This window comes from Coleofasciculus sp. A1-SPW-01 (genome assembly GCF_040217205.1).
In the GTDB taxonomy this organism is placed as follows: domain Bacteria; phylum Cyanobacteriota; class Cyanobacteriia; order Cyanobacteriales; family Coleofasciculaceae; genus Coleofasciculus; species Coleofasciculus chthonoplastes_A.
This window is the reverse complement of record NZ_JAVJNP010000011.1, coordinates 1-57,164: the sequence shown is the minus strand read 5'-3', so window position 1 is coordinate 57,164 and position 57,164 is coordinate 1. Positions and strand designations below refer to the sequence as shown.

Here is a 57,164-nt window from a genome sequence, read left to right as displayed (position 1 = left end):
GCACTTTAAAGAGCAAGTACGTGTAGAGATTAGCTATGCTAAACCTCTTGAGATGCTGCAATGATTCAGGTGCTTGATGAAAATGACGTTCTATAACTTTCAAACATTCTGTTTCTTGGCGGCTAATATTAGCCGACATGGAATGAACAGGTTGTCGATATAAAATTTGAGCAGATGGAACAGCGACAAAATGATAGCGAGATGCCAACCGCAGCCACATATCCCAATCTTCTGCCGCAGTCAGGGATTCATCAAAGCCGCCTACCTCCTGTAACGCTTGTTTACGAATCAAAGCATTTGAGCCATTTTCTAAAACGTTATTCAGCAACAACTTTGCCAAAATATCTCCCGTTTCAGTGACATGACTCCCTGGATATAAAAAATGTCCAAATTCATCAATATAATCAGTCCAGCTATAAGCTACGGCGGCTTGAGGAGTAGCTTGCAGCGCCTTAAATTGAGCCTCTAACTTATCGGGTGTCCATAGGTCATCTGCATCCATAAAGGAAACATAGTCACCCCTAGCTAGGGCAAAACCTCGATTGCGACTCGCCGCTAAACCGGCATTGGCATAGGAAAAAACGTTTAAGCGAGGATCTTGAATACTATCAACGACTTCTAAGGTGCCGTCTGTCGAGCCATCATTAATGACTAAAATTTCAATATCTGAAAACGTTTGATTTAATACTGATGTAATTGTTTCTTTGATGGTTTCTTTTCCATTATAAACCGGAATTATTACAGATATTTTAGGCATAATAAATAAAAAACATACCTAGCCAAAAAAATAACTATGAATTAGAAACAAAATTCTCTAATTTCACTAACAGCCACTTTAATTTGTGACTCATTTTGAGCAAATCGACAAAAAGGAATAGAAGAAGTCCAGGTTTCATAAAAAGATTTATTTTTGTAATATTTATTCGGCAATAATACATGAGGCTTACCTAAAATCAAACATAATATATGCCCATGAAGTCGATTAGTAATAACATATTTATAGTTATTAAATTGATAAATACCACAATGCATTAACTCCCAAGCTTTTTTGTGCAAGTTGGGTTGGTCTGCCCGATCAAATTTAGCAGCATAGGGATGCATTTTGTTCCAGAGAGTTCGAGAAATCCACTCTCTAGGATTTGCCAAACCTCGCTGCCAAACCTCTCGCATTATCCGAACGCTACCGGGAATCTGCCAATACCACACTTGGGCATTCTTGAGTTTCTCTCTATAAATCCATTGATAGGATCTCCAATCTTCTACAACTAAGTTTTCAATGTCAATAGAAGGGGGAGCAAAGGATTGACTTAACTCTTGGTCTTGTCTTCTTTGATACAAAATATTTGAGTTCGACTTAGTTGTAAAGGAAATTACTGGCATTCCCACCATTTGAAAAGCCATATCAGGCGACTTAATTACGCGACAATTTGAGAAATAATTTAGCGCTATTTGATAACTATAGTTCTCGCGAGCAAAAATAGTTAAATTTGGATGAGAATTAAATATATTAGCAGCTCGTTTTAAATTATCTATATCAGCAAAATAAATACTCTGAGGCAGTATAATTATAGGTCGGTCATGGTAGTTTGATATAATCTCATGGCGAAAGCTTTGATACTTAGGCCACAAATCTCCCAGGTTACCGCCACCATGGAGTAGTATGGGGGCTTTACCTACCTTATTTTCCATGACTTTTGCTGAAAAAGAGTCAGCACTGGCTACATAATCTATTTGAGTTTTTAGACAATCTATTAAGTAAAATAGTTCACCTAACCAAATCATTTCGTCACCAATATTGAGATGATTTGGGTAATCGAGCAATGCACAATTATCAAACTTTTCCAGGTTTCCTAACGCTTGATGGAGTATACCCTTAATTTGAGCAGGAGTTGAGCTATCCGGTAATTCTGTCATAGGGGGCGATTGGGATTGGTTAATTTTTACTGGCTGGAGTTAGGTCATTCTTGAAATTCTGTGATTTTTTAGATTAACCATAAGACCACCCAGCACCAGTTACCTAGCCAAGTTTTAACAAAAATAATTGCTATTTGCCAACCTTTGGTAATAAATTATTAGCAACCTGGGATAGACTGTAATGCACGTCGGTGAGGGCGCACGAAGCGTGCGCCCCTACAGGTATCTAGCGTTCAGTTAACCGCGTCAACACCTGATTCGACCGTTCTACAAACGCCTTCATTCCGTTGGCGTCAAAGCCCCGTTGCGCCATTAATGCCAAATCATAGACGTGTTGACAAATTTGATTTGCCAGTTCTCCACTCGGCGATGAACCCGCCCCTTGAACAATACTCCCCTGACTAATCTCCACCAAGTTCTGAATCAAGGGATGCGCCGTATTCACCACTAAAATATGCTCCTCCGGAAACTGCGCCGCTTGCTGCTGCAGTAGGGCGGTCATATCCTGTAACCGTCGCATGGCTTCCGGTAATAATACCATCGCTGGCGGTGTTCCTTGGGGGTCATCGGATTTCAGCGCCTGGGTTTTCACATTCACCTTGGGCTTATTTATCGCCTGCTCAAATAACTCCTTAATCAGTTCGCTACGAGTCTTATTGGTTTTAGGGTCAACGATATCCGACGCCTTGTCTTGGTCAACCAGGGTATTATCTAACTCTGAGTCCACCCGCGAGAACTTCACATCCGAGTATTCCTGTTCCAGGAAACTAATAAAGTGGGTATCGATAAACGAGTCCATATAGAGGACTTCTAAGCCCTGATTCTTGTGCAGTTCCACATACGTGGCTTGGGCGGCTTCGTCGGTGCAGTAGAAGACGTGGTTCTCGTGCTTGGCTTTGTTGCGGTCTAAATACTCTTTCAGCGTCGTATAGGTTCGCCCTTGCTCATCCTGATTCACGGCGGATGGACTCACCTCTTGCCAAGCATCGTCTTCTGGCGACTGCACCTCTACCTCCGGTGTCTCTGCTTGGCTTTCTGATTCCCCAGAATAGGTGGTGCGATAGAGAATGATATCTTCGACTTGCTTTTTGAACTTATCGTTATTCAGCGCCCCAAACTTAACAAAGGTGCCCACATCTTGCCAGCAGCGGATATAGTCTTGCCGTTGCTCAGTATACAGTTGGTTGAGACGGTCAGCAATTTTCTTGGCGATAAAATCCGCAATCCGGCGCACCGTCCGGTCATTGGTGAGGGCGGAACGGGACACATTGATGGGAATGTCGGGACTATCAATTACCCCGCGCAAGGGCATGAGGAAGTTGGGAATGACTTCTTCGCAGTTGTCGCTGACAAAGACCTGATTACAGAATAGCTTGATATGACCTTTGGTCACATCTACATCTGGCTTCAGTTTGGGGAAATAGAGAATCCCATTCAACAAAAACGGATAATCGGTCTTCAGATGCACCCACAGCAGGGGGTCTTCCTGAAACGGATACAGATAGCGATAAAATTCTAAATAGTCCTCATCCTTGAGATCCCGTGGTGATTGTTTCCACAGTGCCTTGTGTTGATTGAGATCCTCGCCATCCATCTTAATCGGTACAGGCATGAAGTCGCAGTACTTCTTCACCAGTTGGCGAACCCGGGCAGGTTCTGCATATTCTGTTTCCTCATCCTGTAGCGTCAGTGTAATCGTGGTTCCCCGTTCCTGGCGAGAGGATTCCGACAATTCAAACTGAGGCGACCCATCACAGGACCAATGCACCGCCTCAGCCTCGGCTTGGTAGGAGAGGGTATCAATCTCTACTTTCTTTGCCACCATGAAGCAGGAGTAGAAGCCCAAGCCGAAGTGACCGATAATCTGCTGGTCAGCGTCTTTTTGGTATTTCTGGATAAACTCTTCGGCGCTGGAGAAGGCAACTTGGTTAATGTATTTTTTCACCTCCTCAACCGTCATGCCAATTCCGTTATCGGAGACGGAGAGGGTTTTGTTATTTTTATCCAGGGAAATGGTAATTTCCGGTTCCCCCACATCCCCATCCACTTCCCCAGAGTAGGAGACCATCTTCAGCTTCTGGATGGCGTCCACAGCGTTGGAAATCAATTCCCGCAAGAAGATTTCGTGGTCGGTGTAGAGCGACTTCTTGATAATGGGAAAGATATTCTCAGTATGAATGGTGATTTTTCCCTGTTCGAGTACAGTCATAGGTATCACGCCATATAGGTTTAGGGTTCATTGATGATTTTGCGCGATCGCGGCTAGTTTTCAGGAGGGGATGACCCACGGATAAGATTCGGATTTCCTCACTTGAGACTTCAGAGGGGGCTGACTGGCGCAACTCCAGTTAACGGTTTATGGCGAAACAACGTTTTCAACCGTTTTAGTATCCCTCTATAGACGACAGCAACTTGGGGATTATCTGGCAATACCTTGAGTTTCGCTTCAAGTTTATATTTATGTTAATGAACTTCGTTTCACAACCAAAAATGAACTAATTAAACTTCCCCAGAAAAATTCCATTTCACAAGCTGCAATTAGATTAGTCTTGAATTGCCCCCGATATTTAAGAAACTGCAAAACAACTCGACGCAAGCTGCCTAAAAGGTTGCGAATAATAATCAGTGGTTTCTGCCAAGGTTTAGCATTCAACATCCGCAACTGGCAGGTGGCTAACCCACAACCTCGGGAAATAGAGAGTAAATAATCCCGTTCTAATCGCCATCGCGGTATTTGATGATAGGTATGCAAGTCTGGATGATACCAAATTTCCCATCCAGCTTTATACATATAGAGTAAGGGTTCATAGTCATCCCCCTGTATCATCACTCCCGGTAATTTACCTGTTAACCGGGGACGCGACGGAACACTATCACACCAGGCTTTTTTTCGCACCACCAATGAAGCCGCAGGCGGTAATCTCAAGTTTTCTGGTTCAAATTGATGAGGCGTAGAACCATGTTCCCGAATAGCAAGAAAAGCTTGAATACGTTGAAAGTTTTCTGGCGGTTCGACTTCAAAGTCGCCATGAATTTGCCCACTAAATGCACCGGCTTGGGGATGTTCCTGGGCAAAGGTATACGCTTGGGCTATCCAGTCTGGATTGGGTAAGTTATCATCATCTAAAAATCCAATGAGTTCCCCCTGCGCTTCTTTTACTGCCCGTAATCTGGCATAAGCGGCACCTTGTTCCGGTTCCAGGATGTAGGTTAAGGGAACACCAGGTAGCCAGTTCATTTGATACTCCTGCACCACTTGAGCGGTATTATCGCTACTGTTATTATCAATCACAATTATTTCCCAGGAAATCTGGTCTAAACCTGTTTGCTGTCGCAGTTTCTCAAACAGCTTCGGCAAACGGCTGGCACCATTATATGTAGGAATCGCTACTGTAAAGTCTATAGACATTGTTTTGTCATTAGTCAGTTGTCATTGGTTATTTGTCATTGGTCTTTCGTCATTTAGTCGGGGCGGGTTTATTTACATCTGGGTGTAACCAAAAAGATAGTAGTGAAACCCGCCCCTACATAATCTCCCCCATCTGACACACCGAGCGAAGTCGAGGTGTCCCCCATCTCCCCTTAATCGAACAGTATTGATGGTGTTTTTGTTCTAGCCACCTACTTACCTTTCAGGGTAATGATTTGGTTAGGGCGATTGAAATAGCCATTTTTGTATAAATAGAATGGACTCTCTAAACTACTCAAAACAAGTTGCCATTGACAAGCGGCGACTAAATCCGATTGACGTTTTCCCTGATATTTAAGGCTGTGAATAATGAGTTTCCGCAAGTCGTTAACGGTATAGGCAACAAAAGCTAAGGGGCGTTGCCAAGGTTTAACACTTAACATGCGGGTGACAAAACGGCTAAGTCCAATGCCACGCATAAAGGGAATTAAATAGTCTCGTTCTAAGCGTTTCTGGGGGATTTTATGGTCGATTTCCATAGCTGGGTTATACCAAATTTCCCAGCCGTTGAGCTGCATATAACTTAACATTTCCAAGTCTTCCCCGGTGAGCATATTTCCCTGAATTCTTCCGGTTAAAATCAGTTGACTAGGAACACTGTCAAGATAAGCCTGTTTCCGGATAACTAATCCGGCTGAAGGGGGTAATAATTTGTGGCGGGGTTCGTAGCGAAAGGGTTGGTCACCGCGTTCTGCGATCGCCAAAAAGGGTAAGATAGGTTGTAAGCTGTCTGGAGGCGGTACTTCAAAGTCGGGGTGGATTTGACTTCCATAGGCTCCCGCCTGGGGATAGGCTTGAGCAAAGCTAACTGCAGCAGCCACCCAATTGAGGGCGGGAATGTTATCATCATCTAAAAAGCCAATGAGGGGCGCTTGCGCTTCCTGAACGGCTAACTGTCGGGCAAATCCTGCCCCTTGTCTCGCTTCAACGCAGTATCGTAAGGGATTGTCGGGAGACCAGTTTTCCTGATACGCTTTAACAATCTCAGCCGTATTATCGGTACTGTTATTATCAATAACGATAACTTCCCAGCGAATCGATTCTGTACCCGTTTGACGGTGCAGTTGTTCTAATACTTCGGGGATTCGGCTTCCGCCATTGTAGGTGGGAATCGCGACGGTAAAGTTAAGGGACATAACAAGTCAAAAGTTAAAGGTCAAAAGTCAAATGTCACTTTTGCCTAGTTGAGAAGATAATCGGCTTAAGTGTTTGTGGTTAGTTCTGAGGCACTGATGGCGCTAATGATGGCGCTAAAGTGCTTACTACGAACTTTTAAGGTTTTATTGAGATGCCCCTGTCCTGGATTCTGATCCTAACTGAATAGTAGCTGAATTCGGGAGAGATTCTCCTAAAACTTTAATGAAGATTTTTTACGAAACCCGTTCAATGTACCGATTGCGGTTCCGGCAAATTTACTGCCTCCTTTTTCTCAAAGGTGAGGGCGTTATCCACACAATGAACGAGGATTGTATCTCCCGCCCCAAATGTGTTTTCTAATAACTTCGTGGCAATTGGGTTTTCCAGTTCCCGTTGGATTGCTCGCTTCAGAGGACGCGCCCCATAGACGGGATCATACCCGACATTCACCACATAGTCTTGCGCCGTCGATGACAGTTCAATGGAGATTTTCTGATCCGCTAACAACTGTTCAATCCGTCGCAGTTGAATCTCGACAATTTGCCGCAGTTCCTTGCGCGTCAGGGTGTGGAAGATGATGATATCATCGACACGGTTGACGAATTCGGGGCGAAATTGCTTTCTTAAGGCATCGGTGACTCGCTTCCGCATCTCCTCATATTGGGCATCATCTCCCGCTACATTCAGGATATGATCACTGCCAATATTACTGGTCATGACAATAATCGTATTGCGGAAATCCACGGTTCGCCCTTGGGAGTCGGTAATGCGTCCGTCGTCAAGGACTTGTAATAAAATGTTAAATACATCTCGGTGTGCTTTTTCCACTTCATCCAGTAACACTACCGAGTAGGGGCGACGGCGAATGGCTTCGGTGAGTTGTCCTCCTTCTTCATAGCCAACATATCCGGGAGGTGCGCCAATTAACCGGGAAACGGCGTGTTTCTCCATATACTCGGACATATCAATCCGGACTAAAGCATCCTCGCTGTCAAAAAGGAACTGTGCCAAAGCCCGCGCCAATTCCGTTTTCCCCACACCTGTGGGTCCCAAGAAGAGGAATGAACCGATGGGGCGTCCGGGATCTTTCATCCCCGCCCTAGCACGACGAATGGCGGCGGCTACGGCTTCCACGGCTTCTCCTTGTCCAATGACTCGTTTATGCAGATGTCCTTCTAGCTGTAAGAGTTTCTGGCGTTCCGACTCCAGCAATCGTTTTACGGGAATCCCAGTCCACTTGGCGACAATTTCGGCAATATCGGCTTCGGTGACTTGTTCCCGGAGTAAGGCGGAACCCTTTGCTTGGAGTTCCATCATCATCGTCTCTTTTGCCTCGCGATCGTGCTGGAGTACCTCTAATTGTCCATACTTAAGCTGGGCGGCTTGATTCAGGTCATAAGCCCGTTCTGCTTGCTCAATTTTAACCCGGAGTTGGTCTTCTTCTTTTTTCAGGGTATTAATTTCTTCTAAAAGTTGTTTTTCCGATTGCCATTGTCCGTTAAGCTGTTGGTGATTGGTTTCGAGTTGTTCAATCTCTTGTTCAATCCGGGCTAACCGTTCCTGAGACGACTGATAAGCACTGCTAACGGCGGCGACACCCTGACGCTGGCTTTCGGCTTCTAGGGATAGCTTTTCCATCTTTAGCTGCATCAGCCTGCGATCAATGGCTTCGAGTTCCACGGGTTTGGAGGTAATCTCCATTTTCAGCTTAGCGGCGGCTTCATCAACTAAATCAATGGCTTTATCTGGCAAAAAGCGATCGCTAATATACCGATTCGATAGCGTCGCGGCGGCGACTAAGGCGGAGTCAGTAATCGTCACATTATGGTGAACTTCGTAGCGTTCCTTAAGTCCCCGTAAAATAGAAATCGTATTGTCCACCGTCGGCTGTCGCACCAGTACCTGTTGAAACCGTCGTTCCAAGGCGGCGTCTTTTTCAATATGCTTGCGGTACTCATCTAAGGTAGTGGCACCAATACAGCGCAATTCGCCTCGCGCTAGCATGGGTTTGAGTAAATTCCCGGCATCCATTGTCCCTTGACCTGATCCGGTACCGACAACGGTGTGCAATTCATCAATAAATAGGACAATATGCCCATCAGACTGGGTAACTTCCCGTAACACGGCGCGGAGTCTGTCTTCAAATTCCCCTCGATATTTCGCCCCCGCAATTAAACTCCCCATATCCAGGGAAATCAACTGGCGTTCTTTGAGGGATTCTGGCACATCTCCATTAATTATCCGTTGTGCCAATCCTTCTGCGATCGCGGTTTTGCCGACACCGGGTTCTCCAATGAGTACCGGGTTATTTTTGGAACGGCGGGATAAGACTTGCACCACCCGACGAATCTCTTCATCCCGCCCAATTACCGGATCAAGTTTCCCGGCTTTGGCTTGTTCGGTCAAATCCCGCCCAAATTTCTCTAGCGCTTCATAGCGGGATTCGGGACTTTGATCGGTGACTTTTTGCGAACCCCGAATTGCTTTAATTGCGGCTTCGAGTTTGGGACTATCCAGGTCAAACCCTTTAAACAAGCGGCGTCCAATCCGTTCATCAACGGCTAATCCCAAGAGTAAATGCTCAACCGCAATATAATCATCTTCCAGGGCGACTCTGGATGCCTCGGCATTATCCAGCATAATATCCAAGCCTCGCCCCAGGTAGAGTTGGTCAACATTATTCACCTTAGCTTGGCGGTTGGCGAAGGCTTCCAATTGCTGCTTAAACGTCGGCACATCCACCGTCACCCGTGAGAGAATCCGGGTGGCTAACCCCTCTTGTTCCAAGAGTGCGATCGCCACATGTTCAACTTCTAGCTGTTGATTGCGACAGCGGCGGGCAACGTCTTGGGATTTAACGATCGCTTCCCAGGCTTTGTCGGTAAATTTGCTGGCGTCGGTGGGCTGCATGAGTGGTTATCTGCTTATCGAGTCTTGATTGAATAGTATCTCCCAGTGGCAGTATAACAATCTACTCTCGATAAAAGTGAAATAGCCGTCGATTTAGCAACGGTGGTGACAAATGTGGGTGGGTGATCAGGCAATGGCACTAGGGTAAGAGCATCTCAATTTGGAAAAGCCATTGAGGGCATTAGCCTTATCCCATCATAATAGTTTTAGCGTTCATCTTCTCAAACATTCTACATAAGTAGCCCATGACTTGAATAAAATAGATTTCCAAAAACAATAGAATTAGGGCTTGACTTTTCTGAGCAGTTTAGGTGATTTTATATTCGGGAAAAATGTGCCGTCCTATAGACCCCGTTCAACTAAGCTGTTCGGCATTTAAACCTTAATGTCAATAATAACGAAATCCGGGTTGTAGTGCGTTTAGCGAAGCCATGCCGCAGGCTTTGCATCTTGCTCGCTACTAATACCCAATTTAAATGCATGACAGCTTACTGCTATAACATCTGAATCGGGCGCACGTCGGTGCGCCCCTACGGTTTCCGGGCGTAAGATTAAATGAAGGGTTCCCTACAAATGGTGGTTCAAGGATAAAATTATGTCAATCCTGACCACGTTTTAACCGTGCGTCCCCTAAGTTTTTTCCCAAACCAGGGTGTATTCCTAGAGAGGGATTTCAGGGTATCTTGTGCCACTGTCCAACTCTGCTGCGGGTCAAATAACACCAGTTCGGCGGGTTGATCATTGGCAATCTTGGCAGGGGATTGACCTAGACAAGACGCTGGATTTGTGCTAATAGTTTGCCACAGTTGCAATGCTGAACATACGCCCGTTTCCACTAAATATTGCCAAAGTAAGGGTAACGCTAACTCTAAACCAATAACTCCTGGTGGCGCTTCGGCAAAGGCAACTGTTTTCTCTTCGTAGCTGTAGGGTGTATGGTCAATAGCAATGGCATCAATCACCCCATCCCGAATGCCTTCAATGAGGGCGATGCGGTCATCGGGATTACCTAATGGGGGGTCTAGGCGTAAATTGGGATTATAATTACTTAAATCTTGAGTATCCAGTAGCAAATGCATCCAAGAGGTGCTGGCAGTAACTGGGACGCCTCGTGCTTTCGCCTCTTGAATCAATTCCACACCGCGACGGGTTGATATACGCATCAAATGAACCGGAGTCGCGATCGCACTCACCACTTCTAAGATGGCAGATAATGCGGCTGATTCTGACATCGCAGGATTTCCAGGAATCCCAAAACGGATAGAATTCGCCCCTTCCCGCATCACCCCATTTCCCTTTAACTTGGGGTCACACGCCCATAACGCCACTGGGATTGGCAAGGGGTGCAGGTATTCTAACACTCGCCGCAATAGTGCCAGATTCGATAAAGGACGCCCATCGGCAAAACCCACGACACCTGCGGCGGCTAACTCAGCTAATTCCGTCATCTGTTGTCCTTCCACGCCCTGGGTTATCGCCCCCCAGTAATACAGGTGAGGGGAAGAGTGGCTGGGATGGGAACCCTCCTGCTGGCGCACACGGGCAAGTCCAGAGGGATTATCTAACGGTGGTACTGTATCCGGTAAAATTGCTAGTCGGGTAAAGCCGCCCGCCGTCGCTGCGGCGAGAAGTGATGCCCAGGTTTCTCGTTCCTCATATCCGGGCTCCCCCGAATGACTGTAAAGATCAACTAAGCCAGTCCCTAAAATTAGACCTTGGCAATCCCGCACCACCGTATCACTTGACCACTCCGCAATTTTCGGTGCAACAGCCTTGATGATGCCATCTGTAATTAGCACATCAGCGAGTTGGTCGGTTCCAGACACCGGATCTAAAATCCGGACTTGTTGCAGTAGTTCATTAGTCATGGGAAACACACAATTGGGGATTTAAGGACGGAGGGTTCAGTTGGTCATTTTTCGGTTGCCACAACATGGGGATTTAAGGACGGAGGGTTCAGTTGGTCATTTTTCGGTTGCCACAACAGCGAAATACTGGACAAATAAGAAATCCGGAGATTGGACAATTTTTGCTTGTTGAACAAAGTCAAAAATATTAGCCGTACACAGAGCATTTGTCAAGTCAAGTGTTCCAGGCAAACGTCATGATCGAGTGACAAAAACTCAGGATCAAGAATGGCTTACCTTATTTCTATACCGAGATGTATTGCAGCGGAAGACCGATAAATAGATGAACCTTCCGAAAAGCTAATGCTGTAAACACTTCTGGTGTAGAGAATTTCGTCTAACGGCTGTAGACTTTATTAAAAATTCACAAAATCTTGAGTTTTATCCTGCCTCAATTTTTATATTTATATTTCTTATATCTTTATTTCGTCATTCGTCATTCGTCATTTGTCCTTGGTCGAAGAATTCTGGCACTCCGTTGGGGCGGGTTTAGTTATATCAGGGTGAAAACCTTCCCGTTAATGGTAAAACCCGCCCCTACAACTTTCAAAACTCTTCCCATCTCCCCCATCTCCCCCATCTCCCCCATCTCCCCTATCTCCCCTATCTCTACCCTCTACTGTCTTGAAACACGGGGATGAGATACTCTGACAAAGTAAAAGCATCCACGCCCAACTCCGTGCGTTCCTGTGCGGCTAAAATTCCAGCTTTGGCGTGCCACCAAACCGCCGCCGCGACGATGGCGTCTAAGGGAAATTTAGCTGTAGCTGGCTGTGCGACTAAACCGCCAATCAGCCCCGTAAGCACATCGCCACTCCCACCACGGGCTAACGCAGGTGTACTTTCTGGCACCAACCAAACCGATCCCTGAGAATTCGCGATCGCACTTCTGGCGCCTTTTAATAAAATCACGGATCGACTCAGCACAGACGCCTTCTGTACCGCGCTTACGCGATTTGGAAGTAACTCCGCCGAATCAGGAAATAACCGCTTGAACTCACCGATATGTGGGGTTAAAACCGTCGCCCCCTGACGCCGGATTAACGTGGGAATCGTTTTCAGTTCCGCCAAACTATTTAAGCCATCGGCGTCTAAAATCAGGGGACATTCCACCCCCATTAATCCTTGTACCAAAGACTTAGCATCCAGCGTCAAACCCGGACCACAGGCGATCGCACTAAATTTACTTAAGTTTACAGAATCAGGAAGTTGTGCGATCGCGCCACTGGGGGTTTCCGGACACCCAATCACCAGCGATTCCGGCACATGACTAACTAATAACGGTTTCAGCGAATCCGGAACCGCCACAGACAGCATTCCCACCCCAGACGCCCGCGCCCCCAGTGCGGTTAAAATGGCACCGCCAGAATATTGGGTTGAGCCACAAATCAGCAGCAGATGCCCTTCCTTATATTTATAGGTAGCGGCTGAACGTTTTAACGGCAGACAATCCCGCACCATTGAGGAAGTCACCCGCATGAGTCCCGGTGATTGACCCAAAACTGCCCAAATATCCGCCAAGGGGATACCGAAATCAATTAATTCCGCCTCCCCCAGATAATCCAATCCTTGATCTTGCAGGTAAGCCTGCTTCCATAACCCCAAGCAGAATGTGCGACTTGCCCGAATTGCCGTACCCAAGACTTCCCCGGTATCCGTGTGAATTCCAGAGGGTAAATCGATACTGAGGATAGGTTGAGATAGTTGATTCAATTGCTTAACCGTATCCGCCAGATTTCCTTCGAGCGATCGCGTTTGCCCAAAGCCAAACAATCCATCAATAATTAAATCACAATCCAGCAACGGCTTAATCTGTTCATAAAAGGGAATCCCCAAACTTTCAGCATAGTGAGCATGGTGGGATGTTAGTTCCTTAAGCTTATTAATCGGACGGTAAATCAGCACCTCGTAGCCCTGACACCGTAACTCCCGCGCTACCACCAAAGCATCACCACCATTATGTCCCGGACCCACTAACACGCCCACGCGCCGCGTTTGCGGGTAGGGATAAAGGGTTTGAATCCGCCTCGTAATCAACCCCGCCACCTTTTCCATCAACGCCGCGACAGGCATTCCCGCCTCAAAGATACGCCCTTCAATCTCGCGCATCTGCTCAGCGGTGACTACGATTTGTTCAATTTGTTCGCGTCGCTTTGTCAGTTGCACAGCAGTTATTCCCTATTTCGCCATCTTTGATTATTGCGCCATCAGACATGGATTGGCATCAGTCCCCTGAAAGATGAGCCATTTGAAAAATCTAAGTCCCCAGTTCCCTTCCCTGAATCAAAATTATAGGATGTAGTGACCCGATAACCCATAGCCGTAGAAATTATTGACCAGCAATTATCTAAACTATCATTAGATTAGCCACAAAATAAGCCAATGAAAACAACCAATAAATCGTCTCCAGCTTACGAACTCGACTTTTATGGATGGACACAGGAACAAGCAAAATTGCTCCAGGAACAAAAGTGGAGTCAGTTAGATATTCCCAACTTGGTTGAGGAGATAGAAGCATTGGGTAGGCAGGAACGCCAAGAGTTGGAAAATCGCTTGGGAATTTTATTAGGACATTTGCTGAAGTGGGAGTTTCAGCCTGATAACCGCTCAAGGAGTTGGTTTGCCACTATCCGGGAACAACGCCGTCGCGTCGAACGGCTGCTTAAAAAAAGTCCCAGTCTGCAACCTTACCTACCTGAAGCCCTAGAGAATGGATACCAAGATGCCTTAGATTTAGCCGTTCGCGAAACCTCTTTGAGTTACAAAACCTTTCCCTCAAAATGTCCTTATTCTCTGGATCAGATTCTCAATAACCACGTTTTTCCTGGAGAGACTTTTGAGCCAGAGGAATACAGTTAAGCCGAATATTAGACGTTTGTAGTTCGTAGTTCGTAGTAGGGGCTTTAGCCCCTGATTTTATAGGTTTCTTTTGCGTAATGCTAATCCATCAAATTTGGTGTGCCACGCCACTACTGGTGTGACACAGCTAAAATATTGGAATAGACTTTACCATTAAATCGGGCGCACGCCGTGCGCCCCTACGGTTTCCCAGCGTAAGGTTAATCTATCAAACTTGGTGTGCCACACCAGTACCATTACATTACCATCACAGAAATTCCGGGAACAGAAACGAATTAATCCGCTCGTACTCTTGTTCCAACCGTGCTTTCGCCAGTTGATAGTAATCCGAATTAACTTCTGCACTATAACACCGCCGCCCCTTGCGTAACGACACTACGGCGGCTGAACACATCCCGCCAAACGGTTCCCACACCACATCGCCAACATCGCTAGTCGCCAGAATAATCAGTTCAATTAAACGTAAAGGCTTCTGATTTCCATGAAGACATTTTGCCTGCCGATTTTTCAGGCGTTCCTTACCCCGAACTGCTGGTTCCGACCAAACATTCGTAATTCCATGACTATGATGCCATTTAGCTCGCATTTTTGACCATTGTTCCACCGACTATATCATTAATTGGGGAGGTAAACTCAGATGGAAAAGTCCATTTGTACAAGAGAATATGCCCTATTTCTGAGTCACCTCCGCTCAGCCAGAAAAGCCGCAGGGTTGACACAAGAACAAATTGCCCAATCCCTCCAGCAAACTCAGTCATTTGTAAGTAAATGTGAACGGGGTGAAAGACGTATAGATATTGTGTAACTCCGTGCATTTTGTCAAGCCATTGGAATTTCACTGAATGACTTTATTCAACATCTTGAAATCACGTTACAGGAAATAGAGCGGTAATGTGCTATCAGGAAGCTCTAGAAATTGCTACGGCTGCTTTACTCAGCTTGAGAGGGCATACTATAGATGTTCTTACCGTCTCAAGACCTAGGGATATTCAGGGAGCTATAGAGCTATCCAAAATCGTCAGTAAACTATCACCGATCATTGGCAATCTCCTAGAATATGCTATCACCCGACACTTGAATGAGACAGGAAACTGGCAAGAGGATTATCAGTAACAAACAAACTGCCATGGCTATAAATTTCAGGGGACGGAGGAGCAATTTAATCAAGCGATGCAGTTGATTCATGACTGGGGATATAAGGCACAGCAATATCGTCCTGATCCAGATTATCAAAGGCGTATCCGTCAACTGACAGGCAGTTTTCCCTACCGTATTGATACCAATTTTGCCAAGATGGATAGAATTAATTTACCTAGTTTAGAAACCTTTAAAGCTCATGTTCTAAACTCAATATATACTGGGCATTCAATTCAGTCATGGGTCAGGGCAATAAACTCACGCGATCGCACCGTCTTGCAACAATTAGTTGACCCCTCAGCCCCAATGCCTATTGAGTAATACCAATTGGGTTGAGATAAATTGATTTATCAGGGCGAATTGTACCATTATCTGCTGCCAGAGATCCAGAGTAGAGATGTTCCGGCGAAACGTCTTATACCAAATCTGGGTTAGCTACCCCCGTTATAACCTAGTCCGCGCAGGCGGACTTTGTTTGTGTAGCTGCGATTTCAATCGCCTCCTCTTGCTTAGAGTTCTAAGGGTAGAGATAGAGGACGAGTTGTCTGAATAATCTGTGAGAAAATCCCCAAAATCGCGTCCAAGTTATTCAGATAATGTTCTCCGCGCTCAATAGAAACTGTCGTTTTGACTAATTTGATAAATTTCCAAATACTTCCGGTTGTAATAACTCCATAAATACAACCAATTTCATTATTTTTGTGTTCGTTAAAAATCTGAGCCGCGAGCATCTCGGCAATACATTGGGGAATTCCTGATTTAATATTATCGTTCTTAGCTTCCACCAGTGTGACGACTGGTGCTGTCACTTCTAACTGTTTGGGCGAATGACTGAGAATAAAATCACATCTACCATTCAGTCCTCTGTCTTTATCAATATTAAAGTCAGTTCCCGAAAATAGGCTGATCTGGCGGTTGTATTTTCGGCGAACTTCGATGAGGATGGGAGTAATAATCATCTCAGAACGTGCTTTTTCCGTATTAATCTCTAATGCCAGAGGGATATTTTCCTCTAATGTTTCACTCAATAGTGGGCTAGGCGGGACAGGTTGTACTGAGTCAAAGAGTTCAACTCGCTCTTGAATAATCAGATTAAAGTCGTTCTCTAGATTTTCTAAGGTAAAATCACTGTATGACATGGTTATTTTTCACCTCTATTCCTAAATGCTATTCATCCTAATAAAAGAGAATATTTTTCTTTAGTGTTCACGACATTGAGCCTTCACATCGCTAGTCGAACATGGCGTGTGACCCTTCACAACCTTCGAGGGAATCTGGCGCTTTTGTAGGGGCGGGTTTTACTACTATCTTTTCGGTTGCACCTAGATGTGACTAAACCCGCCCAGACTTTCGCAGGTTTCTCTCGTTGGGTTACTCTACTCTTCAGGTTCTCCTAGGCGAGTACGAGAAGGCGAGAGCCGAGAGCCTACGTTCCAAGGGACTAACCTACTTGCATTGACATGCACCCAACTCGCTAACGCTCTACAATTTTCCATTGGATTGCTGAATAGGGAACACAACAATCATACCAAATCCCGGTTTACAAACCTCTTTATTATCCAGTCCGCGCAGGCGGACTTTGTTTGTGTAGCTGTGACTTCAGTCGCCGATTCTGATTTGAGTTTCAACTATAAATTTCATCGCGAATAACCTCTAAAAACGCCTTGCCAAATTTCAGATCAGGTTCCAAATAATTCCCTTCCGCCCATTCATTCCACGAACGGATAAAAATTAGCCGCTTTTCAGATTCCCTTTCCGATACCGTTTCAATCGCCTCTTGCAGATGAACTCTAAATAAATCCGGCGTTGATTTGAGAAACACTAATCCATAGATACCTGTTCTCGGCGTATTATCCCAATTCGGAAAAATACAGGGATAAGTCACAAAATACGGATGACTTCCCTTAAACGCACACTTAATCGCTTTTTCATAAGAGTAAAGTAGTGGATAATCCGAAAACTGTTTATATTTTTGGTAGAACCTCCGGGATGAAAAGGCACTCAACTTTTGCTTAACTTTAGTTAAACTCCGCTTCCCTGGGAAAATTCGGGCTGAAGCCTGCGTAAAAACATAATCCGGATTGATAACAATAGATGCATCAAACCCATTAGGTTCAGGAAACCAGTATTCATGTCGGGCAACTCCAATTAAATAGAGTCCCTTTAACCCAGATTTAATCGCTAAGTCTCTCCAACAGTCCGTAAATTGTTTCGGATCTGGCAACTCCTCCGGATTATAAACCAAAAATAGAGGTTTACCCTCAACTGTGATATAACGAGGGTCAGTAAACGCCTCCAAGAGGGTATAAAAATGAGTCGTATAATCTGCCAAACCAGGATAGGTTTGCTCAATTAAAACCCGATCCGGACAACCGTGCCAAATTCCCGTCCAAGTTTGATTTGCCCAAGCTAAACAAAACGGGAAATTTGGCTCACCTGATTTTAAGACCTGATTAAACGGTCGTTCTAAAACCCGCTTACCCCCAAACCAGTAATGCCAATAACAAAACCCTTCAATTCCATACTCTCTTGCCAGATCCGCTTGCGCTTGTCGGGCTTCGGGTAAACGCAAGTCATAAAATCCTAAATCAGCCGGAATTTTAGGTTGGTCGTGTCCGGGGAATAACGGCTTAGCTTTGGCAACATTTGTCCATTCTGTAAACCCTTTTCCCCAGGCTTGATCATTTTCAGGAATCGGATGAAACTGTGGCAGATAAAACGCAATTAGACGAGATTTTACTGATTCTAAGGGGTTGGTTGTCATTCCGGAAATGTCCTCATGGATATCATTGGCTTAATGTTAACCCCTCAGCCCCCTTCCCACCCCTCTCGTTCTCCCCTTTTTTGATCCCCCTCCCGTCCCCCTTCAAAAGGGGGAAGCCAACGGATGCTTCGCTTTTTGTTCCATGGGAGATGGCAAAGGATGCTTCGCTTTTTTTTGCAGGGAAGGGGAAGAATTCAAAGCCTCTCTCCTTGCAGGAGAGAGGTTTTCCAGATCCGGTGAAAAGTAAGGATAAGAGGAGGGTTCCGTCTCAAGGTATTACAGATGTTTGAGCTTAAGTTGACACTAATGATTTATGAACAGTCCCCTAAAGATGATAGTTAAATCATAAATTTGTGTAAATCCTGATTTGATTTATTGCACCGTGAATGGTACTTATTATCCCTTGATCCCCGTTTCCCTCCCTCCCTGGAAACTATCTGATACAATAGCGCTTACGTGTAAAAACACCCTCGATCGCGAAACGCATGAGTCAGTTAAACAACGCCTTTACCCTTTTCTTGAGTTTGCTGGTCGAAGCCATGCCATTTTTACTCATTGGCGTCTTATTTTCCGGCTTGCTGCTGTTGTTCGTCGATGAGGAACGACTGATTGCGTCTTTACCCAAGAACCCCTTCCTCGGCGCGGTTATCGGGAGTTGTGCGGGATTTTTCTTCCCGGTGTGTGAATGCGGGAATGTACCCGTGTCCCGGCGGTTACTGCTACAAGGCGCACCCGTATCGGTGTCCATCGGCTTTTTGCTAGCCGCCCCCACGATTAACCCAATTGTGATTTGGTCAACCTGGGTCGCTTTTCGGGATCAACCGGAAATTGTAGTCTTACGGGTCTTATTTTCCCTAGGTATTGCGATTATTATCGGCTGGGTCTTCAGCGTTCAAAAAGATTTGCGTCCCTTGTTGCAACAGACCGTGACCCGTTCCATGGTGATTCCCAGAGAACAAACAGTCAAACCGTCACCACAACAGGAACCAGAACCCGCCCTCCTGCAATCCGGTACATTTTTACTCGGTCAACCGGGAACTCCCCTCCGCATGGATGCAGCCGTTCTGCAAGCTTCACTCGCCGCTACCCCCGCCCGGAAGCCTTGGTCCGATCGCTGGCGTTTGTTCTTAGATAATACCGTGCAAGAGTTACGGGAGTTAGGCGCCGTGTTAATTATTGGGAGTGCGATCGCGGCGACGATTCAAGTCGCCGTTCCCCGTGAAATCATCCTCAGTTTAGGTTCGGGTCCTGTCACCTCAATTCTGGCGATGATGCTATTAGCCGCCGTCGTTTCTATATGTTCAACCGTTGACTCTTTCTTCGCCCTCGCCTTTGCTTCTACTTTTACCAGTGGTTCATTATTAGCTTTTTTGGTCTTCGGTCCGATGATCGACATCAAGGCGATCGGTTTAATGTTCTCCGTCTTTAAAGCTAGGACAATTTTTTACTTATTTGCCCTCGCCGCCCAATTAACCTTTTTGCTCACCTTAATGGTTAACTTACATTTAAGCTAGTTAGAAAGTTTTGAATGTGTAGGGGCGGGTTTCACCGATAACACTTCGGCTCAAACCACTAACTTAACTAAACCCGCCCCGACTAAATTTTGAATGAAGGAATTATTTGACGAATGACCAATGACCAATAACGAATGACCAATGATAAAAAAACAACGTCTTTTACTCCCCATCCTTGATATTATCACCCTAGGCATCTGGGGGATTTTGTTGATTCAATACTGGGTCAGTGGCGAATTACAGTTACTCATTCACCCGAATTACTTTGCCTTAGTTCTGGGAACGGGAATATTGTTGCTAGTATTGGCGGTGTTAAAAGCCATTCAAGTCATTAGTCAACTCCCACCCCGAAATCCCAAAACCATGCCGATGATGCAACATATTAGCTGGTTTCCACCGGGTTGGAGTACAGGATTACTGCTAGCCACAGCGATTCTAGGATTATTAGTCGAACCCAAAGTCTTCACCAGCCAGATAGCGATTCAACGCGGTGTCATGGAATCCTTAACCGCCACCCGCACCCAGCCTCAATCCTTCCGCAGCCTCAGCAAACCCGAAGCGCGATCGCTGATTGAATGGATTCGCACCCTGAGTGTTTATCCTGAACCTGATGAATATGCGGGTCAAGCGGTTAATGTTAAAGGGTTTGTGGTTTATCCCCAAAACCTATCCTCGAACTATTTATTAGTGACTCGCTTTGTGATTACCTGCTGTGCAGCAGATGCTTATCCAGTCAGTTTACCCGTGAAACTTAAGGGAAGTCGTAACGCTTATAAACCGGATACCTGGATACAGGTTAAAGGAACAATGATGACAGAAACATTACAAGATAAACGGCAATTGGTGATTGACGCGAGTGAGATCGAAACAGTACCTGAACCCGATAATCCTTATTATTATTAATTCTCTGAATATATAGGAACTGCCATAGCGGTTAGGACACATTCGCGTCGTAGAGACGTTCCGCCGGAACTTCTGGAATAACAGTTGGTTTGTTCTAATAGATGTGTCTACTGCTATACCATAATGGTTATTGATGAACAATTATAACATCGCGACTAATTTCTATAAAACTATGTTGATCAAACAATGTAAATAGTTGTGGTATATGATTCAAAAATAACGCTTCAAGTTCATTATTTTTAATATTACCTGTGGTGATTAGCAATAGTTTGTAAGGTTATTGGCGCAGCATAAACGAATCACAAAAATCTCTATCTTTGGTAACAACAATCCGATTCTGTTGGATTGATATAGCATTTATCTCGGTATCAGTTGTAGCATTTTGCTGAGGTAAATCTTTGGTGTGAATTGTATCATAACCAGCAGATTGTAGAAAACGTGCCAGACGTACTGGTAACTGGGCATCGACTAAAAATTTCATCAAGCTATGTGGTAAATGCTTTTCACCTGAGTCAATCGCGTGGCAAATTGCAAAGCGGCTAGAATATCATCCTGTTCCAAATCATCGTAGTCGGCTAAAATCTCATCGATACTCATACCAGCACTGAGCAATTCCAAGATGAATTCAACCGGGTAACGTAGTCCTCGTATGCAAGGTTTACCGTGGCAAATATTTGGATCAAGCGTGATTCGCGCTAAAAGGGTGGTTTCCATTTGTATAGAGGTTTAGTCTCAGCAATAATTGCTCTCAAGGTTTCTTCTCTGAGGATTGAACTACTAAGAGTTTATCATAGTTTATGGATATATCCCTCTTCTGTCACTTTCCGAAATTCTGACGAATTTCCGTCATTACAGCCAACGACACCTAACGAAAGAATCAGGGTTTGACCCCCATTTTTCGGAGTCTGACAGAAGAGGGATAGTAATCGATTGCTCTTTTGTAATTTCCCAGGTAATTGTAAGCACAGCCCTCTGCCTTTGCGATTCGGCGATACTCCTTCTGCCATTTTTTAGCCATATTTCTCAACCTATCACGCCTTGTTAAATTTGCTGTCTCCGGTTATCTCCCTTTTTTTACATTAGTCATACTCACTCTCCCAATCTTCCCCATCTAGAACGGAAAACTCCGTTAAATCTGGATCAGTTAAAAAATCATCGGCTGTAGCAGGAATCAAAGAAGCTATAATTTTATGGCGTTCGGCAATGGGGAGTTGTGCGATTTCACTCAAAGATGGGTGTTCTTGTTGGAGTTGTACCGATGAACTATAATAGGATGTTTTATTCCCCAATTTATGTCCAATAAATTCGACAAAATCAAGGACTTATTGCTGTTTTTCAATGGGTAATATACGTAACTGGCTTAACACAGCTTGTTCAATATCTGTAGCGTTCATTAGCGAGATTCCTATCTAGTGTCAAATAGTACCGACTTCAGGGAAGAACACGGCTAATATTATAGCAATCGCCAAGACGGTCAGGACACCATGGAATTGTAGAGACGTTCCGGTGGAACGTCTCCAAACTGCGATCACTAAACAGGGTATTTTATTCAACTCCTACGAATCAGTTACCTGAATAATTCCACAGCCAACTCGTCCGCCAGCATTACCCGTCGGCTGACCAAAATCATCAGGCTTTTCATGAAGAATCACCGACCGATTACCGATCGCATACTTCCCTTCAGTAAACGTAAGTCGCTCAACCGTTAGGCTTTTTGAAGCAGTACCATCTTCAGCAATCGTCATATTACCTAAATCTCCCGCATGAGCATTTTCAAACCCATCTTCGGTAATTAATCCATGCTGCACATCATCGGGATTAAAATGACCGCCAGCCGCCTTTCCTTGATCCGCACAATTCCCGGTTTCATGGATGTGGAAAGCACGTTCTCCCGATGGCGCATTTGTCATCGTCACTTCAATCAACATAGCGTCCGCCGTTGTGGTAAACTCAGCCTCTCCCAAGACTTCTGAGGGATCGGTTGTACTGTTGATTACGGCTGTAGCGGTGCTAGCTTGTTGTTCCGTCACTTCTTCTTGGGGTTCGGTCACAGGTTCCTCCGTCACATTGTTCGCTTGCTGACAGCCATACACAAACAGTAGTAGGCTGGAAAAAAACGCGATCGCGATAATTCTTAGGGGTCTATTAATCCAGTTCATAGCCAGTTAAGTTGTAATCTACTTCAAGATGAATCAATAGGGCTTACGCAAAAAGTCTATATGTAGGGTGTGTTAGGGTCGCGTAACGCACCTTAACCAATATACTTGGTATGGCTGCGTAAGTCCTGTACAAAAAAGTCAAATGCCAACTCTTACTAATCCTCAGACATTATCTAAAAAATGTCAATTTCCATAGATTCTACTTGAGTAACCCCAGCTGGTGGCACAAAGGTAAAGGTATCAGCAGCAACCACAGGCGATGGCACACGATCAATAATTTGTTCAGTCATCTTGAAATCTATTCCATCTGTTTTTCCACTTATTTGTATCTGCACCACTTCTGCTGTATTCGGTTCCACCAAAAATGTAAACGTAAATCCAGCTTCGCGATCCTTATAACTATAAGCATAATAATCTTGCCCTGCTCCAGTTAGGCGATTCCCTTGCAATGGCAGATCCCCTTCCGCCTGAAAAACGGATTCAAGCTGTTCAATAATTCCCTCTGACGAGACTCCCCCGTTAGCAAAAAATTGCCGAAATGGGGCAAGCACCAGGAATAAACCTGAAGACAATCCAATGAAAAAGTCATCATTCGACTGTTCAAATTCTGCATAATCGCTCACAGCGTACTGCTTTAATTCTGGCTGATAAATCCACACCTGACTCCCATCAGAAACCACAATATACATCGGTTGGGCAAATTCCCCCGACTCAGGTGTAGAAATTTCAGTGCGAAACTGCTGAGGAGATTGGGCAATGGTTTTAACCAACACCGAAAATTGACCTGTAAAACCCTGTGCATCAAAACTGAATTGCATCTCAGATTCCGTTTGATAGCGTTCAGCTTGAATAAAATTAGCAACGGTTTTAGCTAAAAGACTAACATCAATTTCATCCGTCACCGGACGGTTCATTCCCGGCGCCGGATTCGACTGGGTAAGTTGATGGGGGAATTCTGAGAGTGGGACTTGAACATCCCTAGCTGTAGACCGAACCAACACCTCCTCTTCCCCGTTAGCAGTCGCTATACTAAATAATGTCCCGTTTGGGTTGATAGAGGGAAGGATACCCCAGACATTCACGGTGGCAGTTATGCCGAAAATTGTAATGGCTTTTTGCAGTCGGTTCATTGTAATAATTACTCATTATTCTTTTTACCTTAAACCAAAGCAGGCATTATGAATTATGAATTCCCTATTCCCTGTTCCCTGTTCCCTATTCCCTGTTCCCTAACCAATGATACCCTTTGATCTGCAAGCCCCCTTTGAAGCCAAGGGCGACCAACCCCAAGCCATTTCCCGCCTAACAACGTCTCTGCAAGCGGGTAACCGTTTCCAAACCCTCCTCGGCGCCACAGGAACAGGTAAAACCTACACCGTCGCCAAAGTCATCGAACAGACGGGCAAACCCACTCTGGTACTGGCGCACAATAAAACCTTAGCCGCCCAACTCTGTAACGAATTGCGGGACTTCTTTCCCCAGAATGCGGTGGAGTATTTTGTCTCCTACTACGACTACTACCAACCGGAAGCCTATATTCCCGTCAGTGATACCTATATTGAAAAAAGCGCCGCCATTAACGATGAAATCGATATGCTGCGCCACTCCGCCACGCGATCGCTCTTTGAACGGCGCGATGTGATTGTGGTAGCCTCGATTAGCTGTATCTATGGCTTGGGTATCCCCTCAGAATACCTCAAAGCCGCGATTCCCCTGCGAGTGGGTACAGAATTAGACCAGCGTCAACTCCTGCGAGATTTAGCCTCTGTCCAATATTCCCGCAATGACATCGAAATGGGGCGAGGACGATTCCGCGTCAAAGGAGATGTCCTAGAAATTGGACCCGCTTATGAAGACCGAATTATTCGCGTCGAATTCTTTGGCGATGAGATTGATGCTATCCGCTATGTTGACCCAGTAACGGGCGGAATTCTCCAAAGTCTCAACGCCCTCAATATCTACCCCGCCCGTCACTTTGTTACCCCAGATGAACGATTAGAAGAAGCCTGTGAAGCCATTGAAGCCGAACTCCACGAACAAATCACCACATTACAACAGGCTGGCAAATTACTCGAAGCCCAACGATTAGACCAACGCACCCGCTATGATTTAGAACTCTTGCGTGAAGTCGGCTATTGTAATGGCGTAGAAAACTATTCCCGTCACCTCGCTGGACGTAGGGCGGGGGAACCCCCAGAATGTTTAATTGATTATTTCCCTAAAGATTGGTTACTCGTCGTAGATGAATCTCACGTCACTGTCCCCCAAATTCGAGGGATGTACAACGGCGACCAAGCCCGAAAACGGGTATTAATTGACCATGGGTTTCGCTTACTCAGTGCAGCAGATAATCGTCCTCTAAAAGCAGAAGAATTTTGGACAAAAGTTAATCAATGTATCTTTGTTTCCGCCACTCCTGGAGATTGGGAAATTGAACAGTCCCAAGAACAAGTTGTGGAACAAGTGATTCGTCCCACCGGGGTAGTTGACCCAGAAATCTTTGTCCGTCCCACCGAAGGTCAAGTGGATGACTTATTGGCGGAAATTCAGGAACGGGCATCCAAAAAAGAACGGGTACTGGTCACCACCTTAACCAAGCGCATGGCAGAAGATTTAACCGAATATCTACAGGATCGCGGCGTTCGCGTGCGCTACTTACATTCGGAAATTAATTCAATTGAACGAATTGAAATTTTGCAATCATTGCGGGAGGGCGCTTTTGATGTACTTATTGGCGTAAATTTGTTGCGTGAGGGATTAGATTTGCCAGAAGTGTCTCTGGTGGCTATTTTAGATGCCGATAAAGAAGGATTCCTCCGGGCAGCACGATCCTTGATTCAAACCATTGGTCGGGCGGCGCGTCATATCCAGGGACAAGCAATTCTCTATGCGGATAATCTCACAGATAGCATGGCAAAAGCCATTGATGAGACAGAACGGCGTCGGGGAATTCAATTGGCATATAACCGGATGCATGGAATTACTCCGCAACCGATTGTCAAGAAATCGAGTAATGCAATTTTGGCATTCTTAGACGTATCGCGACGGTTGAATCATCAACAGTTGGCAACGGTTTATGAACAAGCGGAGGATTTACCCTTAGAACAGATTCCAGAAGTCATTAGTCAATTAGAAACTCAGATGAAAGAGGCAGCGAAGAATCTGGAATTTGAGCAAGCTGCCCAATATCGCGATAAAATTAAGCATCTGCGGGATAAATTGGTGGGTCGGTAAGGGCAAGTGTAATGGTTCAACACTATAATCCTCAAATTCATCATCGACGTTCAATTCGCCTAAAATCTTATGATTATAATCAGGGGGGAGCTTATTTTGTGACAATCTGTGTTCAAAACCGTGAATGTTTACTTGGCACGATCACTAATAAAAGGCTGCAACTCAATGAATATGGCGAAATCACTGATCAGGTTTGGAACCATCTCCCCCATCATTTTGAAAACCTAGAAATTGATGCTGCCGTTATCATGCCTAATCATTTTCATGGCATCATCTGTACGGGTTTGGTCTCCAAACCCCCTAATTTCCCCAATCCCCCGAATCCCTACGTCAATTCAAAATGTTTCGATATTATTTTTTAAATGTATAATGTCCCAATTATAACGTAAAATTTAATAAACCACAGATGCAACTCAACCCGCCCAGACCAAATTTTAAGTGGTAGAACCTTAAAAACCTGACGTGATATGAAACCCCTAAACCTAATTATTCCACTATTACTTGTGAGTACGTCTGCCTGTATGGGCGTGACTGTCGAAGAGACTAGCGCCGAAATGCAGGCAAGGATAGCCAAAGCGAGAGATTGTGCTGGCTGTGACTTGAGTAAGATTGATCTCAATGGTGCAGACTTAAGCGGCGCTAACCTCAAGGAAGCCATATTAGATGGTGCCAACCTGAGTAATGCCAATTTAGCAGAAGCGGATTTGAGTGGTGCGTCTCTAGATGGTGCGAATTTGAATGGAACAAACTTCAATAGTGCCAATTTGAAAGGGGCTAATTTAAGTAATGCTTCGTTAATTAGCACAAACTTAGTTAACGCCAATTTACGCAAAGCCAAGATTAAGACTGCGAATGTTTATCTCACAAATTTTTGTGGAGCGACTATGCCCAATGGAAGTCGCTCTATGCAAGGGTGTAGTTAACCGAAATTAACTGAATCGTTAGCGCTTGTTCCCAAAAATTGAAACGTTTACAGTTTTACCCATGATTAACCTGGGCAATTTGCAAAGCGGAAAGATAGGATGTTTTTAGCCTTACTGTGGAGATCCTCTCTAAAACGTCTCTCAAACCTGAAAATAAGGACGCTCGTTGCTGCGACTCTAATTTTATGTAGGGTGATATTGTACTCAAAAGTGTCAAATACTCATCAATACTATGAGTCGTATGACAAACTAACTGTTCTGACAAAAAATTCTGGAATAAACCTGAGTTGATAAAATCGTGTTCAATTTCTTTTAGATTGGCTTCATGGGTTTCTATAGAGCCATATCTGGCAAATTTAGGAATAGATGGCGCTTGAGTTTGATAAACTTCATCGAATTGATGACAAATTTCATCATTGGGGTGCGGTGGTGTATTCCACAACATCATTATAGACCCCTTGTCTTGCAAAGCCTTAGCTGATTTTTGCACCCTGATTTCGGGTGAAACCCAATGCATTGAAGTCGCAGCAAGAATAGCGTTGAATCGCCTAGGTTCTAGCTGCCATTCTTCAAAGGTTGTATTGATAATCTCCACATTGGGATAGGCTGAACAATTGCTTTTGGCAAGTTGACACGCGGCTGGGCTTGGCTCAAGACAAACCATGGAGAAGCCTAATTCAGCAAATTCTACAGTGGCAATTCCTGGACCACATCCTATTTCTAGAATGCTCGCTTGAGCGGGAAGTTGAGCTAACTCAACAGCGCGATGGATTAGGGTTTTAGGATAGCGTGGTCGAGCTTGATCATAGACATTAGCGACATCACTGTACCAGTGTTTTCGTTGTTCTAAGGTATAGGCGTCTTTGATGCCACTACACCATACTTTGACTGATGCCGAATCTTTATCTGTCATCATACCCAATCTGTCATCATACCCATAATACCCAGGTGTGGTTAAAAAGACTACAATGGATTGTTGGATTCATCCACTTTGACGACTTGGGGATGATGTAGAAGCGCTTCTTCTGGTGTCATCTGAGCGTAAGCAATTACAATCACGTTGTCTCCAACCGCGTTCAGACGAGCCGCCGGACCATTCAAGCAGATGACACGACTTCCCCATTCCCCAGGAATGGTGTAGGTTTCCAGACGAGAGCCATTATTAACATTGACGACCTGTACTTTTTCGTAAGGTAAAATATTTGCCGCTTTTAGGAGTTCCTCATCAATGGTAATTGAGCCATCATAGTGCAGGCAGGCATCGGTTACTTTTACCCGATGCAACTTGCTTTTAAACATGGTAATCAGCATTTGAAAAAATAACTCTAATTAAATTTTACAATATCTTTATATTTATTGACTTACCCGTTTACCTACCGCTAGTAAATAGGTGAGTTAAAATTTTTTCAATTCCTGTTGCCCGTTGCCTGTTCCCTGTTCCCTGTTCCCTGTGACACACCGAGCATGTTACCGAGCGTGTTACTGAGCGAAGCCGAAGTAAGTCGAGGTAAGCGATGCCCTGAGCCTGTCGAAGGGTCGAGGTGTTTCCTATTCCCTAAAAATGGGATGCACCCATCGGAGTCTTAAGCCAAACTAAAATTATGCCATTGCCAATTTAACCGCACGATTGAGTTGCTCTTGGGAAAAAGGCTTCGTCAAGTAAGCTTTAGCTCCCTGTTTCATGCCCCAAAGACGGTCAATTTCTTGATTTTTAGAGGAACAAATTATAATAGGAATGTTAGCTGTTGCCGGATGACCTTTAAGTTTTCGACACAACTCAAAACCACTCATTCCTGGCATGACAACATCTGTAATAATCACATCGGGTTTTTTGTTGGTTGCGTGAGTCACCGCCTCTTTGGGCTTAGACACTCGGATAACGGTGTGACCCCCTTCGCGCAGGTAGTTCTCGATCAGATCCATCTGACTGGCGTTGTCTTCCACTAGTAAAACTGTACTCATGTTGGCTGATTCCTATTCAGAAAAGTAGGGACAAGTGAAACCTTAGCCTCGTGATTAAAAGGTAGGATTACGTGATCTCGCGATCGCAGCATCAGTTTTCCACTCAGCCGTTTGGCTTGCGCCTCTGAATCGTTACCGACTAGAGTTGTAACCGGACAAGTGTAAAATGCAACCTGAGATCAACACGCCTACTGTTTCCATAGCGCCTCGTCTGCTGCGTTTGGCTCGCTTAAAAATGAAGATGCATTCCCAAATGAAGAGGTAATGGTTTAGGCTTCAACCGACAATCATAGCATTGGATAATCCTTGAGTGGAAGGGCATTTACGAATCTATTACAAAACGTGATCGGATCGTCATTTGTCCTTTGTCCTTCATCATTGATCAGGGGTTGAGGGGCGTTTACACAACTTAATATCGTTAAGTTTATTTAGACTCGCGGATTTAACTATCCTGCAAGAGTTCATCGATTAAAGATTGCAAGTCATCAATAGAGAGCGCCTCAGTTTCCTGGGCTGACTCTGTGTCCAGGTTAGCAGACGACTGGTGACGCGATCGCTGAATTAGCCCTTTGAGGTGATCCTTGAGTTGCTCCCTCATTGACTCAGTTGTGGCAATAATGTGCGTTACCTGCTCGTCGGTTAAGCTAGAGGGTTCCTTCATCCCATCAATTAATTTTTTCAAGGCGTAAAACACTTGCATTAAAAATGCTTGCAACCTTTGGTCAACCTTGAGTGAACCCTGCTGTCGAATCAAATTAACACAATCCACCAAGCATAAACCAGCTTGATGAATCCCTTGGATATGAAGCGGACTAATTGGCAGCAGGTTAGCCCCCCCCACAATACCACAACGAGTCGCGTGGCAGAGTTCATTCACTTGGTCTGGGTCTTTGAGGGTCCTTCGCAGATGCAGCAAATACTGCTCAATGAGTTGCAGGTGTGCTTCGGCAGCCTCAAGGTAGTAGCCTTTTATTTGCTGTAGCTGTTCTGGCTGCATAGAGAATGTCCTTGCTAGATGCCGGATTGTTCGTCGGGTATAGCATTGTGGCTAGGAATAAAGTATTATCTGTCCCTATGATAAAAAAAATAATCTTACTCTAACTTTTCGAGCAGGTCAATCGCTAATTTATATTAAGAAATGGCGATTTAGCTTATGATAATTCACGGTGTTTGACATTGCTTTTCTTTGTCAATACAGTCTGCCAATTCATTCCCGACGATACCGACCTCGGACTCCCCCCAGTTATGATCAGTGAAACCAATCGCACCCCTAAATAGCGGAGTTTTTCCGGTTTTAGGTATGGCGTCAGGGACTTCCATCCTTCTCGGCGAACTTTCCGCGCATAAAACAGAAGGCTGCGGAAAAAATCCTGAAATCGTCTTCCCCGATAGGCTTTCTGAATTCCGCCTGGATCAAGTCGTATATTATGGGGATTGTAGTTGTTGCGATTTAAGGGATTCAGTTTCGTCAGTCCTTCTGTTTGAGCAAACTGCTGGTATGTAATCCCCTCTTTTCGGGATTGGGGGTGAGTGTGGGGATAAATCCATTCCCATACTGCCCAATCTAGACCAGAAAACAAAAATTCTGGCACATCTTTAGTCACCTGACAATATTTTAAGCGAATCCCGATGGGAATTTCTGCCCAAGGTCCATGCTGCCACACAAAGTCGGGATCAAAAAATGCTTTAAAGGCAAAATCTTTTTCATTTATCCTCAGACGAGCCACCCGACCAATCATGCCCGCTCCTGCCATTTCTACGTCTATTTTCATCGCTGATACAGATAGGGGAGATGGGCAATCATCCCCGGCTTTTTTAATCAGAAGCTTGGTCTGGGTTTTGTGTTTTAGCCGGAGTCTGACTCGTTTGAGGTAGAAGGTTGTGCGATCGCTTTCCTGAACAGTTCCCCGTACATATCGGGCTAAATGGTCGAGAAATCGTCTAATTTCCCGCACTCCAATTCCGTTGTTTAAATCAATGAACGCTGAATCAGGAGTATAGAAGTATAATCGTGTCTGACCCGATTGCTGACGCACTTGTTGACAGAGGCGATAGAACTGAAGAGGGGGTAACAGTTCCTGCTGGGCTTGCCAAAGGATAGAGGTTAAGGGAGATGCATTCACGGGAGGGCGATCGCTCATATAAGCTAGGTTCGTAGTTGCGCTGTCTTCGCTATAAACGCTTAAATCAGTGTTATTCAGGTTGATATACTATGATCATCGCTCAAAAATAGGCAAGTTGGGAATTGGGATCGCTTGGCTTTTCGGTAAGTGGTCGGACTTTCATTACAGTTGACGGTTGAGATGGGGAAGGAACAGGGAACAGTAAGGATTTGAGGCTTGTTAAGCTGTTCGGCATTTAAACCTTAATGTCAATAATGGCTCTCATCCGTGTAGTGCGTTTAGCGAAGCCATGCCGCAGGCTTTGCATCTTGCTCGCTACTTATACCCAATTTAAATGCATGACAGCTTATCATTACTTAGTACCGCAGACAGAATTGATGTCCAGGTACTTATTGGGTAGAGCGATCGCTCTACCTAACCGACTTGAACGTTTTGTGCTGTGATCAAGGATTTTCCCTCAATCACAAACCTTGGTAGCCAAGAAAAATTCAATGGCAACTTGTATCAAATTATACGACAAATTGGATAATTTTTCTGCCTTTATTATCTGCCTTTCTCCTTTTTTACACACCACTTCTCTAAGCCGAAGTAAAAGAAAATGACTAATCTTATACCGCCAAGAAAACCAGAAAATTTCATCGATTCTAAACTTCAGTACAACCAATTTAAAATTCTCTTTTTAGAGATTCAGCCAATTGGCGCATATCCAATCAAACATCTGGCTGAGGTAAAATTGGCAAAAACTCCTTCACAATTGAAACTAAAGCCTATAGTCTCCTACCATGGCAACGAAAATCCGAAAATTCTCAGATGCCCTTGAAAACCACTCTTCCCGCGTTGGATTTCCAGGTCGTCAATTCTTTGAATGGGGAAATCAGAGAGATAGGAGACTTAATTCAAAACTCTGCCGACTAGGGAAGCGAAGGATCAACACTCAAAACGCTTCCACTTTCCCTGTCTTTTCCTGGTAAATAGCTGTTTAAGCTGTATAGAGTTATAATAGCACCTTTAAAATCCCAATGAGTTAAGTTTACATTATGAACTTTGATAAGAATTATCAGAAATGTTTGGACAAGCTCATCTGGGCAACCCATCAGCTCGACGTTAAAGTTGCCCAATCACAGCTTGCGAATCTTGCCAAAATCATCGTACAAACGATGATGGGTCCCTGGCGCTATTTTCATTCCATCGAACATATTTTAGAGGTCGGTGGCTCGACGGATGCCATTGAAGTTCTGGCGGCTTTATTTCACGATATTATCTATGTGCAAGTTGATGGGAGTATTCCGTTTAACCTGACACCGTATCTCGCTCCTTTTATTGAAGAGGAAAGAGGTAAGTTTTTTGTCCGCACCGATAATCCAGGTGAACGTGATGCCATTTTTGAGCTAGTCGCCACCCTGTTTAAGGTTGCGCCAGGAGAGGAACTATTTCCCTTTACCGGACAAAATGAGTTTTTAAGTGCGATTGTTGCAGCTAAACTATTAGAACCTTTGCTGACACCAGCGCTGATTGTGCAGGTTGTGGCTTGTATCGAAGCAACCATTCCCTTCCGCACGCAATCCGATTTTGGGTTAAGTCCTAGCGAAGAATTATATCAGTCGTTAAAATTTATCAATCAGCGATTTAATCTTAACTTAACCAGTGTCGAACTCCTCGAAACAGTGAAGCGTTCAGTACGGTTGGCAAACCGGGATGTTGGTGGATTTGCTCATCCGAGTTCTGCTGTTTTCTTATCCAACACCTGGAAGTTATTACCCGAAACCAATCATACATTGAAAAAGTCAGAGTCGTATACCGTTAAGGATTATCGCTTTGCCATCCAAAAAATGGCAGTTTTTATGAAATTCCTGAACGCCGAACTCATTTTTCGACGGTTCCGAGGAGAACCTGACGATCGCATTTATATCCATTATGTCGAACAAGCTCGTCGGAATTTAGAAGTGGCGCGGCTCTATTTAGATAGTAAATTGGTAGCGAATGCTATTTTAGAAGCTTTATCCCTGCGTTTAGGGTCAGATGTCCCCTTAACTATTATGATGGGAGACTTTGGCGATGAACAGAGTTCCATGGGTCGTTTGAGCGATTATTTTCCCACGCTGATTAATTCGCATCGCCCTAAAACGCTTCTAGAACGGGAAGTGTGGCAGTTATTAGAAGGGGGACGCGCTCAAAGTATTTCCTTCGATTTCAAAACGTCTCCCTTGACTAACTTTGTTGTTCAATACATTGGATTTGAGGGAATTTGCCAGATGTGGCAATGCAGCCAAGAGTTCTTTCAACAAAAAATAACGTCGGAAGAATTTTTAGCGAGCTGTGATGCTGATCTGGTGAACATTATTATAGATGGAGTGGCTAAACTTTTGGAAAAGCGAAAAGTTGCCTTATGTCGTCTCTATAAACCGTTATCGATGAATGGGGTTAAACAATGACAACATGATGAGATCTCCGTATTTTTCCAGACACCCAAACCTTGTAGAGACGTTGCATGCAACGTCTCTACCTTTAGAAAGGAGGGTGACAACAACACCTAAAAATTATGGCGGTTGGCGATCGCACTCTCCATGCGTTCCAATACCTGCGCCACGGGAATCGCGCCTAAATCCTGGGATTGCTTCCCAGCTTCGCGAATTCGGACACTGAGACTATTCGACTCAACCTCCTTCGCGCCGACAACCGCCATCACCGGGATTTTTGCCTTCTCGCCATTGCGAATCATCTTCGGTAAGCGATCGCCACTGGTATCGACTTCAACGCGAACTCCCACCAGGCGCATCTTCTGTGCCACTTCCTTGGCAAAGGTTAACTGTTCATCACTCACAGGTAACAGTCGGGCTTGCACGGGGGCTAACCAGAAAGGGAAGTCTCCGGCGTACTCCTCAATCAAAATCCCAATTAGCCGTTCCAATGAGCCAAAGGGCGCACGGTGAATCATCACGGGGCGCTGGCGTGTCCCATCTTCTGCCACATACTCTAAGTTAAATCGCTCTGGCAGGTTATAGTCCACCTGTACTGTCCCCAATTGCCACTCGCGATCGAGGGCATCATGGAACATGAAATCCAGCTTCGGACCATAAAACGCGGCTTCGCCAATCCCTTCAAAATGACCCATTCCCAAGGTTTCGACTGCCCGACGAATGGCGTTTTCTGACTTATTCCACGCCTCATCTGACCCAATATATTTGTCTTGGCTGGGGTCACGGAAACTTAAACGGGCTTTAAAATCTTGCAACCCTAGAGTGTTAAACACGGATAGAGTTAAATCAACCACCCGCAAGAACTCATCATCCAGTTGTTCGGGAGTGACAAACAGATGGGCATCATCTTGGGTAAAGCCGCGAACTCGGGTTAATCCCCCCAGTTCTCCCGATTGTTCATACCGATACACAGTGCCAAACTCCGCGAGGCGCATGGGCAGATCTCGGTAGGAACGCAGTTCATGCTTATAGATTTGGACATGAAATGGGCAGTTCATGGCTTTGAGGACAAAGCCCTCGGCTTCTGACTCACCCATCATTGGGAACAAGTCTTCTTTATATTTCTGCCAATGTCCCGAAGTCTTAAACAACTCCACGCGACCAATATGCGGGGTGACTACAGGCTGATACCCGCGCTTAATTTGCTCCTGTTTGAGGAAGTCTTCTAAGGTACTCCGCAGGATTGTCCCTTTGGGTGTCCACAAGGGCAAACCGGGTCCTACGGGGTCGGATAAAATAAACAGTCCTAGGTCTTTGCCCAGCTTGCGATGATCACGCTTGAGGGCTTCTTGTTTCCGCCGCTTATATTCAGTTAGTTGTTCCGGCGTCTCCCAGGCGGTGCCGTAAATTCGCTGGAGTTGCGCCTTGCTTGCATCGCCGCGCCAGTATGCGCCAGCGACGCTTTCTAAGTCAATGGCTTTGGGATGAATGTCTGCTGTGGTTTCTACATGGGGACCAGCGCACAAGTCCCACCAATCTTCTCCGAGGTGGTATAGCGTGATTGGGTCTTCTAAGTCTTGGAGGATTTCTAGTTTGTAGGGTTCACCGAGTTCTTTGATCCGGCGTTCGGCTTCTTCTCGACTGACTTCTTCCCGAATCAGGGGGAGTTTACGCTTGAGGATTTTCACCATCTCTTTTTTGATGGCTTTTAAGTCTTGCTCGGTAAAGGGTTCGGGTTTGGCGAAGTCGTAATAAAAGCCATTCTCAATCCACGGACCAATCGTCACCTGTGTCCCCGGAAACAGCTTCTGCACCGCCATTGCCATGACGTGGGAGGCGGTATGACGGATTTTTTTCAGGCTCTCGGATTCACTGGTCCGAGGCAAATGGATTTTTTCGGGTTTTTGGGGGGCTTCTACGTTGGACATGGGTGACTGTGCCATTGAGTTGAGGTTGAAAGCAGTTATACGGTTTCCCTGGTTCCTTTTCTCCATTCCATGATACTCACCTTCTTCATTCAATGCAGGTTGCCGAGTTGATTGTGTATTGTAAAGAATTGTAACTAGCGTTAAGATAAATTTACAGATGAATTAGCGCTTAAGATTCATGCCTCAGTCTCAGCCCCACGAGCAAGACCTGCTCAAGTCGATACTACAGCCACTTTTGGATGATTTTCAATATTGGTTTTCGCGATCGCATTCGTTACTCGAATCAGAGGAGATCAGCTTTTTAAGCCGACAGCAGCAGAGGGATTTACTCGAGCGAGTCAAAATCGCCCAACGGGAAGTGAACGCAGCGGTAACATTGTTTCAAGCAACGGATGGTCAAGTGGGGATTGAACCCGCTACATTAGTGCCATGGCATCGGTTAGTCAACGAGTGTTGGCAAGTCGGGATGCGCTGGCGCTCATTGAAATCGGGAGAATCCGAGTCGGAGATTTCCGGAAATGTCAATATTGAGCCGAGAGAGTGATCAAATTTCTGCCCAGGTTTGATAAGCTAAACGGATTACAGATAACAACGTAATTTCAAAGACCCACCTAAGATAATCGATTAACAGATCAGCGGTTTAGTCTGGAGGATGCCATGTTACACCTACTCTACATAATTGCCTTTACCGTTATTGCATTTCTTGCGATCAGGAATTTGATTCGCAGTTTGCTGAACTTGAGTATAGATGCTCAACGGCATTACGCACCTGCGGGAAAGGCTTCATTTGCCGCGTCTAGTTCTAGCAACACTCGCGTCCCCCATCCAGAACTGTTGGATGATACCGGGAATCCGACAAGTGAACCACTGCTGGTAATGAAATCAATGACGGTTGAAGACGCCCGCACCCAGCTTGATGCTTTATATGATGCTTCCCCTAGCAATAGCATTGATAAGTCGGAAGACATTTAATCCAGATAACCTAAAGGCTATTTATAGTAGGTAGACGCAAAAAGCATCACAAGTTATTTATTGGCGGGTGGGAGCAACAGTTAGCTGTCCTGATACGTTAGCTTTGGAAACCCGCCGTACTTTAATTGTGTCCACCTACTTAACCCCGATGACTCCCAGCTTATTAAGAATAGCGGAGCAGCCCTAATTAGCGCCGTTCTCCAGTGAAGATGCCTTTGAAGATATCCTGAATATCTTCCTGTTTATAATCCTTAAATTCCCCAGCATCAAACCAGATACCATAACAGATTGGGCATTTTTCATACCAAATATGTGACTGTTTCAGGTCAACCATTTTGGTCATTTTTGCTTTGCATTTCGGGCAATCAATATCTTCAATGGCATTAAATTTACTGCCGATTTTGGGATCACCCGTATCAATTGCTTCCGAACCCTCGATTGTCTTGAGAGTTTGAGCCTCTTGAGAATCAAACCAAATGCCATGGCAATCAGCGCATCGGTCTACTTCAACATCAGCATAAACTACAGTTTCCAGGTTTCCTTGACATTTAGGACATTTCATTGAGGTCATTTTTCAACCATTCCATTCGGGATTATTTTAAGATAGTTGTAGTTTAGCAATTTTATGGGCAACCTATAGAGTTTTATTTTTAAAAGTTAACGAAAATAAATCATAAGTAATACAGCAGTTTGCTCTGCTATGCGGTACATTGTCGATCCCCCTAAATCCCATAAGCAAAAAAAGCGAAGCATCCTCTGGCTTCCCCCATAGAACAAAAAGCGAAGCAACATCTGGTTTCCCCCTTTTTAAGGGGGACGGAAGGGGGATCTGCAGGGGGAATTTGATCTACTGTACTTTATTACAGCGCTTTGCGCTGTAAGTCGTCGGTGTGGGTTTAGCCACAATTGTAGGGGCGGGTTTAGGGAATCAATTCAGCTAGTCACCGATAAATGAAAAACAAAACCCGCCCTCCCCACTCCATAATCGGCTTGTATAGTTTTTTCGGGTATAGCCGCGCAACATATTGGCGATTTCATACGCTGATTTATTATGGTTTTTCTGTTCAATGTTTTGGATAAATTCTAAGGCGGTTTCAAGTTTAGACATAAATTCGTCATTTGTCATTTGTCATTTGTCAATTAGGACATCGCTTCCCTGTTGGATGTCATTAAATCTTATATTCAAAACGGCTTGTTGTAATCGTGGGGACAACCAATCATTATACTGCGGATAAATGGGTAAGCGTGGTACGAGATGCCATCCGGCTGGTTCAATACTATTTTGTAATCGCTGAATTTGAGGATGGGGATAATCGGGATTTACCTCGTCTTTGGGTCCAATTCCTCCCAAATCCCTCGCCCCTGCGTCTAAACAAGCGAGTAACCATTGATCATCTAGGACTAAATTGGGCGGAATTTGCAGGGTAATATCAGCGGGTAAAATTTGACGGGCTTTGGCTATGACTTGGGGTAACTGTTGCGGATCAAATGCGGGGGCTTGCCAATATTGTTGATGACCGGGACTATGGGGTTGTAAAATCACTTCTTGGATGTGACCATACTGAGTATGAAGCTGCGCGATCGCATCCAATGTTTCCCACCAATCCTCACTTGTCTCACCAATACCCAACAATAGCCCGGTTGTAAACGGAATCTGCAATTCCCCCGCCCAAACAAGCTGTTGTAGCCGTACCTGTGGTATTTTACTGGGTGCATGGCGGTGAACGGTTTGCTGGAGTTGTGGCGTTATCTGTTCCAGCATTAACCCCATTGACACATTCACCGATTTTAGCGATCGCATCTCCTCAAACTGCAACGGTCCACCATTAGTATGGGGTAGAAATCCTCTGGATAGGGCGAGTTCACATAAATCATAAATCCGCTGGAACCAGGCTTTACGCCGTGGTGAATGGGGATGCACTTCACCACTGAGAATAAGGATTTCACAAATTCCCTGGGATTGAAGCTGTTTTAAGAGAGTATCAGCCTCAGTTAGAGTCAACCATGAACTTTGACCCGGATCAGTGCGAAAGTTACAATAGCTACAACGGTTAAAGCATTCGTAGGTGGGAACCAGCGTGTAAGCCGGACTATAGGTAATAATTTGAGAATCAATCATTGCTATTGTGGATGACAGTGAACTTGCTCTGAGTGGTTTGCTTTTGACCCGAAACGGCAAGCAGTTCTTTTGCTTGGTGGCAATAAATCTAGAGATAAACGCTGGTATGAAAAAAACATTCCCATAGCAGAGCGGCGATTTAGAGAATACCTAGAAGAAACTAAAGGGGGTGAGCTAATATGACAGTTCATAAAACTTACAAAGAAGTAAGAAAAGGTTTCTCTCCCGAAGCTAAAGCACGTATTACTGATGGAGCCAACAAAATCAGAGAAGAACTGAAAATTATCCGTACTCTTCGAGAAATTACAGGACTATCACAAGAAGAATTAGCAGAGCGACTTGATGTAAAGCAGCCTTATATTTCACAACTGGAAGGGAGAGAAAATATCACACTCAATACGCTGGTAGGAGTGGTCGTTGCTTTAGGAGGTTCTGTGGATATTACTATCAATTTTCCGGAGAAAGAACCCGTATGCTTTTCTCATGTTGAAACCCTTCTAGCTGCAAAAGGAGCAGAGTCAGAAACAGAAATGTAATTTGCAGCGGGGGCAGAGGGGAGGGAGCAGATATCCCAACTATTGCAAAGATGCACAAAGCAGGAGGGAAGAAAGCTTGTACAGTAAGCTTTTGCGCCTTCTTTTTTCAACTGGAGATTTATTTCTGACATGCGATAAGCTATCATGCATTTAAATTGGGTATTAGTAGCGAGCAAGATGCTCGCACTACAAGGCTTTCGCCGTTATTGATATTAAGGTTTAAATGCCGAACAGCTTACCATACACTAATTTTTAGACTAATGACGATTAAATCTCAGCCAGATCTTGGGAACGCTCCAACCAGATAGCTCTCAATCCCGCCGCTTTAGCCCCCTGATAGTCCTCCCGCAAACTATCGCCAACATGCCACGCTTGTGAAGGTTCACATTCATATTTCTGTAAAGCGTGAATAAAAATTTTGGGATCAGGTTTAGCCATCCCCGCTTCTGTGGAAATGGTGATTGAACTGAAAAACTCATCCAGATTCAGTGCTTTTAGCACTAAGTAAAGACGAGAATCAAAATTTGACAAAACACCCAATTGAATACCAACTCGCTGCCACGCCTCCAGCGCTGGGATAACATCTGGATAAATAAACCAGGGTTCGGCGGTGGCAAAGTGGGTGTAAAGGTGGTCAAAAAAATCGGTAAAGTCTGCAAACTGTTCCAGAACACCAACTTTTTGGAACGTGCGAAGGGCAATCACGCGCCACCATTCAAATTCACACTCATGAATCTCTTTGGGATCTGTATCGGGGAAAACTAAGGGATCAGCCGCAGCAAAAGCCTGGAAAAAGGCATCGTTAACCAGTTTCGGTGGCACATTCACATTAAACTGGCGAGCGATCGCGCTGTAAATCTGACCCACACTTCCGCGCACCCCAAATAATGTACCGACGGCATCGAGTAAAATGACTTTTGGATTGGTCATTTGTCCTTTGTCATTTGTCATTTGTCATTTGTCAAATAGTCATGGCGGGTTTAGTTACTTATGGGTGAGGTCAGATAGTAGTAAAACCTGTCCCTACGCAACACTCAATCAGGGCGGGTTTTGAACAAAAGTTATCGTCAACCGTGAAACGAAAATCCATAAACCCGCCCCTACATACCCTCATTTTTGAGCAGATTCAATAAAGGTTGTGCCATCCAATTTAAACCAACTTTGAGCTGATGGTCTAGGGTGGGCATACGATAAAGATAGGCAAGACGCCGCGCTAGATGGGCGAATACTCCATCAAGTTTTAATCCTAACCCAGTAAGTGTTGCGTTGTCTGTCCCTAATGTCATCATTTCGCCTAAATGCTGGTAACGGAAGGGGAGTAAGGGACGCCCAGTTAGAGATGCCCAAATATTCCAAGCGGCGTAATCGGCTTGCTGGAAGGCAGATTGAGCCGTATTGGGGACTTGTTGACCTGTGGCGTCTCGACAATCGGCTAGATCCCCTAAAGCATAAAGTTCTGGATGGTCAACCACTTGTAGGGTTGGGGTGATCATGAGTTGACCCCGGTGGTTTTGTTTAAAGGGGAGCGATCGCACGACGGGGGCGACTGTGGTTCCGACTGTCCATAACACGATATCTACTGGAATGGTATCCACCTGTCCTTTGTACAGCAGAGAAATGGTATCGGCGCTGATCGCATCTACCGACGTGTCTAGGTCGATCCATACCTTTCGTTCATTTAACGCATTCTGTGAGGCTTTACGGTTAAATTCGGGAGAGGTTTTCAGAATCATCTCACCTTGTTCAATTAACCGGATGCGTCCGCGTTCTCCCAGCCGTTCAGCGAGTTTGCAGGCGAGTTCCACGCCACTATACCCACCCCCCACAACCGCGACACGAATTTTTTCTGCGTCAGATTCTTCGAGGATGCGTAACCGTTCTTCTAAACGATAAGCATCTGCGATCGCCCGGAAGGGAATAGCATGTTCAGCGACACCGGGGACGCTTTCCATCGGTGTAACTCCACCTAAGGATAAGACTAGGCGATCGTAAGCAAACTCTACGCCATCCTGCAACTGTACCCGCTGTTGCTCACTATCAATACCCATCACTGTCGCTTGGGTGAAGCGCACTCCTGTATTTGCCAGGAGTTCTTCAAAGGGTGGAGCAATTTCCCAGGTTTGCAGTTCACCTGTCAGGAGTTCGTACAGCAGGGGCATAAATACGAAGCGATCGCTTTGATCAACAAGTATAATTTCTGGCTGCTGTGACTTTTCCCAAGGGAGTTGGCTTAAGCGCAGGGCAGTATAAAGCCCCCCAAAGCCTCCACCGAGAATACATAATCGGGTTGTTTGGTCACTCATTGTTGAATGGGCGGATTATCCGTGGTAGGGGAACTTCCTTCCAGGATAGCAAGATACCCAATGTAGAGACGCGCCATGGCGCGTCTCTACAGGCAGGGCGGGTTTTGAGGTAAGGTTATCTATAGCGAAACACGATTCCCAATACACCCCCCCTCTGCTTTAGATATCGCCGCGAATTTCTTCGACTACGCCATCTCGTAGGAGAATTTCGACCTGCATTTTGCGAACCAGGTTATCTCCGGCTTCAACGCGGAAGAAGCTTTCGATTTGACCTTGATTGACTTCTTGGTCAAGTTCGAGCATCTGTACCTGTTGAAGTTGCTGGAGTTGCTGGTTTTTTTGCTCAAGCAGCTCACTTTTCTTTTGATTAACCTGCAATTGAATACTTTCGATTTGCTGCTTGACTTGAGGACCCGGAGGATTCACACTTTGCTTTTGAATTTCCGCGATCGCCCGTTGTCCTTGCATATCCAACTGTTGAAGTTGAGAGTCTAGTTGGTTAATTTGTCCCTGGAGTTGTTGTTGTACCTCCTCCTTCCAGCGGGGTGTGACAATGGCTTTAATATTAACCGGTCGCTTCAAGAGTAGGTTGGATTGAGATTCTTTGGATTGAGATTCTTCTGTAGGCATATAGGTATTTCTCAGTAGGTCTGACACTTAAAAAGGTAAGGGTTAATCCGGCTAACAGGATAACCTAAAGTTTGGGGGCATAATGATGTTAAGCGCAACAGGCAACTTGCCAGCAGGCTCTTTCACCCTATTTCCCCGCAATCAGGCGAACATCCCGTTAATGATATCGCGATATCGTTGAGTAACAACGGGTCGCCGGATTTTCAGTGTTTGAGTCATCATGCCATTTTCTATGGAAAAGGGGTCTAAAATCAGCGCAAATTGACCAATTCGATCATCAGGGCGATAACCTGGTCGATTTTTGACTTCCCGGTTCAATTCTTGCCGGAATAGGTTCTGCACCTCTTTACTTTTCAGGTCAATACCCGTCCGGAATGACTCGCTGTCCTTCTGCGTATCGGAGTTGGGCAAGTTTAGGGTAATATTTTCAGCGGCTGCCCACTGTTGCAGGGCATCCAGATTCGGCACAATTAACGCACCGAGCGATCGCTGATCTTGACCTACTAGCATAATTTGGTCAATATAAGGACTTCGCAGACAGGCATCTTCAATCGGTTGCGGCTCGATATTTTCGCCGTTGGTCAATACGATGGTATCTTTTGCCCGTCCTGTCAAGACTAAATCATGGTTGGGCGTCACCCATCCCAAATCTCCGGTATCAAACCATCCATCGGAGTCAATGGCTTTTGCTGTCGCCTCGGGATTTTTATAGTAGCCTTGCATCACTTGGGGTCCTTTCACCAAAACTAACCCCTGTTCGCCTATAGGCAGGGGTTTGCGGGTTTCCGGATCAACGATGCGAATCTGGGTTCCGGGCATGGGTAATCCGGATGAACGGCGCAGATTACGTTCCATCCGGCGAACATTCGTCACAGGAGAGGTTTCGGTGAGTCCATATCCCACCAGAATCTCAATCCCGGCAATTTCAAAGAAGTTTTCCAAATGCATTGCCAGGGAACCCCCACCACTGATAATGGTTTTGATTTGACCCCCAGTTGCCTCCCGCACGGTTTGATAAATGAGTTTGTCGGCTAATTTGTGGGCGGGTAACAGGAGTAAGGCTTGGATGCTGGCGCTGAGGCGTTCTAGGGGGCTAGGGTTAAGCTGGTTCAAGTCTAATCCTTGAGCGATTCGCCGCGCTTTGATATAGCGCTGACTGATATCCAGTAAGGTGAACACTAATTTTTGCTTGTTCGGGGGTTGCTCCCGAAATTGCTTTTGCACCCCGTCATAAATCGATTCCCACAGCCGAGGAACGCCGATCATGTAGATGGGTTTAAAGGCTTTGAGATCGGCTTTGACATGGCGAATCGTGGTGTAAATTTGGGTACACCCTTGAGACAAGAGGAAGTATTCGACGGTGCGTTCGTAGACATGCCACGTCGGTAAAATACTCAAGATGCGATCGCCTCCTTTGGGTTGGAGGACGATCCCAAAGGTGGTGACTTGATGCAACAGGTTTCCATGAGTTAACATTACCCCCTTGGGTTTACCTGTGGTGCCGGAGGTGTACATTAAGGTGGCGAGGGTTTGACGGGTCGCCTGAATCGGTTGTAGAGTGGTTTTTGACCCCATACTCATCACCTGAGAGAAATTGAAAACCTTGAGCTTGTCTTCAGCAGGTGGTTCTTCATCGGAGAGTAGGATCACAAATTGAATCGGCAACTCGTCAAGATGAGGTTTGAGTTTGGTCAGTGTCTTGGTATCTTCGACTACTAACGCAATGCTGCCACTGTGTTCTAATATATACCGCAATTCTTCGGGATCAGCTTGGGCGCTACGAACCACATTTGCCGCCCCAGCCGTCATGATCCCCTGATCGGCAATCAGCCAACGGGGACTGTTATCGGCAATTAAGGCAACACGGGGCGGAAGATCCGAGGATTCCTGTTCATGCTTAATCACGGGATTATCGAACAGGGTTTGTAATCCCGCCGCCAATTGCTGAATCTGGCGCACCAACTGAGTGTACGTGAAGATCACCTCAGGTTGGACATGGGGATCTCTCAGGGCAATAATCTGTCCAAATCGCTGCGCCGCGATCGACCAAATTTCCGGTAGAGACTGGATAGAGGAATAGTCAACTAAGGAGTGGAGCAGGTTACGCTCCTGGGGACTCATCGACAACGACATAGAATTAGTTGGTTTTGTGTTTAACATCTATTACAATTGCTGGTTTTTTTTACCATACTCTTTTGAAGTGAGGCAGAATAGGGGTTTCAGGTGGACAGAATCTCTTCTGTCTGTCGTTATCGTGTCTTCCTATCCCCCATCTTTCCACCTCCTGAAAAATTGTCACAAACGATGTTGGCAAGGCTGAGGTTTCAGTAGGGGCGGAATTTCCTGCTTAAAAATCGGGGGATATCACAGGAGGATTCAGGATCATCTATTGTTCAAAGGGGAAAACTATGAAAATTTTGGTTGTTGAGGATAATCCTACCTTAGCCCAAACCATTGTGGCAGGATTAACCCAACAAAATTATGTGGTTGATCTAGCCCAGGACGGTGAGACCGGATTAGACAATGCTTTAGCATATAACTACGATCTAATTTTGCTTGATATTAATTTACCTCATTTGGATAGTATTAGTCTTTGTCGTCGTTTAAGACAAGCGGGAAATACCAGTCCAATTGTTTTACTGAGTGCATCAGCCACGACTCAAGATATGGTGGCGGGATTAGATGCGGGCGCTGATGATTATATTATTAAACCCTGTCCGGTTGAAGGGTTAGCGGCTCGAGTTCGGGCATTACTCAGACGTAACCGGGATGCTAGTACCCCAACCTTGCAATGGGGAAATTTGGAAATCGATCCGAGTACCTGCGAAGTAACTTGTCTGGGACAACCCTTACGTTTATCGCCAAAAGAATATGGTCTTTTATATTTGTTGATGTCCTCTCCCACCCGGATATTTAGTCAAGATTATATTATCGAAAAACTGTGGACTTTCGGAGATCCACCCAACCGGGAAACGGTAAAGGCACATGTTAAAGGATTACGACGCAAGCTCAAAAAAGTGGGTGCAGGTGACATTATTGAAACTGTGTATGGGTTCGGGTATCGTTTGAAGGATATTTGTGAACTGCAAACGGCGTCTAAGCTTAATCCCATTCTGGAACGGTTTGTGGCAATGCGTCAGATGGAGTATTTGATCCTTAATCCCGATTTAACCATTCGCGAGATTTCTGATCAGGCTTACAATTTTTGTGATTTTCCGGAAAAATTAACCATTGGCAAATCGGTCTGCATTAGTTTTCCAGAGTTGATTGGTTTAGACGATATATTATTGGATGTTTTGGCAGGAAAAACAGAAGATTTTAGGTTGGAAGGTGTGGCGCGTTCCCATAATCCGCAGCGACCGGAGTATATTGATATCTATAGTATGAATGTTGATAATCAGTTATTTCTGCTGTTTGAAGATGTCTCTCATCAAATGAGCTGGAAACAAACGGTTACTCAACAAGAAAATGAAACCTATCTTTTATTGGGATTTTAATCTGAATGTCCCGTTTGATCAGATGCCCCTGGTGTTGATGCCGAAAGCGATCGCTACTTGAGCCGAAACCTGAAACTCCTTTGGGTAGAGAATTTTACTGGTATGGGTGAGGAGGTGACTTTTCACGGGATCTGGAAAACCTCTCTCCAAACCTCTCTCCTGCGAGGAGAGAGGCTTTGAATTCTCCCCCTTCCGTGCAAAAAAAGCGAAGCAACATCTGGTCTCCCCCTTTTGAAGGGGGACGGAAGGGGGATCAAAAAAAGGGGTTAGGTTTGATATCGATTTTTCTGGATGGCGTAAAAAGTTAGGTGGAAAGGTGCGATCGCTCTCCTCAAACGAGTCATCTAAAAGTTCTAGGGGAAACAGGCAGACAAGGCGCGATCGCGATCGCTGCTCCGGCTTGTATTTAATTCAGTGATATTCCACTTTAGAGTGATGAAAGACATGGCAGCTTCTCTTTATCCTTTAGGTGAAGCTAAAAGCAAAAAGCAATGAATAAGAACATGAAAACCAGTATAATTTCAGGACTTACTCTAACACTAGCACTTGGTTGTAGCTCTTCCCCACTGTCTGCCAATGAATCTTTCTCCCAGCAAGCTAACACCCTCGACACGAATAGGGAAACAATTGCATCAGAAGTAAGCCACACTAAGCAGACATCTCCTCCAGACTTCAATGATTATCCAGCAACCGAATCTTTCTCTGGTGCTCCTGCACCCGTTGACTTAAGTAGTGACCCTGATGCTAGAAGATTCCGCACTGTTTTACGAGAGGGCGCACAAACCGGACCCAATTTTGCCGGAAAATATACAGTAGTGACTTGGGGATGTGGCACAAGCTGTCAATCCGTTGCCATTGTCGATGCTGAAACTGGCTCAGTTTATATGCCAGGTATTGTGGCTGAAGCGGGTGTGAAGCATAAGTTGGATAGTCGGCTACTCGTGGTTAATCCGCCAGAAAATACTCCGGGAAATAGACCCGATTGGATGGAAACCAGTTATTACGTCTGGGATGGTACAGAGTTAACGGAAGTTTCGACATCATCATCATCATCGTCACGCAAAGAAGAGGTCGATGATTGGACAGATACCTTCTTTTATGCGGTTCATCCAGACATGAAAGGGAGGAGTATTGATCCGTCTCAAGAACTTTATGTTCGAGAATGGAATGCCCTGCGCGGGGTCGTAAAGAATTGGGTGGGGTGGATTGAAAGTAACTGTGGTCCTGCAAGTTCTGACCAGGATCAAGCTAGCGTGAACAATGTAAGTGTTCGTGAGAAGTTAGCTGATGCGGTTTTCTATGCTCGTCATCCTGAGTTAAATGGGCGTGAAATCCGCAGTGTAGAAACAGCTATACCGCCAAAAGTGGCAGAGTCAGTATGATGAGCGAGCAAAATTTTTGGGTCATTGTAGTGCGAGCATCTTGCTCGCTACTAATACCCAATTTAAATGCATGACAGCTTATTCTGGAAGGATCACGTTATGCTACTCATGCAGGAAAGATTAGTATTAGTGTGGTACGGACAAGGCGAAATTGATGCGAAAGTGGATGTCCAAGACTTTCCTTCAGCTAAGATTCCGGCGACAGTCCGCGATGAGTCATTCCAAGAGCAATACGAACAGTTAGGATGTAAAGGATGGAATTGATCTTCGGGAAGGCTTCGCATACATTTGTGTAGCTGCGACTTCCTCCTCGCCATGGCAAAAAAAAAGTGGGTTTACTATAAAAAATTGGTCTTGTGGGAAAGAACAAGACCAACTTAAGGCAGAAAAAATCCGTTTGAGATTAACGGAATACTTATTGATTTTTGATTGATTAAGAGGGAATATCTTCCAGGGCTAAATCAAAGGTAATCTCATGAACACCAGGAATATCTTTAATCTGCTCAATGTATTTACGCGCCGTTGCTTGGTCTTTAACCGTTCCGGTGAGTCGAACCGCACCACTCGCAACGCCAGCGACTAGGTTCTCAGAAATATCGGACTCAATCTTATCCTGAATCTGAGAATCACTCAGTTCCTTTCCACCTCGGCTCGATTCAACATATTCAATTCCTTGATACTGACTCCCCACCGCAGAGGTGGTCACTTTTTCATTGTTGGGTTGTTGACTGCTTTGAGAGGAATCAACAGCAGCTTGAGGGGGAGCAGCGAAGGCAGGAAAAGCACTATTAAATGTAAAGATGGCAAAGTCATAAATTGCTTTTCTATCCAAAGATAGATACAAAATGAAAGAAACAGGGATAGGAGGAAATCCCTGTAGACGCGCCCTGACGTAGAGACGTTGCATACAACGTCTCTACCTCTTTAAGCAACACCTAAAGCCCCTGCACCTGCGGAAGCCAACGCCGAAACCAGCGCCGTAGCAAAGAGCCACCAAGCAGCTATCGCAGCGGCTTTGCGAGTTTCTTCGGCTTGGCGTTGGGCTTGATACTTGACCTGTTCTAGACGCATTTGAGCTTGTTGTTGGATACGTTCTGCCCGTTGTAGCAAACGAGTGCGAACGTTCTCAATCTGACCAATCATCCGACTAGCATCGGCTTCGGAGATATCGTCACGGGAACTGATAATAGCGACTAGGGTATCCCGATCAAACTGAGACAAGCGATCGCGCAGTGCATCAAACCCAGCTTCTGGGTCATCAAATAACGTCTGGATATCTCGCTTGATGCCATCATAATTCAGTTCAGGACGCTCTAAATTATTGAAGTAGTTGCGAATGCGCTCAAAAATACCATCAATAACTGACTGCATGCGATCTTGCACCGTCCGGATTTGGGCGATCACTTGGTCACGCACATTCAGAACTTGATCGACAATTCCATGCACATCTTCTTCTGAGATATCCTCCCGTTGGGATAACAGCGCCACCAGCGTCGAGCGATCAAAGTGGGACAAGCGTTCTTGCAGACTCGACATCCCAGCACCGGGTTCATTCAGCAGCAATTGCATATCCCGCTTAATTCCTTCGGGATTGAGTTCCTCTTTGCGCGTAGAACGCAGATAATCAGCAAATGCTGCTTGAAAATCTTGTACAGTTTCCTGAGTCCGTAGCGCCCAGCGTCGGGGGGCTTTGACTACACCGCGAACGGTGGAAAGAACTTGATCAATAATCTGATTCACCTCTTGTTCACTCAGATCATCCCGTTGGGCGAGTAACTGTACCACGGTATCGCGATCCATTGAAGCTAACCGATTTCTGATTAAACGGGCTCCAAGCTGTGGATTATCCAGCAGTTTGGTTAAATCACGCTGAATCCCGTCTGGATTTAGTTCTGGCTTCCCGGTGTTCCGCAGATACTGAGCGATCGCGGACATGGTTTTATCGTATTGCTCTTTAGTTGTATCCACCATTTTTTGGGGGATGCGGCGAACACGAGTCCAGGTACCCTCAACCTGATCGAGAACTTGGTTAATTTGCGTTTCACTCAAATCTTGACGCTGATTTAACAGTTGTACTAACGTATCCCGGTCAAAGCGTTCAGCGCGTTTACGCAGCAGCAGCCATCCCACCTGGGGTTCATCCAAGAGTAATTTGAGTTCCTGTTCAATGGCTTGAGGATTCAGTTGATCTTTACCGGTGTTACTCAAAACAGACTGAACCTTCATCCACTGGGCTTCAACTTTTGCCTTCAACGCCTCTTGGGTTTCTCTGGCTGTATCCAAAACGCGATCGCGGGCTTTTTCCAGCTCAACAATGACAGCTTCCTGTTCAATCGGCGTTAAATCTTGGCGTTTCTCGACCAACCGCTCAAATAAGGGACGCTCAAACTGAGCCAGACGATTGCTCAGGTGTTCGTAATCGGCGTCCGGATCATTGAGAATATCCCTGATATTCAGTTGAATTTTCTCAGGAGTGAGTGCTTCTTTCGACGTAGAGAGGAGATATTGCTCCATTGCGGCTAACCGTGCGATCGCCTCGGCGCGTTCTCTAGCTGCGATCGCTACCGCTAAGGCTTCTAAGCGAATGATATCCAACCAAGTCGAAATTTCTCTGATCCGTTCTTCAGTAAAAACACCCCGTTGTGCCAACAAATCAGCAAAATCTGACCGATTGAGCTGCTCTAATTCCTGCACCACGGTTGCTGGGTCAGCTTCTGGATCATATAGCACATCTCGGAATTCCCGCTCCAGCGTCGGTTGCTGCATCTGCCAAGAATATTTATTGAGCAGATAATTTTCTACATCGGCTCGCACCGTACTGTAGGATTCATCCTGAGTCCCACCACGGATCTGAGCAGAAACTTGACCAACCTGTTCAGTAACTTGGCTTCTTGCGTTTTTAAGCTGACCGACAATTTTCTCCATATCTAAGTCTGATATATCCACACGTCCCATCACCAAGCCCATCAGACTATGCATACCTGTGGATGCAGCTTGAGCCAGAGGTCCTGGATTTTGGGCTTTGCGGCGCTTGCGGAGTTCTGCCACTAAATCATCGAGCTTCTCGGTAAACTCACCGCTAACAAGCTGATCTGGTGTGGCGGACTGAAGATACTCTCTAAATTCTGCCATAGCATCTCTAGAAGAAGGCAGCCGATTCACCGTTTTCTTCCAAACCGTTTCGAGTTGGTCAACAATCCGATTCACATCCCTTGGGGATAAATCGCTGCGGCTGCTAACTAAATCAATAAATGTCTGCCGATTAATATCACGCAGGCTGTCACTACCAGCAATCTCTTGTAAATTTGGGTCATTGAGTAAATCTTCTAATTCCGTCCGAATCTTTTGCAGATTCAGTTCTGGAGGTCGTATAGACTGCATATAATCTTCTAGGTTCTCGCGAATCGTTTCTGGGTCAATGGCAGAACCCAGTTCTCGACGTATCGCCGCCGCCGCTGCTTCTGCGGTGTTTACAACTTCTTTTCTGACTGCATTACCCCCCATTGCGGCTGTGGCTGTGCCTAAAAGGGCTTGAAAACCAGAGGTAGCGGTACTAATTACTGAGCCGATTAAAGAACCAACCGTTGTCGAACTCACCCAAACCAGTAAGGAAAAGTAAGTTGCCCAAATCACCAACCCGACGATCGCACCCAAGCCGGGACTTTCCAGCAAGCTTAATTCTACGGCAAATAGACAGGCAAAAAATAGCGCTAGGGTAACGCTAATTAATGTTCCTAACCCTAATGTCATACCAATCTTGCGAATAGTCCCCTGTATAGTCTCTGATGACTTCTTATCAGACGAAGACGATGATGAGTCTCCGCCTCCAGCAAAGGAAATTCCCAACGCCACACCCAGATTAGTTAAGAGCATCTGGAACGCAAACGCTAAAACCACACCGGCGACTAATGTGGTAAAAAATTGAGGTCCGTCAAAGATCAGCGCTGCATCTTCGACGGTATCGAGTTCTGGCTCTACTGGTATCTGTGCTATCCAAGCCACCCAACTCGTGAGTCCTAGTCCCACACTCTCAACCATAATGTTTTTCCTCGTTGTTTCGGTTATATATAACGATGACCGGAATAGGATTGCCTACTTCAAGGCAGATTTTCCTGTCCTTCTGTCAGAATCGTTGTCTCAAGGCTTAAAATCATCTCCCCAAGGGGTGAAATCCATGGGCAAATTGCCAATTTATGCCCATCGATAGAGGGATTGGCGAATTGATCGGGAAAAAGATTTTTCCCACACCCGACACCCGACACCCCATCACCCAAAGGATGAGGTAGCATATTAGCGAAGCGCACGGGTATTAGGAGTCAGAAGTGGGTTTATTTGAGGATCTCAATCGCTTTCTGGAAAATCGCCTGGATGAATTCCTCCGCAACAATCCCCATCTAGAGTTACAGGCACTCGAAGAACAGTTACGGGAGCAAGAAGAAGATACATTGAAGCTGATTGCTGACTTGCAACTTCAACAAAAGCGCCTACAGGACGATATATTAGCAGTTGCCCAAGAAATTCAGCGTTGGCACGAACGGATGAATAAGGCTCAATCGAAAGGCAGACCTGATTTAGCCCAAGCCGCTCAACAACGAGAAGCTACGCTTTTGCATCAAGGGAATCAACTCTGGGGCAAGATGGAAGGGGTTAAACAGCGAATTGCTCAGACTAAAGAACTACAGCGTCAGATTCAAACCCGTCGTAATGAAGTTCATACCAAAGCCAGAGAAGTCGAAGCTGCCCGCACTCAAGCCCAAGATCAAGCTCAATCTCAGTGGCAGACATCGGCTTGGAACCAGAGTTCAAATTACAACATTCGAGCAGGGGTAGACCCCTTAGAGACTCAATTTCAGCGCTGGGAGACTGATGAGGAGTTGGAGCGACTGAAACGGAATATGGGTCACTGAGGGTGTACAGAGAAACTAACAGGGATGGGCGACTCGCCGTACCCAATCAACACCACCCAACCCTTAATTTGATCGGTTTTCCCTCCCACTAGGTATCGGTAACTATAGATAAACATTGTAGGGGCGACCCGCCGCATTCAATGAACAGAACCCAACCCTTGATTATATCGGGTCGCCCTGCATTAGGTATCGGTAATTATCTAATACCAAATCCGCCATACATAACCCTTTTATGTCCAGATTGTTCAAGACTTGCCATGGCAAGTCTCTACAGGGTTTTGGCGATTTGCTCTCTTTAGGAATAGTTAACCCGGATTTGGCATAACACCACATTGGGACAGGGGCGAGTCGATATAGGTTAATTCTTACACCGCCTACTATGTGCAGCGACTCGCCCCTACAACCGCGACGCCCCTACAACCGCGATAATTCCGAAAATCCCGACAATCTTGATCATGGATTCTCTGATGAACGGCGAGGAATCGTAAAGGAAATCGAACGAAGCGGTTTAGGGAGTGATGTGGATGATGATGGATTAAGCACCGTCGAGGTAGAGGCTGGATTAGCACTCTCCACCGAGGGAGACTGAGTTTGATTGCTTGAGAATTGTCTGGGTTGTAGAGAAATAGACCAACCTGGAGATTTACCGTAGTTAGACGCGATCGCGAGTAATGCTCCTGCCAAAATGAATACTGGCATGGGTAAGATAAAATCGCTCATCCACTGGGACAATTCTATTAGGCTAAATACTACCACAAAAGTGGTAATTACAACTCTCATCGATCTGACTTAAAACTAGCGCTGCCGCCATCATCATACACCATGCAAATTTTTGCGATTCGCTTAAAACCCAATGACGATTTAAAGGCAAGTTTAGGGCATTTCGTCAAACAGCACCAGATTGAAGCTGGGTTTATGATTACGGCTGTGGGTAGCCTCAAACAAGCCACCCTGCGCTTTGCGGGTCAAAATTATGCTCAAGCCTTCAAGCGGCGCTTTGAGATTGTTTCCCTCGTTGGCACTCTGTCAATCCATGGTATCCACTTACACCTTGCCCTGTCGGATAAAAAAGGCAAAACAATCGGAGGGCATCTTTTAGAAGGATGTATCATCTATACAACGGCTGAAATTATTATGGGTGTCAGCGACAATTTAATCTTTTTGAGAACAATGGATGAAACGACGGGATATAAAGAGCTAGAAATCAAACTTAAATAAACTTTACTGTACAACCAGCCGAAATCTGTGTTCCTCAAATCCAGCCAAATCAGGCTATCACAGTCGTTTAGGGTCATAAACTCAAAACGCATGAGCTTAACGCTCACTCAGACAGTCGCAAAAATGCAGATTGAACAATACAAAACTATTCTTCGCCCAGAATGAGCTGAAGCGTCCGATGCGCTTCCTGTAGGGTTTGGAGTTCAGAATTAAACTTCCAGAGATAGGGTTTAACTCTATTGCCCCCCACAATAGCAGGTTCCCAAGCCGTCAATTGCCATCCTTGCTCAGTTGCAGTGAGGCAATAATCAATTCGGGGAGGAATAATCGAGGGGTTGGCGTTAGTAATCATCATTGCTTGCTCGTAATACCCTGTAAGTGGTCAAAAAAATTGTGATTTAGGGTAAGGAAGCGATCGCCTATAGCTTACTGGTTAATGCCCTGATACCTATAAATCATCTTGCCACTCCTTTCTCAAGATGGTAAGCCTTACCCGCAATCTTTATCGAAATATCATAATTAAGTTGGAACAAAACACGAGGTTATGGGGGGTTGCCGAAGTCTCTGTGAAATTGAGCTTCATACAACCTTCACATAACTCGGTCGAGTAAATATACTTATTCTACGGATTGTTACAAAATAAACAAGAGGGAGCAGAGGGAGCTGGGGAAGCTGGGGAAGCTGGGGAAGCTGGGGGAGCAGAGGGAGCTGGGGAAGCTGGGGAAGCTGGGGGAGCTGGGGAAGCTGGGGGAGCTGGGGAAGCTGGGGAAGCTGGGGGAGCAGAGGGAGCAGAGGGAGCAAATGACAAATGACCAATGACCAATCACCACTCAAACGCCTATTTGCCTACGGTCATAACTATCGCACGGAAATCAGGCAGGCGATCGCCTGTTCGGTTCTGAATAAAATCTTTGACTTAGCGCCACCCGCCTTAATTGGTGCGGCGGTGGATGTGGTAGTTCAAAAAGAGGATTCCTTAATTGCCCAACTTGGCGTCACTGATATCTTCACACAACTGTTGATTCTGGCATTGCTGAGTCTGATCATCTGGGGATTAGAATCCCTGTTTGAATATGCCTACAACCGACTCTGGCGTAATCTGGCACAAACGATTCAGCATGACTTGCGCTTAGATGCTTACGCCCACTTACAATCCCTCGACTTGGCTTATTTTGAGGATAGGAGTACGGGCAGGTTGATGTCGATTCTCAATGATGATATCAACCAACTGGAACGCTTTCTGGATGTTGGCGCGAATGAAATTCTCCAGGTATCTACAACCGTTGTGATTATTGGTGCTGCGTTCTTGATTCTGGCACCTGGGGTGTCTTGGATGGCACTTCTACCCATGCCCTTTATTCTCTGGGGTTCCATCGCCTTCCAGCGCCGCCTTGCGCCCCGTTATGCTGAGGTTCGGGAAAAGGTGAGTTTACTCAATGGGCAATTAGCCAATAATTTGACCGGAATCACCACGATTAAAAGCTTTACGGCGGAAGCGTATGAAATCCAGCGCATAACTGCCCAAAGTGAAGCCTATCGTCAAAGTAACCGTCGCGCGATCGCACTCTCGGCGGCGTTTGTGCCATTAATTCGTATCCTTATCTTATTGGGCTTTATCGGCATTCTCCTCTATGGGGGCATGGAAGCGGTAGCGGGGAGATTAGCCGTCGGTACTTATAGCGTGTTAGTATTCCTTACTCAACGTTTATTGTGGCCCCTCACCCGATTAGGACAAACCCTGGATCTCTATCAACGGGCAATGGCGTCTACAAGCCGGGTGATGAATTTGTTAGATACACCAATTACGATGCATTCGGGCGAGATTTCTTTGCCTGTGAGTCAGGTAAAAGGTGAGTTAGCGTTAAAAAATATTACCTTTTCCTATCAGGGACGCCATCCTGTGATAGAAAATCTGTCCCTGCATATTCCAGGGGGAAAAACTATTGCCATTGTCGGTGCAACGGGTTCCGGGAAAAGTACCTTAGTCAAGTTATTATTGAGACTCTATGAAGTCCAAGACGGAACCATAACCCTAGATGGAATTGACCTGCGTCAGCTTCAGTTAGCTGATTTACGCCAAGCCATTGGTTTAGTCAGCCAGGATGTGTTTCTGTTTCATGGCACAGTGCGGGAAAATATTACCTATGGTAGTTTTAATGTCACCTTATCTGAGGTAACAGCCGCCGCCGAAATTGCCGAAGCCCATGAATTTATTTGCCAACTTCCCCAAGGCTACGACACAATTATCGGGGAGAGAGGACAAAAGTTATCCGGTGGACAACAGCAGCGATTAGCAATTTCCCGTGCTATCTTAAAAAATCCCCCGGTGCTGATCCTCGATGAAGCCACCTCCGCCGTGGATAATGAGACAGAAGCCGCCATTCAGCGATCGCTAGAGAAGATTACCCAAAACCGAACCACGATCGCGATCGCTCATCGCTTGTCTACAGTACGCAATGCTGATTGTATTTATGTGATGGATAAAGGTAAATTAGTTGAACAAGGCACCCATGAACAACTACTAGAGCAACAAGCTATTTATGCGATGCTGTGGCGGGTTCAGTCTGGGGTTAAATAATTAGGTTATCATTCGTCATTTGTCCTTAGTCATTTGTCCTATTCGCTTTCAAAAAGAAGCCAGCTACGTCATTGGGGATTATCAACCATGATTATGTTCAGTAAAGCTCAGCCGAATAAGCCAGAGGATCAATGGAAAGTTAAGCTAAATCAGTTTGCTAAAAAACATAGTAAGGAACTGGCGGCGCTGTCGTGGGGACTCTTTCTAGAGAAGGGCGAAAGTGACGAAACTATAGGAATTGACCTGAAACCTAGACCCCATTTTGTCTATTGTCCCAAAGCAGCGCTGGAAAAACTGAATCAAAAGGTTGAGAACTATCTTCAGGAAATGATAGGTATTGTCAATGCTCACCAACCGGATAAAGAAGTTTTAATGATTGGGATTGGTAATGACCAAATTAAGTTAATTCATTTTGAACCGGAATCTCCTCCTCCGGTATGTTTTGAGGAACTGGGTAAAGATGTAGATACATTACTCCAAGAGTTAGAACAGCGTCTGAGTGAATTTGGTATTCGTCCTTAGTTGTCATTTGTCTTTTGTCATTTGTCTTTTGTTGAAAACTGCTTGCACTCTGTCGGGGCGGGTTTAGGGATATCAGGGTCAAAACCAAACGTTAGCGGTAAAACCCGCCCCTACAATAGACGTTCCCATTGCTCCCCTATCTCCTATCTCCCTCATCTCCCCCTGCTACCTGATAACTGATAACTGCTCACTGATAACTGCTCACTCCCCTGCATCCTCATCCCGCGATCGGTACAATAGTTAACAAACTACCATCCAACTCTGCCAACTATGACGCCTGACGTAGAAACGTTACCCCAGCAACCCGACACCAGTGAAACCGACAACCTCGACGAACTTCCCAATGATGTCGAGATGTCACTGTTTGATCACTTAGAAGAGTTGCGGCGGCGGATTTTTTATTCGCTGCTGGCTGTAGCCGTTGGTGCTATTGGCTGCTTTGTGGCGGTTAAATACATTGTCCAGTTATTGGAAATCCCGGCTCAAGGCGTTAAGTTTTTACAATTAGCTCCCGGTGAATACTTCTTTGTATCCATAAAAGTAGCGGGTTACAGTGGTTTGCTAGTGGCGACGCCTTTCATTCTTTACCAAGTGATTCAGTTTGTCTTACCTGGGCTGACTCGCCGCGAACGACGCTTGATTGCACCTGTGGTTTTAGGTTCGAGTATTCTGTTTTTCGTCGGGTTAGGATTTTCTTACATTGCTCTAATTCCAGCCGCGCTGAAATTCTTTATTAGTTACGGCGCTGATGTAGTTGAGCAAGCTTGGTCAATTGAACGGTATTTTGAATTTGTCCTGCTGCTCATGTTCAGCACGGGGATAGCTTTTCAAGTACCAATTATTCAGATTCTATTGGGAAATTTAGGTATTGTCTCATCCTCTCAAATGCTTTCTGGTTGGCGGATTGTTATTTTAGGTGCAGTGATTCTCGGTGCTGTACTAACTCCTTCCACTGATCCTCTGACTCAAAGCTTACTCGCTGGTGCTGTCATCGGTCTTTACTTCGGTGGAATTGGTATGGTTAAGCTGTCAGGCAAGTGATTGAGTTCGTAGTTTGTAGTACGGGAACCTTAGCCTGTTAAAATTCTGGGTTGACTACTAAGCTGTTCGGCATTTAAACCTTAATGTCAATAATGGCGAAAGCCTTGTAGTGCGTTTAGCGAAGCCATGCCGCAGGCTTTAGCGAAGCCATGCCGCAGGCTTTGCATCTTGCTCGCTACTAATACCCAATTTAAATGCA

56 protein-coding genes and 2 pseudogenes (1 of these 58 running past the window's edge) are annotated in these 57,164 nt (G+C 45.4%); 23 read left to right on the top strand and 35 right to left on the bottom strand.

The window, feature by feature from the left end:
- The 8 genes from RH949_RS01980 to RH949_RS01945 form a co-directional block, all read right to left on the bottom strand.
- Window positions 1–757: the 5' portion of a glycosyltransferase gene (locus RH949_RS01980; protein WP_446351746.1), read on the bottom strand. It extends 209 nt beyond the left edge of the window; 757 of the gene's 966 nt are visible here — the first part of the coding sequence; it begins with the start codon at window positions 755–757; the stop codon falls past the left edge of the window.
- Between the two features lie 41 nt (window positions 758–798).
- The gene (locus RH949_RS01975; protein WP_446351745.1) at window positions 799–1,914 is read right to left on the bottom strand and encodes a polysaccharide pyruvyl transferase family protein; all 1,116 of its coding nucleotides are present in this window, start codon (window positions 1,912–1,914) and stop codon (window positions 799–801) included.
- Between the two features lie 226 nt (window positions 1,915–2,140).
- A complete protein-coding gene (gene htpG / locus RH949_RS01970; RefSeq protein ID WP_446351744.1) occupies window positions 2,141–4,123 on the bottom strand; it encodes a molecular chaperone HtpG in 1,983 nt (660 codons plus the stop codon).
- 249 nt (window positions 4,124–4,372) lie between these two features.
- Window positions 4,373–5,323, bottom strand: coding sequence for a hormogonium polysaccharide biosynthesis glycosyltransferase HpsE (hpsE, locus tag RH949_RS01965; protein WP_446351743.1), 951 nt, complete (start codon window positions 5,321–5,323; stop codon window positions 4,373–4,375).
- 212 nt (window positions 5,324–5,535) lie between these two features.
- Complete coding sequence (hpsE, locus tag RH949_RS01960) at window positions 5,536–6,519, bottom strand: hormogonium polysaccharide biosynthesis glycosyltransferase HpsE (protein WP_446351742.1); 984 nt, start codon at window positions 6,517–6,519, stop codon at window positions 5,536–5,538.
- A 247-nt stretch (window positions 6,520–6,766) separates the two neighbouring features.
- Entirely contained in the window at window positions 6,767–9,430 is a 2,664-nt protein-coding gene (clpB, locus tag RH949_RS01955) for an ATP-dependent chaperone ClpB (RefSeq protein ID WP_446351741.1), read from the bottom strand.
- 593 nt (window positions 9,431–10,023) lie between these two features.
- Window positions 10,024–11,298 (bottom strand): dihydroorotase, encoded by a 1,275-nt coding sequence (locus tag RH949_RS01950; protein WP_446351740.1) that lies wholly within the window; start codon window positions 11,296–11,298, stop codon window positions 10,024–10,026.
- A 648-nt stretch (window positions 11,299–11,946) separates the two neighbouring features.
- Entirely contained in the window at window positions 11,947–13,497 is a 1,551-nt protein-coding gene (locus RH949_RS01945) for an NAD(P)H-hydrate dehydratase (protein WP_446351763.1), read from the bottom strand.
- A gap of 222 nt (window positions 13,498–13,719) precedes the next feature.
- On the opposite strand from RH949_RS01945, the gene RH949_RS01940 reads away from it, so the two are divergent.
- Window positions 13,720–14,196 carry a DUF29 domain-containing protein gene (locus RH949_RS01940; RefSeq protein WP_006099752.1) on the top strand — a complete coding sequence of 159 codons (477 nt, stop codon included), beginning with the start codon at window positions 13,720–13,722 and terminating at the stop codon, window positions 14,194–14,196.
- 247 nt (window positions 14,197–14,443) lie between these two features.
- Here the strand turns inward: RH949_RS01940 and RH949_RS01935 are convergent, their stop codons facing one another.
- Window positions 14,444–14,782: a DNA methyltransferase gene (locus RH949_RS01935; protein WP_052307444.1), complete on the bottom strand. Its 339-nt coding sequence runs from the start codon at window positions 14,780–14,782 to the stop codon at window positions 14,444–14,446.
- A 51-nt stretch (window positions 14,783–14,833) separates the two neighbouring features.
- Between RH949_RS01935 and RH949_RS01930 the strand changes: the two genes are divergently transcribed.
- The 3 genes from RH949_RS01930 to RH949_RS01920 all read left to right on the top strand — a co-directional run bounded on the left by RH949_RS01930 (window position 14,834) and on the right by RH949_RS01920 (window position 15,654).
- Window positions 14,834–15,001 carry a helix-turn-helix domain-containing protein gene (locus RH949_RS01930; RefSeq protein WP_006099679.1) on the top strand — a complete coding sequence of 56 codons (168 nt, stop codon included), beginning with the start codon at window positions 14,834–14,836 and terminating at the stop codon, window positions 14,999–15,001.
- Between the two features lie 86 nt (window positions 15,002–15,087).
- Window positions 15,088–15,309 carry a hypothetical protein gene (locus tag RH949_RS01925; RefSeq protein WP_006099755.1) on the top strand — a complete coding sequence of 74 codons (222 nt, stop codon included), beginning with the start codon at window positions 15,088–15,090 and terminating at the stop codon, window positions 15,307–15,309.
- A 57-nt stretch (window positions 15,310–15,366) separates the two neighbouring features.
- Entirely contained in the window at window positions 15,367–15,654 is a 288-nt protein-coding gene (locus RH949_RS01920) for a hypothetical protein (protein WP_006099746.1), read from the top strand.
- Window positions 15,655–15,842: 188 nt separating this feature from the next.
- Here the strand turns inward: RH949_RS01920 and RH949_RS01915 are convergent, their stop codons facing one another.
- Together RH949_RS01915 and RH949_RS01910 are read right to left on the bottom strand one after the other, a co-directional pair.
- Window positions 15,843–16,472, bottom strand: a complete 630-nt coding sequence (locus tag RH949_RS01915; RefSeq protein ID WP_006099638.1) for a hypothetical protein — start codon at window positions 16,470–16,472, stop codon at window positions 15,843–15,845.
- A gap of 485 nt (window positions 16,473–16,957) precedes the next feature.
- Window positions 16,958–18,097 carry a glycosyltransferase WbsX family protein gene (locus RH949_RS01910; protein ID WP_446351739.1) on the bottom strand — a complete coding sequence of 380 codons (1,140 nt, stop codon included), beginning with the start codon at window positions 18,095–18,097 and terminating at the stop codon, window positions 16,958–16,960.
- A 485-nt stretch (window positions 18,098–18,582) separates the two neighbouring features.
- Here RH949_RS01910 and RH949_RS01905 point away from each other — a divergent pair, with 485 nt between their 5' ends.
- Both RH949_RS01905 and RH949_RS01900 read left to right on the top strand, forming a co-directional pair.
- Window positions 18,583–19,611 (top strand): permease, encoded by a 1,029-nt coding sequence (locus RH949_RS01905; protein ID WP_006099934.1) that lies wholly within the window; start codon window positions 18,583–18,585, stop codon window positions 19,609–19,611.
- 141 nt (window positions 19,612–19,752) lie between these two features.
- The gene (locus RH949_RS01900) at window positions 19,753–20,514 is read left to right on the top strand and encodes a TIGR03943 family putative permease subunit (protein ID WP_446351738.1); all 762 of its coding nucleotides are present in this window, start codon (window positions 19,753–19,755) and stop codon (window positions 20,512–20,514) included.
- A 127-nt stretch (window positions 20,515–20,641) separates the two neighbouring features.
- Here the strand turns inward: RH949_RS01900 and RH949_RS01895 are convergent.
- The 6 genes and pseudogenes from RH949_RS01895 to RH949_RS01870 form a co-directional block, all read right to left on the bottom strand.
- Window positions 20,642–20,995, bottom strand: a pseudogene (locus RH949_RS01895) (DUF5615 family PIN-like protein).
- The gene (locus RH949_RS01890) at window positions 20,995–21,228 is read right to left on the bottom strand and encodes a DUF433 domain-containing protein (RefSeq protein WP_044205851.1); all 234 of its coding nucleotides are present in this window, start codon (window positions 21,226–21,228) and stop codon (window positions 20,995–20,997) included. Before RH949_RS01890 ends, RH949_RS01895 begins: the two are co-directional and overlap by 1 nt.
- A 74-nt stretch (window positions 21,229–21,302) precedes the next feature.
- Window positions 21,303–21,521 (bottom strand): hypothetical protein, encoded by a 219-nt coding sequence (locus RH949_RS01885; protein ID WP_006099683.1) that lies wholly within the window; start codon window positions 21,519–21,521, stop codon window positions 21,303–21,305.
- Between the two features lie 72 nt (window positions 21,522–21,593).
- The gene (locus RH949_RS01880) at window positions 21,594–21,803 is read right to left on the bottom strand and encodes a hypothetical protein (RefSeq protein ID WP_446351737.1); all 210 of its coding nucleotides are present in this window, start codon (window positions 21,801–21,803) and stop codon (window positions 21,594–21,596) included.
- Between the two features lie 267 nt (window positions 21,804–22,070).
- On the bottom strand, window positions 22,071–22,673 hold the full coding sequence (locus RH949_RS01875; RefSeq protein WP_446351736.1) for a superoxide dismutase family protein: 603 nt from the start codon (window positions 22,671–22,673) through the stop codon (window positions 22,071–22,073).
- Window positions 22,674–22,846: 173 nt separating this feature from the next.
- A complete protein-coding gene (locus tag RH949_RS01870) occupies window positions 22,847–23,803 on the bottom strand; it encodes a LolA family protein (RefSeq protein WP_446351735.1) in 957 nt (318 codons plus the stop codon).
- A gap of 106 nt (window positions 23,804–23,909) precedes the next feature.
- On the opposite strand from RH949_RS01870, the gene uvrB reads away from it, so the two are divergent.
- The 3 genes from uvrB (at window position 23,910) to RH949_RS01855 (ending at window position 26,830) form a co-directional block, all read left to right on the top strand.
- Window positions 23,910–25,907 carry an excinuclease ABC subunit UvrB gene (gene uvrB, locus RH949_RS01865; RefSeq protein ID WP_446351734.1) on the top strand — a complete coding sequence of 666 codons (1,998 nt, stop codon included), beginning with the start codon at window positions 23,910–23,912 and terminating at the stop codon, window positions 25,905–25,907.
- A gap of 11 nt (window positions 25,908–25,918) precedes the next feature.
- Window positions 25,919–26,269: a transposase gene (locus RH949_RS01860; RefSeq protein WP_006099785.1), complete on the top strand. Its 351-nt coding sequence runs from the start codon at window positions 25,919–25,921 to the stop codon at window positions 26,267–26,269.
- A 105-nt stretch (window positions 26,270–26,374) separates the two neighbouring features.
- Entirely contained in the window at window positions 26,375–26,830 is a 456-nt protein-coding gene (locus tag RH949_RS01855) for a pentapeptide repeat-containing protein (RefSeq protein ID WP_044205849.1), read from the top strand.
- Window positions 26,831–26,885: 55 nt separating this feature from the next.
- On the opposite strand, the gene RH949_RS01850 is transcribed toward RH949_RS01855, so the two are convergent.
- The 5 genes from RH949_RS01850 to RH949_RS01830 all read right to left on the bottom strand — a co-directional run bounded on the left by RH949_RS01850 (window position 26,886) and on the right by RH949_RS01830 (window position 30,933).
- The gene (locus tag RH949_RS01850) at window positions 26,886–27,746 is read right to left on the bottom strand and encodes a class I SAM-dependent methyltransferase (RefSeq protein ID WP_006099822.1); all 861 of its coding nucleotides are present in this window, start codon (window positions 27,744–27,746) and stop codon (window positions 26,886–26,888) included.
- Window positions 27,747–27,793: 47 nt separating this feature from the next.
- Entirely contained in the window at window positions 27,794–28,141 is a 348-nt protein-coding gene (gene panD, locus RH949_RS01845) for an aspartate 1-decarboxylase (protein ID WP_006099727.1), read from the bottom strand.
- 288 nt (window positions 28,142–28,429) lie between these two features.
- Window positions 28,430–28,792 (bottom strand): response regulator, encoded by a 363-nt coding sequence (locus RH949_RS01840; RefSeq protein WP_044205846.1) that lies wholly within the window; start codon window positions 28,790–28,792, stop codon window positions 28,430–28,432.
- A 442-nt stretch (window positions 28,793–29,234) separates the two neighbouring features.
- A complete protein-coding gene (locus RH949_RS01835) occupies window positions 29,235–29,789 on the bottom strand; it encodes a hypothetical protein (protein ID WP_006099761.1) in 555 nt (184 codons plus the stop codon).
- Window positions 29,790–29,943: 154 nt separating this feature from the next.
- Entirely contained in the window at window positions 29,944–30,933 is a 990-nt protein-coding gene (locus tag RH949_RS01830; protein ID WP_006099875.1) for a hypothetical protein, read from the bottom strand.
- 1,019 nt (window positions 30,934–31,952) lie between these two features.
- On the opposite strand from RH949_RS01830, the gene RH949_RS01825 reads away from it, so the two are divergent.
- On the top strand, window positions 31,953–33,347 hold the full coding sequence (locus RH949_RS01825; protein ID WP_446351733.1) for a hypothetical protein: 1,395 nt from the start codon (window positions 31,953–31,955) through the stop codon (window positions 33,345–33,347).
- Between the two features lie 98 nt (window positions 33,348–33,445).
- Here the strand turns inward: RH949_RS01825 and thrS are convergent, their stop codons facing one another.
- The gene (thrS, locus tag RH949_RS01820; RefSeq protein ID WP_006099749.1) at window positions 33,446–35,275 is read right to left on the bottom strand and encodes a threonine--tRNA ligase; all 1,830 of its coding nucleotides are present in this window, start codon (window positions 35,273–35,275) and stop codon (window positions 33,446–33,448) included.
- A gap of 163 nt (window positions 35,276–35,438) precedes the next feature.
- Here thrS and RH949_RS01815 point away from each other — a divergent pair, with 163 nt between their 5' ends.
- Entirely contained in the window at window positions 35,439–35,804 is a 366-nt protein-coding gene (locus tag RH949_RS01815; RefSeq protein WP_446351732.1) for a DUF2605 domain-containing protein, read from the top strand.
- A 113-nt stretch (window positions 35,805–35,917) separates the two neighbouring features.
- Entirely contained in the window at window positions 35,918–36,232 is a 315-nt protein-coding gene (locus tag RH949_RS01810) for a DUF2973 domain-containing protein (protein ID WP_446351731.1), read from the top strand.
- A gap of 187 nt (window positions 36,233–36,419) precedes the next feature.
- Here the strand turns inward: RH949_RS01810 and RH949_RS01805 are convergent, their stop codons facing one another.
- The 3 genes from RH949_RS01805 to cofG form a co-directional block, all read right to left on the bottom strand.
- The gene (locus tag RH949_RS01805) at window positions 36,420–36,794 is read right to left on the bottom strand and encodes a TFIIB-type zinc ribbon-containing protein (protein ID WP_006099701.1); all 375 of its coding nucleotides are present in this window, start codon (window positions 36,792–36,794) and stop codon (window positions 36,420–36,422) included.
- A 375-nt stretch (window positions 36,795–37,169) separates the two neighbouring features.
- Entirely contained in the window at window positions 37,170–37,358 is a 189-nt protein-coding gene (locus RH949_RS01800) for a hypothetical protein (protein ID WP_044205839.1), read from the bottom strand.
- A gap of 3 nt (window positions 37,359–37,361) precedes the next feature.
- Window positions 37,362–38,351, bottom strand: coding sequence for a 7,8-didemethyl-8-hydroxy-5-deazariboflavin synthase subunit CofG (gene cofG, locus RH949_RS01795; protein ID WP_446351730.1), 990 nt, complete (start codon window positions 38,349–38,351; stop codon window positions 37,362–37,364).
- A gap of 36 nt (window positions 38,352–38,387) precedes the next feature.
- On the opposite strand from cofG, the pseudogene RH949_RS01790 reads away from it, so the two are divergent.
- Both RH949_RS01790 and RH949_RS01785 read left to right on the top strand, forming a co-directional pair.
- Window positions 38,388–38,534, top strand: a pseudogene (locus RH949_RS01790) (type II toxin-antitoxin system RelE/ParE family toxin); the annotation flags it as partial.
- Window positions 38,531–38,887: an XRE family transcriptional regulator gene (locus RH949_RS01785; RefSeq protein WP_446351729.1), complete on the top strand. Its 357-nt coding sequence runs from the start codon at window positions 38,531–38,533 to the stop codon at window positions 38,885–38,887. The pseudogene RH949_RS01790 and the gene RH949_RS01785, both read left to right, overlap by 4 nt.
- Window positions 38,888–39,154: 267 nt before the next feature.
- On the opposite strand, the gene RH949_RS01780 is transcribed toward RH949_RS01785, so the two are convergent.
- The 4 genes from RH949_RS01780 to RH949_RS01765 form a co-directional block, all read right to left on the bottom strand.
- Window positions 39,155–39,838, bottom strand: coding sequence for an HAD-IA family hydrolase (locus tag RH949_RS01780; protein WP_446351728.1), 684 nt, complete (start codon window positions 39,836–39,838; stop codon window positions 39,155–39,157).
- 149 nt (window positions 39,839–39,987) lie between these two features.
- Window positions 39,988–41,190 (bottom strand): NAD(P)/FAD-dependent oxidoreductase, encoded by a 1,203-nt coding sequence (locus RH949_RS01775; protein WP_006099630.1) that lies wholly within the window; start codon window positions 41,188–41,190, stop codon window positions 39,988–39,990.
- Between the two features lie 159 nt (window positions 41,191–41,349).
- Complete coding sequence (locus RH949_RS01770) at window positions 41,350–41,820, bottom strand: YlqD family protein (protein ID WP_006099879.1); 471 nt, start codon at window positions 41,818–41,820, stop codon at window positions 41,350–41,352.
- A 141-nt stretch (window positions 41,821–41,961) separates the two neighbouring features.
- Window positions 41,962–43,980, bottom strand: a complete 2,019-nt coding sequence (locus tag RH949_RS01765) for an AMP-dependent synthetase/ligase (protein WP_446351727.1) — start codon at window positions 43,978–43,980, stop codon at window positions 41,962–41,964.
- Window positions 43,981–44,228: 248 nt separating this feature from the next.
- Between RH949_RS01765 and RH949_RS01760 the strand changes: the two genes are divergently transcribed.
- From RH949_RS01760 to RH949_RS01750, 3 genes are all read left to right on the top strand, one after another.
- The gene (locus RH949_RS01760; RefSeq protein ID WP_446351726.1) at window positions 44,229–45,317 is read left to right on the top strand and encodes a response regulator transcription factor; all 1,089 of its coding nucleotides are present in this window, start codon (window positions 44,229–44,231) and stop codon (window positions 45,315–45,317) included.
- A 503-nt stretch (window positions 45,318–45,820) separates the two neighbouring features.
- Complete coding sequence (locus RH949_RS01755; RefSeq protein ID WP_446351725.1) at window positions 45,821–46,699, top strand: hypothetical protein; 879 nt, start codon at window positions 45,821–45,823, stop codon at window positions 46,697–46,699.
- A gap of 99 nt (window positions 46,700–46,798) precedes the next feature.
- Entirely contained in the window at window positions 46,799–46,963 is a 165-nt protein-coding gene (locus tag RH949_RS01750; RefSeq protein WP_006099820.1) for a hypothetical protein, read from the top strand.
- 169 nt (window positions 46,964–47,132) lie between these two features.
- Here the strand turns inward: RH949_RS01750 and RH949_RS01745 are convergent, their stop codons facing one another.
- Genes RH949_RS01745 through RH949_RS01735 form a run of 3 tightly spaced genes read right to left on the bottom strand, consistent with a single transcriptional unit; the run spans window position 47,133 to window position 50,988 of the window.
- A complete protein-coding gene (locus tag RH949_RS01745) occupies window positions 47,133–47,606 on the bottom strand; it encodes a BON domain-containing protein (protein WP_006099949.1) in 474 nt (157 codons plus the stop codon).
- 17 nt (window positions 47,607–47,623) lie between these two features.
- On the bottom strand, window positions 47,624–50,737 hold the full coding sequence (locus tag RH949_RS01740) for an MFS transporter (protein ID WP_446351724.1): 3,114 nt from the start codon (window positions 50,735–50,737) through the stop codon (window positions 47,624–47,626).
- 59 nt (window positions 50,738–50,796) lie between these two features.
- Window positions 50,797–50,988, bottom strand: a complete 192-nt coding sequence (locus RH949_RS01735; protein WP_006099612.1) for a hypothetical protein — start codon at window positions 50,986–50,988, stop codon at window positions 50,797–50,799.
- 33 nt (window positions 50,989–51,021) lie between these two features.
- Here RH949_RS01735 and RH949_RS01730 point away from each other — a divergent pair, with 33 nt between their 5' ends.
- Complete coding sequence (locus tag RH949_RS01730) at window positions 51,022–51,606, top strand: TIGR04376 family protein (RefSeq protein ID WP_446351723.1); 585 nt, start codon at window positions 51,022–51,024, stop codon at window positions 51,604–51,606.
- A gap of 453 nt (window positions 51,607–52,059) precedes the next feature.
- Here the strand turns inward: RH949_RS01730 and RH949_RS01725 are convergent, their stop codons facing one another.
- Window positions 52,060–52,386, bottom strand: coding sequence for a hypothetical protein (locus RH949_RS01725; RefSeq protein ID WP_446351722.1), 327 nt, complete (start codon window positions 52,384–52,386; stop codon window positions 52,060–52,062).
- A gap of 42 nt (window positions 52,387–52,428) precedes the next feature.
- Here RH949_RS01725 and RH949_RS01720 point away from each other — a divergent pair, with 42 nt between their 5' ends.
- Entirely contained in the window at window positions 52,429–52,824 is a 396-nt protein-coding gene (locus RH949_RS01720; RefSeq protein ID WP_446351721.1) for a PPC domain-containing DNA-binding protein, read from the top strand.
- 145 nt (window positions 52,825–52,969) lie between these two features.
- Here the strand turns inward: RH949_RS01720 and RH949_RS01715 are convergent, their stop codons facing one another.
- Complete coding sequence (locus tag RH949_RS01715) at window positions 52,970–53,179, bottom strand: hypothetical protein (protein ID WP_006099698.1); 210 nt, start codon at window positions 53,177–53,179, stop codon at window positions 52,970–52,972.
- 274 nt (window positions 53,180–53,453) lie between these two features.
- Between RH949_RS01715 and RH949_RS01710 the strand changes: the two genes are divergently transcribed.
- From RH949_RS01710 to tatC, 4 genes are all read left to right on the top strand, one after another.
- Window positions 53,454–53,636, top strand: a complete 183-nt coding sequence (locus tag RH949_RS01710; RefSeq protein WP_446351720.1) for a hypothetical protein — start codon at window positions 53,454–53,456, stop codon at window positions 53,634–53,636.
- Window positions 53,633–55,402 (top strand): ABC transporter ATP-binding protein, encoded by a 1,770-nt coding sequence (locus tag RH949_RS01705; protein ID WP_446351719.1) that lies wholly within the window; start codon window positions 53,633–53,635, stop codon window positions 55,400–55,402. The genes RH949_RS01710 and RH949_RS01705 overlap by 4 nt, the downstream gene beginning before the upstream one ends.
- Before the next feature lie 93 nt (window positions 55,403–55,495).
- Entirely contained in the window at window positions 55,496–55,924 is a 429-nt protein-coding gene (ccmS, locus tag RH949_RS01700; protein WP_446351718.1) for a beta-carboxysome assembly chaperone CcmS, read from the top strand.
- Between the two features lie 270 nt (window positions 55,925–56,194).
- A complete protein-coding gene (tatC, locus tag RH949_RS01695) occupies window positions 56,195–56,965 on the top strand; it encodes a twin-arginine translocase subunit TatC (protein WP_006099938.1) in 771 nt (256 codons plus the stop codon).
- The last annotated feature ends 199 nt before the right edge of the window (window positions 56,966–57,164 follow it).

What these genes read in the sequence shown, in the direction of transcription:
- RH949_RS01975 (WP_446351745.1), bottom strand. Translation starts at nt 1,914, where the DNA reads ATGACAGAATTACCGGATAGCTCAACTCCTGCTCAAATTAAGGGTATA.
- htpG (WP_446351744.1), bottom strand. Translation starts at nt 4,123, where the DNA reads ATGACTGTACTCGAACAGGGAAAAATCACCATTCATACTGAGAATATC.
- hpsE (WP_446351743.1), bottom strand. Translation starts at nt 5,323, where the DNA reads ATGTCTATAGACTTTACAGTAGCGATTCCTACATATAATGGTGCCAGC.
- hpsE (WP_446351742.1), bottom strand. Translation starts at nt 6,519, where the DNA reads ATGTCCCTTAACTTTACCGTCGCGATTCCCACCTACAATGGCGGAAGC.
- clpB (WP_446351741.1), bottom strand. Translation starts at nt 9,430, where the DNA reads ATGCAGCCCACCGACGCCAGCAAATTTACCGACAAAGCCTGGGAAGCG.
- RH949_RS01950 (WP_446351740.1), bottom strand. Translation starts at nt 11,298, where the DNA reads ATGACTAATGAACTACTGCAACAAGTCCGGATTTTAGATCCGGTGTCT.
- RH949_RS01940 (WP_006099752.1), top strand. Translation starts at nt 13,720, where the DNA reads ATGAAAACAACCAATAAATCGTCTCCAGCTTACGAACTCGACTTTTAT.
- RH949_RS01935 (WP_052307444.1), bottom strand. Translation starts at nt 14,782, where the DNA reads ATGCGAGCTAAATGGCATCATAGTCATGGAATTACGAATGTTTGGTCG.
- RH949_RS01930 (WP_006099679.1), top strand. Translation starts at nt 14,834, where the DNA reads ATGGAAAAGTCCATTTGTACAAGAGAATATGCCCTATTTCTGAGTCAC.
- RH949_RS01925 (WP_006099755.1), top strand. Translation starts at nt 15,088, where the DNA reads ATGTGCTATCAGGAAGCTCTAGAAATTGCTACGGCTGCTTTACTCAGC.
- RH949_RS01920 (WP_006099746.1), top strand. Translation starts at nt 15,367, where the DNA reads ATGCAGTTGATTCATGACTGGGGATATAAGGCACAGCAATATCGTCCT.
- RH949_RS01915 (WP_006099638.1), bottom strand. Translation starts at nt 16,472, where the DNA reads ATGTCATACAGTGATTTTACCTTAGAAAATCTAGAGAACGACTTTAAT.
- RH949_RS01910 (WP_446351739.1), bottom strand. Translation starts at nt 18,097, where the DNA reads ATGACAACCAACCCCTTAGAATCAGTAAAATCTCGTCTAATTGCGTTT.
- RH949_RS01905 (WP_006099934.1), top strand. Translation starts at nt 18,583, where the DNA reads ATGAGTCAGTTAAACAACGCCTTTACCCTTTTCTTGAGTTTGCTGGTC.
- RH949_RS01900 (WP_446351738.1), top strand. Translation starts at nt 19,753, where the DNA reads ATGATAAAAAAACAACGTCTTTTACTCCCCATCCTTGATATTATCACC.
- RH949_RS01890 (WP_044205851.1), bottom strand. Translation starts at nt 21,228, where the DNA reads ATGGAAACCACCCTTTTAGCGCGAATCACGCTTGATCCAAATATTTGC.
- RH949_RS01885 (WP_006099683.1), bottom strand. Translation starts at nt 21,521, where the DNA reads ATGGCAGAAGGAGTATCGCCGAATCGCAAAGGCAGAGGGCTGTGCTTA.
- RH949_RS01875 (WP_446351736.1), bottom strand. Translation starts at nt 22,673, where the DNA reads ATGAACTGGATTAATAGACCCCTAAGAATTATCGCGATCGCGTTTTTT.
- RH949_RS01870 (WP_446351735.1), bottom strand. Translation starts at nt 23,803, where the DNA reads ATGAACCGACTGCAAAAAGCCATTACAATTTTCGGCATAACTGCCACC.
- uvrB (WP_446351734.1), top strand. Translation starts at nt 23,910, where the DNA reads ATGATACCCTTTGATCTGCAAGCCCCCTTTGAAGCCAAGGGCGACCAA.
- RH949_RS01860 (WP_006099785.1), top strand. Translation starts at nt 25,919, where the DNA reads ATGGTTCAACACTATAATCCTCAAATTCATCATCGACGTTCAATTCGC.
- RH949_RS01855 (WP_044205849.1), top strand. Translation starts at nt 26,375, where the DNA reads ATGAAACCCCTAAACCTAATTATTCCACTATTACTTGTGAGTACGTCT.
- RH949_RS01850 (WP_006099822.1), bottom strand. Translation starts at nt 27,746, where the DNA reads ATGATGACAGATAAAGATTCGGCATCAGTCAAAGTATGGTGTAGTGGC.
- panD (WP_006099727.1), bottom strand. Translation starts at nt 28,141, where the DNA reads ATGCTGATTACCATGTTTAAAAGCAAGTTGCATCGGGTAAAAGTAACC.
- RH949_RS01840 (WP_044205846.1), bottom strand. Translation starts at nt 28,792, where the DNA reads ATGAGTACAGTTTTACTAGTGGAAGACAACGCCAGTCAGATGGATCTG.
- RH949_RS01835 (WP_006099761.1), bottom strand. Translation starts at nt 29,789, where the DNA reads ATGCAGCCAGAACAGCTACAGCAAATAAAAGGCTACTACCTTGAGGCT.
- RH949_RS01830 (WP_006099875.1), bottom strand. Translation starts at nt 30,933, where the DNA reads ATGAGCGATCGCCCTCCCGTGAATGCATCTCCCTTAACCTCTATCCTT.
- RH949_RS01825 (WP_446351733.1), top strand. Translation starts at nt 31,953, where the DNA reads ATGAACTTTGATAAGAATTATCAGAAATGTTTGGACAAGCTCATCTGG.
- thrS (WP_006099749.1), bottom strand. Translation starts at nt 35,275, where the DNA reads ATGGCACAGTCACCCATGTCCAACGTAGAAGCCCCCCAAAAACCCGAA.
- RH949_RS01815 (WP_446351732.1), top strand. Translation starts at nt 35,439, where the DNA reads ATGCCTCAGTCTCAGCCCCACGAGCAAGACCTGCTCAAGTCGATACTA.
- RH949_RS01810 (WP_446351731.1), top strand. Translation starts at nt 35,918, where the DNA reads ATGTTACACCTACTCTACATAATTGCCTTTACCGTTATTGCATTTCTT.
- RH949_RS01805 (WP_006099701.1), bottom strand. Translation starts at nt 36,794, where the DNA reads ATGAAATGTCCTAAATGTCAAGGAAACCTGGAAACTGTAGTTTATGCT.
- RH949_RS01800 (WP_044205839.1), bottom strand. Translation starts at nt 37,358, where the DNA reads ATGACAAATGACGAATTTATGTCTAAACTTGAAACCGCCTTAGAATTT.
- cofG (WP_446351730.1), bottom strand. Translation starts at nt 38,351, where the DNA reads ATGATTGATTCTCAAATTATTACCTATAGTCCGGCTTACACGCTGGTT.
- RH949_RS01785 (WP_446351729.1), top strand. Translation starts at nt 38,531, where the DNA reads ATGACAGTTCATAAAACTTACAAAGAAGTAAGAAAAGGTTTCTCTCCC.
- RH949_RS01780 (WP_446351728.1), bottom strand. Translation starts at nt 39,838, where the DNA reads ATGACAAATGACAAAGGACAAATGACCAATCCAAAAGTCATTTTACTC.
- RH949_RS01775 (WP_006099630.1), bottom strand. Translation starts at nt 41,190, where the DNA reads ATGAGTGACCAAACAACCCGATTATGTATTCTCGGTGGAGGCTTTGGG.
- RH949_RS01770 (WP_006099879.1), bottom strand. Translation starts at nt 41,820, where the DNA reads ATGCCTACAGAAGAATCTCAATCCAAAGAATCTCAATCCAACCTACTC.
- RH949_RS01765 (WP_446351727.1), bottom strand. Translation starts at nt 43,980, where the DNA reads ATGTTAAACACAAAACCAACTAATTCTATGTCGTTGTCGATGAGTCCC.
- RH949_RS01760 (WP_446351726.1), top strand. Translation starts at nt 44,229, where the DNA reads ATGAAAATTTTGGTTGTTGAGGATAATCCTACCTTAGCCCAAACCATT.
- RH949_RS01755 (WP_446351725.1), top strand. Translation starts at nt 45,821, where the DNA reads ATGAAAACCAGTATAATTTCAGGACTTACTCTAACACTAGCACTTGGT.
- RH949_RS01750 (WP_006099820.1), top strand. Translation starts at nt 46,799, where the DNA reads ATGCTACTCATGCAGGAAAGATTAGTATTAGTGTGGTACGGACAAGGC.
- RH949_RS01745 (WP_006099949.1), bottom strand. Translation starts at nt 47,606, where the DNA reads ATGCAACGTCTCTACGTCAGGGCGCGTCTACAGGGATTTCCTCCTATC.
- RH949_RS01740 (WP_446351724.1), bottom strand. Translation starts at nt 50,737, where the DNA reads ATGGTTGAGAGTGTGGGACTAGGACTCACGAGTTGGGTGGCTTGGATA.
- RH949_RS01735 (WP_006099612.1), bottom strand. Translation starts at nt 50,988, where the DNA reads ATGCTACCTCATCCTTTGGGTGATGGGGTGTCGGGTGTCGGGTGTGGG.
- RH949_RS01725 (WP_446351722.1), bottom strand. Translation starts at nt 52,386, where the DNA reads ATGAGAGTTGTAATTACCACTTTTGTGGTAGTATTTAGCCTAATAGAA.
- RH949_RS01720 (WP_446351721.1), top strand. Translation starts at nt 52,429, where the DNA reads ATGCAAATTTTTGCGATTCGCTTAAAACCCAATGACGATTTAAAGGCA.
- RH949_RS01715 (WP_006099698.1), bottom strand. Translation starts at nt 53,179, where the DNA reads ATGATGATTACTAACGCCAACCCCTCGATTATTCCTCCCCGAATTGAT.
- RH949_RS01705 (WP_446351719.1), top strand. Translation starts at nt 53,633, where the DNA reads ATGACCAATGACCAATCACCACTCAAACGCCTATTTGCCTACGGTCAT.
- ccmS (WP_446351718.1), top strand. Translation starts at nt 55,496, where the DNA reads ATGTTCAGTAAAGCTCAGCCGAATAAGCCAGAGGATCAATGGAAAGTT.
- tatC (WP_006099938.1), top strand. Translation starts at nt 56,195, where the DNA reads ATGACGCCTGACGTAGAAACGTTACCCCAGCAACCCGACACCAGTGAA.